The organism is Candidatus Clostridium radicumherbarum, from assembly GCF_045310525.1.
GTDB lineage: Bacteria > Bacillota > Clostridia > Clostridiales > Clostridiaceae > Clostridium_AT > Clostridium_AT radicumherbarum.
Map to the genome: position 1 here is coordinate 57,672 of NZ_JBJHZY010000002.1, position 57,671 is coordinate 115,342.

Annotated in this window: 53 protein-coding genes, 1 tRNA gene, 1 riboswitch and 3 other annotated features (1 of these 58 only partly in view); of the genes, 14 read left to right on the top strand and 40 right to left on the bottom strand. The window is 31.4% G+C overall.

Annotated features, from left to right (window positions below; translation table 11 throughout):
* The first annotated feature begins 174 nt into the window (after window positions 1-174).
* Both ACJDUH_RS10105 and ACJDUH_RS10110 read left to right on the top strand, forming a co-directional pair.
* Window positions 175-654, top strand: a complete 480-nt coding sequence (locus ACJDUH_RS10105; RefSeq protein WP_406765092.1) for an Lrp/AsnC ligand binding domain-containing protein — start codon at window positions 175-177, stop codon at window positions 652-654.
* Window positions 655-789: 135 nt separating this feature from the next.
* Window positions 790-1,011, top strand: coding sequence for a DUF378 domain-containing protein (locus ACJDUH_RS10110; RefSeq protein WP_406765093.1), 222 nt, complete (start codon window positions 790-792; stop codon window positions 1,009-1,011).
* 102 nt (window positions 1,012-1,113) lie between these two features.
* Here the strand turns inward: ACJDUH_RS10110 and ACJDUH_RS10115 are convergent, their stop codons facing one another.
* The 6 genes from ACJDUH_RS10115 to ACJDUH_RS10140 all read right to left on the bottom strand — a co-directional run bounded on the left by ACJDUH_RS10115 (window position 1,114) and on the right by ACJDUH_RS10140 (window position 10,075).
* Window positions 1,114-2,868, bottom strand: coding sequence for a phosphoenolpyruvate carboxykinase (ATP) (locus ACJDUH_RS10115; RefSeq protein WP_406765094.1), 1,755 nt, complete (start codon window positions 2,866-2,868; stop codon window positions 1,114-1,116).
* Window positions 2,869-2,992: 124 nt separating this feature from the next.
* Window positions 2,993-3,910, bottom strand: a complete 918-nt coding sequence (locus ACJDUH_RS10120) for a S66 peptidase family protein (protein ID WP_406765782.1) — start codon at window positions 3,908-3,910, stop codon at window positions 2,993-2,995.
* 198 nt (window positions 3,911-4,108) lie between these two features.
* The gene (gene rodA / locus ACJDUH_RS10125; RefSeq protein WP_406765095.1) at window positions 4,109-5,221 is read right to left on the bottom strand and encodes a rod shape-determining protein RodA; all 1,113 of its coding nucleotides are present in this window, start codon (window positions 5,219-5,221) and stop codon (window positions 4,109-4,111) included.
* Window positions 5,222-5,393: 172 nt separating this feature from the next.
* Complete coding sequence (gene tkt, locus ACJDUH_RS10130; protein WP_406765096.1) at window positions 5,394-7,376, bottom strand: transketolase; 1,983 nt, start codon at window positions 7,374-7,376, stop codon at window positions 5,394-5,396.
* A 133-nt stretch (window positions 7,377-7,509) separates the two neighbouring features.
* Entirely contained in the window at window positions 7,510-8,241 is a 732-nt protein-coding gene (locus tag ACJDUH_RS10135; protein ID WP_406765097.1) for a class I SAM-dependent methyltransferase, read from the bottom strand.
* 142 nt (window positions 8,242-8,383) lie between these two features.
* Complete coding sequence (locus ACJDUH_RS10140) at window positions 8,384-10,075, bottom strand: methyl-accepting chemotaxis protein (protein ID WP_406765098.1); 1,692 nt, start codon at window positions 10,073-10,075, stop codon at window positions 8,384-8,386.
* Between the two features lie 191 nt (window positions 10,076-10,266).
* Between ACJDUH_RS10140 and ACJDUH_RS10145 the strand changes: the two genes are divergently transcribed.
* Window positions 10,267-11,274, top strand: a complete 1,008-nt coding sequence (locus ACJDUH_RS10145; protein WP_406765099.1) for a polysaccharide deacetylase family protein — start codon at window positions 10,267-10,269, stop codon at window positions 11,272-11,274.
* A 57-nt stretch (window positions 11,275-11,331) separates the two neighbouring features.
* Here ACJDUH_RS10145 and ACJDUH_RS10150 read toward each other — a convergent pair whose 3' ends face one another.
* Window positions 11,332-12,897 carry an FAD-dependent oxidoreductase gene (locus tag ACJDUH_RS10150; protein ID WP_406765100.1) on the bottom strand — a complete coding sequence of 522 codons (1,566 nt, stop codon included), beginning with the start codon at window positions 12,895-12,897 and terminating at the stop codon, window positions 11,332-11,334.
* Between the two features lie 250 nt (window positions 12,898-13,147).
* On the opposite strand from ACJDUH_RS10150, the gene ACJDUH_RS10155 reads away from it, so the two are divergent.
* Entirely contained in the window at window positions 13,148-14,731 is a 1,584-nt protein-coding gene (locus ACJDUH_RS10155; protein WP_406765101.1) for a ClC family H(+)/Cl(-) exchange transporter, read from the top strand.
* Between the two features lie 40 nt (window positions 14,732-14,771).
* Here the strand turns inward: ACJDUH_RS10155 and ACJDUH_RS10160 are convergent, their stop codons facing one another.
* The 5 genes from ACJDUH_RS10160 to ACJDUH_RS10180 all read right to left on the bottom strand — a co-directional run bounded on the left by ACJDUH_RS10160 (window position 14,772) and on the right by ACJDUH_RS10180 (window position 20,557).
* Entirely contained in the window at window positions 14,772-15,566 is a 795-nt protein-coding gene (locus tag ACJDUH_RS10160; RefSeq protein ID WP_406765102.1) for an ABC transporter ATP-binding protein, read from the bottom strand.
* Complete coding sequence (locus ACJDUH_RS10165; RefSeq protein WP_406765103.1) at window positions 15,532-16,428, bottom strand: ABC transporter permease; 897 nt, start codon at window positions 16,426-16,428, stop codon at window positions 15,532-15,534. Before ACJDUH_RS10165 ends, ACJDUH_RS10160 begins: the two co-directional genes overlap by 35 nt.
* A gap of 1 nt (window position 16,429) precedes the next feature.
* Entirely contained in the window at window positions 16,430-17,434 is a 1,005-nt protein-coding gene (locus ACJDUH_RS10170; protein WP_406765104.1) for an ABC transporter substrate-binding protein, read from the bottom strand.
* Between the two features lie 295 nt (window positions 17,435-17,729).
* The gene (locus tag ACJDUH_RS10175; RefSeq protein ID WP_406765105.1) at window positions 17,730-18,146 is read right to left on the bottom strand and encodes a HutP family protein; all 417 of its coding nucleotides are present in this window, start codon (window positions 18,144-18,146) and stop codon (window positions 17,730-17,732) included.
* 71 nt (window positions 18,147-18,217) lie between these two features.
* Window positions 18,218-20,557, bottom strand: coding sequence for an ATP-dependent DNA helicase (locus tag ACJDUH_RS10180; RefSeq protein WP_406765106.1), 2,340 nt, complete (start codon window positions 20,555-20,557; stop codon window positions 18,218-18,220).
* A 181-nt stretch (window positions 20,558-20,738) separates the two neighbouring features.
* On the opposite strand from ACJDUH_RS10180, the gene ACJDUH_RS10185 reads away from it, so the two are divergent.
* The 3 genes from ACJDUH_RS10185 (at window position 20,739) to ACJDUH_RS10195 (ending at window position 23,818) form a co-directional block, all read left to right on the top strand.
* Window positions 20,739-21,149 (top strand): helix-turn-helix domain-containing protein, encoded by a 411-nt coding sequence (locus tag ACJDUH_RS10185; RefSeq protein ID WP_406765107.1) that lies wholly within the window; start codon window positions 20,739-20,741, stop codon window positions 21,147-21,149.
* Window positions 21,139-22,590, top strand: a complete 1,452-nt coding sequence (locus tag ACJDUH_RS10190; RefSeq protein WP_406765108.1) for an MFS transporter — start codon at window positions 21,139-21,141, stop codon at window positions 22,588-22,590. Before ACJDUH_RS10185 ends, ACJDUH_RS10190 begins: the two co-directional genes overlap by 11 nt.
* Window positions 22,591-22,654: 64 nt before the next feature.
* Window positions 22,655-22,709 (top strand) — a sequence feature (sodium ion sensor (DUF1646 type); this cis-regulatory element may regulate processes involved in with the transportation of sodium ions).
* Window positions 22,710-22,795: 86 nt separating this feature from the next.
* Window positions 22,796-23,818 (top strand): DUF1646 family protein, encoded by a 1,023-nt coding sequence (locus ACJDUH_RS10195; protein ID WP_406765109.1) that lies wholly within the window; start codon window positions 22,796-22,798, stop codon window positions 23,816-23,818.
* A gap of 137 nt (window positions 23,819-23,955) precedes the next feature.
* On the opposite strand, the gene mnmA is transcribed toward ACJDUH_RS10195, so the two are convergent.
* From mnmA to ACJDUH_RS10255, 12 genes are all read right to left on the bottom strand, one after another.
* On the bottom strand, window positions 23,956-25,074 hold the full coding sequence (gene mnmA / locus ACJDUH_RS10200) for a tRNA 2-thiouridine(34) synthase MnmA (RefSeq protein WP_406765110.1): 1,119 nt from the start codon (window positions 25,072-25,074) through the stop codon (window positions 23,956-23,958).
* Window positions 25,075-25,092: 18 nt separating this feature from the next.
* Complete coding sequence (proC, locus tag ACJDUH_RS10205) at window positions 25,093-25,908, bottom strand: pyrroline-5-carboxylate reductase (RefSeq protein ID WP_406765111.1); 816 nt, start codon at window positions 25,906-25,908, stop codon at window positions 25,093-25,095.
* A 3-nt stretch (window positions 25,909-25,911) separates the two neighbouring features.
* Window positions 25,912-26,550 carry an endonuclease III gene (gene nth, locus ACJDUH_RS10210; protein WP_406765112.1) on the bottom strand — a complete coding sequence of 213 codons (639 nt, stop codon included), beginning with the start codon at window positions 26,548-26,550 and terminating at the stop codon, window positions 25,912-25,914.
* A gap of 224 nt (window positions 26,551-26,774) precedes the next feature.
* Window positions 26,775-27,731 carry an L-threonine 3-dehydrogenase gene (locus ACJDUH_RS10215; protein WP_406765113.1) on the bottom strand — a complete coding sequence of 319 codons (957 nt, stop codon included), beginning with the start codon at window positions 27,729-27,731 and terminating at the stop codon, window positions 26,775-26,777.
* Window positions 27,732-27,759: 28 nt separating this feature from the next.
* The gene (locus ACJDUH_RS10220) at window positions 27,760-28,953 is read right to left on the bottom strand and encodes a glycine C-acetyltransferase (RefSeq protein WP_406765114.1); all 1,194 of its coding nucleotides are present in this window, start codon (window positions 28,951-28,953) and stop codon (window positions 27,760-27,762) included.
* Window positions 28,954-29,177: 224 nt separating this feature from the next.
* Window positions 29,178-29,879: a lysophospholipid acyltransferase family protein gene (locus ACJDUH_RS10225; protein WP_406765115.1), complete on the bottom strand. Its 702-nt coding sequence runs from the start codon at window positions 29,877-29,879 to the stop codon at window positions 29,178-29,180.
* A 37-nt stretch (window positions 29,880-29,916) separates the two neighbouring features.
* Window positions 29,917-30,900 (bottom strand): tRNA epoxyqueuosine(34) reductase QueG, encoded by a 984-nt coding sequence (queG, locus tag ACJDUH_RS10230; RefSeq protein ID WP_406765116.1) that lies wholly within the window; start codon window positions 30,898-30,900, stop codon window positions 29,917-29,919.
* 24 nt (window positions 30,901-30,924) lie between these two features.
* Entirely contained in the window at window positions 30,925-31,509 is a 585-nt protein-coding gene (gene epsC, locus ACJDUH_RS10235; RefSeq protein ID WP_406765117.1) for a serine O-acetyltransferase EpsC, read from the bottom strand.
* 196 nt (window positions 31,510-31,705) lie between these two features.
* Window positions 31,706-32,617: a cysteine synthase A gene (gene cysK / locus ACJDUH_RS10240; RefSeq protein ID WP_406765118.1), complete on the bottom strand. Its 912-nt coding sequence runs from the start codon at window positions 32,615-32,617 to the stop codon at window positions 31,706-31,708.
* Window positions 32,618-32,974: 357 nt separating this feature from the next.
* Window positions 32,975-33,227 (bottom strand) — a binding site (T-box leader).
* Between the two features lie 155 nt (window positions 33,228-33,382).
* The gene (gene sleB, locus ACJDUH_RS10245; RefSeq protein WP_406765119.1) at window positions 33,383-34,108 is read right to left on the bottom strand and encodes a spore cortex-lytic enzyme; all 726 of its coding nucleotides are present in this window, start codon (window positions 34,106-34,108) and stop codon (window positions 33,383-33,385) included.
* Between the two features lie 150 nt (window positions 34,109-34,258).
* On the bottom strand, window positions 34,259-35,485 hold the full coding sequence (locus ACJDUH_RS10250) for an NRAMP family divalent metal transporter (RefSeq protein ID WP_406765120.1): 1,227 nt from the start codon (window positions 35,483-35,485) through the stop codon (window positions 34,259-34,261).
* A 52-nt stretch (window positions 35,486-35,537) separates the two neighbouring features.
* Entirely contained in the window at window positions 35,538-36,779 is a 1,242-nt protein-coding gene (locus ACJDUH_RS10255) for a magnesium transporter (protein WP_406765121.1), read from the bottom strand.
* A 215-nt stretch (window positions 36,780-36,994) separates the two neighbouring features.
* Window positions 36,995-37,160, bottom strand: a riboswitch (M-box (ykoK) riboswitch).
* A gap of 342 nt (window positions 37,161-37,502) precedes the next feature.
* On the opposite strand from ACJDUH_RS10255, the gene ACJDUH_RS10260 reads away from it, so the two are divergent.
* Both ACJDUH_RS10260 and ACJDUH_RS10265 read left to right on the top strand, forming a co-directional pair.
* The gene (locus ACJDUH_RS10260; RefSeq protein ID WP_406765122.1) at window positions 37,503-39,350 is read left to right on the top strand and encodes a YgiQ family radical SAM protein; all 1,848 of its coding nucleotides are present in this window, start codon (window positions 37,503-37,505) and stop codon (window positions 39,348-39,350) included.
* A gap of 211 nt (window positions 39,351-39,561) precedes the next feature.
* Complete coding sequence (locus ACJDUH_RS10265) at window positions 39,562-41,460, top strand: BMP family ABC transporter substrate-binding protein (protein WP_406765123.1); 1,899 nt, start codon at window positions 39,562-39,564, stop codon at window positions 41,458-41,460.
* Window positions 41,461-41,519: 59 nt separating this feature from the next.
* Here ACJDUH_RS10265 and ACJDUH_RS10270 read toward each other — a convergent pair whose 3' ends face one another.
* The 5 genes from ACJDUH_RS10270 to ACJDUH_RS10290 form a co-directional block, all read right to left on the bottom strand.
* Complete coding sequence (locus ACJDUH_RS10270; protein WP_406765124.1) at window positions 41,520-42,107, bottom strand: metallophosphoesterase family protein; 588 nt, start codon at window positions 42,105-42,107, stop codon at window positions 41,520-41,522.
* A gap of 27 nt (window positions 42,108-42,134) precedes the next feature.
* A complete protein-coding gene (locus tag ACJDUH_RS10275; protein WP_406765125.1) occupies window positions 42,135-42,542 on the bottom strand; it encodes a hypothetical protein in 408 nt (135 codons plus the stop codon).
* A gap of 309 nt (window positions 42,543-42,851) precedes the next feature.
* Window positions 42,852-43,748, bottom strand: coding sequence for a YegS/Rv2252/BmrU family lipid kinase (locus ACJDUH_RS10280; protein WP_406765126.1), 897 nt, complete (start codon window positions 43,746-43,748; stop codon window positions 42,852-42,854).
* A 107-nt stretch (window positions 43,749-43,855) separates the two neighbouring features.
* Entirely contained in the window at window positions 43,856-44,284 is a 429-nt protein-coding gene (locus ACJDUH_RS10285; protein ID WP_406765127.1) for a CBS domain-containing protein, read from the bottom strand.
* A 118-nt stretch (window positions 44,285-44,402) separates the two neighbouring features.
* Window positions 44,403-45,089, bottom strand: coding sequence for a TVP38/TMEM64 family protein (locus ACJDUH_RS10290; RefSeq protein WP_406765128.1), 687 nt, complete (start codon window positions 45,087-45,089; stop codon window positions 44,403-44,405).
* Window positions 45,090-45,334: 245 nt separating this feature from the next.
* Here ACJDUH_RS10290 and pssA point away from each other — a divergent pair, with 245 nt between their 5' ends.
* Complete coding sequence (gene pssA / locus ACJDUH_RS10295) at window positions 45,335-45,850, top strand: CDP-diacylglycerol--serine O-phosphatidyltransferase (RefSeq protein WP_406765129.1); 516 nt, start codon at window positions 45,335-45,337, stop codon at window positions 45,848-45,850.
* Between the two features lie 24 nt (window positions 45,851-45,874).
* On the opposite strand, the gene ACJDUH_RS10300 is transcribed toward pssA, so the two are convergent.
* The 4 genes from ACJDUH_RS10300 to ACJDUH_RS10315 form a co-directional block, all read right to left on the bottom strand.
* Window positions 45,875-46,219: a hypothetical protein gene (locus tag ACJDUH_RS10300; RefSeq protein WP_406765130.1), complete on the bottom strand. Its 345-nt coding sequence runs from the start codon at window positions 46,217-46,219 to the stop codon at window positions 45,875-45,877.
* A gap of 64 nt (window positions 46,220-46,283) precedes the next feature.
* Window positions 46,284-47,159 (bottom strand): L-serine ammonia-lyase, iron-sulfur-dependent, subunit alpha, encoded by an 876-nt coding sequence (gene sdaAA, locus ACJDUH_RS10305; RefSeq protein ID WP_406765131.1) that lies wholly within the window; start codon window positions 47,157-47,159, stop codon window positions 46,284-46,286.
* Between the two features lie 17 nt (window positions 47,160-47,176).
* Window positions 47,177-47,854 carry an L-serine ammonia-lyase, iron-sulfur-dependent subunit beta gene (gene sdaAB / locus ACJDUH_RS10310; RefSeq protein WP_406765132.1) on the bottom strand — a complete coding sequence of 226 codons (678 nt, stop codon included), beginning with the start codon at window positions 47,852-47,854 and terminating at the stop codon, window positions 47,177-47,179.
* A gap of 118 nt (window positions 47,855-47,972) precedes the next feature.
* Window positions 47,973-49,631, bottom strand: coding sequence for a nucleoside kinase (locus ACJDUH_RS10315; protein WP_406765133.1), 1,659 nt, complete (start codon window positions 49,629-49,631; stop codon window positions 47,973-47,975).
* Window positions 49,632-49,933: 302 nt separating this feature from the next.
* On the opposite strand from ACJDUH_RS10315, the gene ACJDUH_RS10320 reads away from it, so the two are divergent.
* The 3 genes from ACJDUH_RS10320 (at window position 49,934) to fba (ending at window position 52,125) form a co-directional block, all read left to right on the top strand.
* Window positions 49,934-50,623: a YetF domain-containing protein gene (locus ACJDUH_RS10320; RefSeq protein WP_406765783.1), complete on the top strand. Its 690-nt coding sequence runs from the start codon at window positions 49,934-49,936 to the stop codon at window positions 50,621-50,623.
* On the top strand, window positions 50,620-51,000 hold the full coding sequence (locus tag ACJDUH_RS10325) for a DUF4363 family protein (RefSeq protein WP_406765134.1): 381 nt from the start codon (window positions 50,620-50,622) through the stop codon (window positions 50,998-51,000). Before ACJDUH_RS10320 ends, ACJDUH_RS10325 begins: the two co-directional genes overlap by 4 nt.
* Window positions 51,001-51,201: 201 nt before the next feature.
* On the top strand, window positions 51,202-52,125 hold the full coding sequence (gene fba, locus ACJDUH_RS10330) for a class II fructose-1,6-bisphosphate aldolase (protein ID WP_406765135.1): 924 nt from the start codon (window positions 51,202-51,204) through the stop codon (window positions 52,123-52,125).
* A 69-nt stretch (window positions 52,126-52,194) separates the two neighbouring features.
* Here fba and ACJDUH_RS10335 read toward each other — a convergent pair whose 3' ends face one another.
* From ACJDUH_RS10335 to ACJDUH_RS10365, 7 genes are all read right to left on the bottom strand, one after another.
* Complete coding sequence (locus tag ACJDUH_RS10335) at window positions 52,195-53,229, bottom strand: nucleoid-associated protein (RefSeq protein ID WP_406765136.1); 1,035 nt, start codon at window positions 53,227-53,229, stop codon at window positions 52,195-52,197.
* Between the two features lie 77 nt (window positions 53,230-53,306).
* Window positions 53,307-53,383: transfer RNA gene (locus ACJDUH_RS10340), tRNA-Gln, on the bottom strand.
* An 82-nt stretch (window positions 53,384-53,465) separates the two neighbouring features.
* Window positions 53,466-53,972, bottom strand: a complete 507-nt coding sequence (locus tag ACJDUH_RS10345; RefSeq protein WP_406765137.1) for a hypothetical protein — start codon at window positions 53,970-53,972, stop codon at window positions 53,466-53,468.
* Window positions 53,973-54,000: 28 nt separating this feature from the next.
* Window positions 54,001-54,609, bottom strand: coding sequence for a J domain-containing protein (locus ACJDUH_RS10350; protein ID WP_406765138.1), 609 nt, complete (start codon window positions 54,607-54,609; stop codon window positions 54,001-54,003).
* Window positions 54,593-55,477: a DUF5685 family protein gene (locus ACJDUH_RS10355; RefSeq protein ID WP_406765139.1), complete on the bottom strand. Its 885-nt coding sequence runs from the start codon at window positions 55,475-55,477 to the stop codon at window positions 54,593-54,595. The genes ACJDUH_RS10350 and ACJDUH_RS10355 overlap by 17 nt, the downstream gene beginning before the upstream one ends.
* Window positions 55,477-56,022, bottom strand: a complete 546-nt coding sequence (locus ACJDUH_RS10360; RefSeq protein WP_406765140.1) for a class IV adenylate cyclase — start codon at window positions 56,020-56,022, stop codon at window positions 55,477-55,479. Before ACJDUH_RS10360 ends, ACJDUH_RS10355 begins: the two co-directional genes overlap by 1 nt.
* A 57-nt stretch (window positions 56,023-56,079) precedes the next feature.
* Window positions 56,080-56,667 carry an HD domain-containing protein gene (locus tag ACJDUH_RS10365; protein ID WP_406765141.1) on the bottom strand — a complete coding sequence of 196 codons (588 nt, stop codon included), beginning with the start codon at window positions 56,665-56,667 and terminating at the stop codon, window positions 56,080-56,082.
* A 186-nt stretch (window positions 56,668-56,853) separates the two neighbouring features.
* Between ACJDUH_RS10365 and ACJDUH_RS10370 the strand changes: the two genes are divergently transcribed.
* Window positions 56,854-57,345 carry a DUF6106 family protein gene (locus ACJDUH_RS10370; RefSeq protein WP_406765142.1) on the top strand — a complete coding sequence of 164 codons (492 nt, stop codon included), beginning with the start codon at window positions 56,854-56,856 and terminating at the stop codon, window positions 57,343-57,345.
* A 103-nt stretch (window positions 57,346-57,448) separates the two neighbouring features.
* Window positions 57,449-57,671, top strand: a binding site (T-box leader); it runs 1 nt beyond the window's last position.

Sequence of the window (57,671 nt, forward strand, 5' to 3'; positions counted from 1 at the left end):
AGTGATATTTAATATATAACTATTATGAAGCATTTGGGCTGATTTATCAATATATATAAAAATTAATAAATATTTTAATAAATTACTTGTTATAAAATTGTCAAACATATATTTTTCTGTTATAATATTTTTATTAGCTTGTATAAATCTGAGTAATATTTCAGGAGGTCAATTATGGATGGGGCATGTAATCTTCAACTTGATGATTTAGATTTTCAAATATTAAGTATACTTTTTAATGATTCTAGGACTCCATTTTTAGAGATAGCAAGACAATGCCATGTTAGTGGAGGCACAATTCATGTTAGAATGAAAAAAATGGAAGACATTGGGATTATAACAGGAACTAAGCTTATTGTTGATAATACAAAGCTTGGTTATGATGTCTCTTGTTTTATAGGTATAAAATTAGATAAGGCATCCTCTTATCCTGAAGTATTAAAGGATATGAAAACAATCGATGAAATAGTGGAACTTCACTATACAACTGGAGAATATTCCATTTTTATAAAATTATTATGTAAAAATATTTCTCACCTACAGGATATACTTATGAATAAAATACAAAATATAAATGGTGTACAGAGTACAAATGCTTTTATTTCACTTCTTAAACCTATAGATAGAAATATAAAATTAAACTGCAACTTTTAAAGCCTATAAGGCTTTTTTTTTACAATTTTTTTATATTGAGCAAAAACTAAATAATATTTTTCATAATTTTTTTCATAATTTTTAAAAATACGCGGATACTATTAATGACTAAATATTTGTAAAGGAGATAGGATTATGAGAACATTAGATGCTCTAGTTTTATTGTTTGTCGTAATTGGTGCAGTTAATTGGGGATTAATAGGTTTTTTTAACTTTAATTTAATCTCTGCTCTTTTTGGAGAAATGACTACTTTATCAAGAGTAATATATGCCGTTGTTGGTATTGCAGGGATATACGCAATTTCGTTCTTCGGTAGAGATAGAGGTTATGATAGACATGACGAAGTAGTTAGATAACTATGGAATTATTTAAAAATGCAAACAACTGCTTAAAAGTTGTTTGCATTTTTAATAGGTAAATTATATTTATGTGTTTTTAAAAAGTTTCATTGCTTAGCTTTATAAATTTTTAATTATTTCAAATAATTTAATTGCTGCTTTTTTAGGACCATCTTTTTCTTTGCCTTCTATGGCCAAACATGTATTTATTTGGCCAACCTTTACTCCCGTGGTAAAGAAATTATCAAAATACAAAGGTAAGAGTTTCTCCATATCTTCTCTTCTTTGCACAGGACCAAAGGGATTTGCAAAATATGATTTTACTAGACCCTTTTCTGTTGTCGTGCCTTTAGCCATTCTTGCTCCTTCCCTAAAAGTCTCTATTGCTGCCTTAGGAGATAGAAAGTATTCAATTTCAGAATCTCCCTCCTTAACCTCTTCATAATTATTTGCATATAATAATAAATCAATAGGGTATCCCTTAACTACTTCTTTATAGGTTGCAACAGGCATAACAAGCCTTGCATTTATTTTATCTGGATTCATAAATATACTTCTATCAATCTCTTTAAAGGCATAACCTTGGTCTAAATCATCCAGTCTTACAAATGCCCCTGTTTCAGTGCCATAGCCTAAGGCTTTACCTTTATCATTAAGCTTCAATACTCCCATATCATCAAAGACCACAGTCATATCACTGATATAGTCTTCACTTAAACCCCTAAAGGCTTCTAGACTTTCAGATTTCCCCGCTCCGCTGTCTCCCATTATTATCACATTAGCCGCTTTCCCATTTTTCATAACAATATTAACCATGGCCCCATGAATTGGAAGGTACCCTCTTTTTATCATAATTAGATTGTGGAGGGTTAAGGTCATTTTTTTCATATATCCGAAATAATCTATTTCATTACCATAGGTCACTAAGCCGAGCATAATATTATTTGCATTATCATTATAAAATACTGTTTCAACTTTATTATCATTAGCTCGTGCTCCAAAGACATAGATAATATCAGGTTTAACACCCTTATATTCCTCTTCCTTTGCCATCTCAAATAAATTGCAAAGTGTTACTCCATGAGACATAAAATCTCTGTGAAAATAAATATAAGCAAGTAATGTTCCAACCTTTGCCGGAAAACAAAAGAAGTGGTCTTTATTTAAATTTACGTCACTAAGGGGATTATCAAAGACCTCCATAAAAATTCCGTCTCTTGTATTCTTTTTAGGATATGAAATAAATGGTGGATCAATCATAATTGAACTAATAAAAGGTATATTTTTTAACATACTATACTCCATTGGTATATCCCACTTATTGCTATTTACAATAATACCTGCATTTCCTCCAGCAGGAAGCTGCCTATATACTGATGGTTTGTATCCTAATATATGTTCCTCTATTCTTCTGTAGGTATTAAGTACAAGTTTTGAAAAATTAATATTGGCATCAAGAAAACTTACACTCTCATATCCTTCTAGTCCATTAACTCTACTGTTGTGAATTAAAGTATATCTTTCAAGCCTTCTCCAAAAGTTATATAAATCTTCAATTAAGTCAATAAAATTTTCCTTCTTTATGAAAATACTCTTATATTTCTCATTCAACTTTATTATATTTTCTGATTTCTCTATTGTAAGCAGCTTTAAAAGTCTAATAACTTCATCAGTTAACTCAACTGTACCCTTTAGTTGTAAACTATTTTCTAAATATCTATATATATTAGACCTTCTATACATTATTTTTTCTAAATAAGAAGCTACAACCCTTCTAAATCCACTGCTATCTATTAATTTCTCCATAGTGTCACAATACTTAACAGTAAAATTAATCATAACTTTGTCATTGCTCAAAGAAAATTCTTTTTTCATTTATTTATGCCCCCATAATGATATTTACGGCTTTAATTCTTTCAATATTTTATTGCATAGTTATATATTATCATGTTTTATGAATTTTTTAAATCTTTAAATTTCATTTTCTTAATTTCTTTAATCACCTGCATACAGCTTCTAAAACATCTACAGATAAGTCCTTACAATTGAGTTTTACCTTAGCCCCTATAGGTAGTATTATCTTTGGGTCCTCATGGCCGCTCATAAAATTCATGAGTGTTGGCTTATTTAATCTTAAAATTCTATTTTCAATTACTTCCTTTAATGAAAATTTATTTTCTTTTTTTTCTGTCTCACAATTTGTAAATTGACCTAAGATAAAGCCTCTGCACTCTTGCAGTTTTCTAGCAAACAAAAGCTGGGTTAACATCCTGTCAACTTTATATGGATCTTCATCTACCTCTTCTATAAAAAGAATTCTGTTTCTGGTTATGATTTCATAATTAGTGCCTAGGCTGCTGCATATTAAAGTTAGATTCCCTCCTACTATTCTGCCTTCTACACTTTTTTCCATATTGCTAACCATAGCTGTATTTTGTGGATTTTTAATACTGTATTTTCTATTTCCATCTGATAAACTTCTAAAAAAGGCCTCTTGACTCTCCTTAATATTAAGCCTGCTATTAAGCATTGGACCATGAAAGGTTATTAAGCCTTCTTTTTCAAATAAATAATTCAATAATATGGTAATATCACTGTACCCCATAAAAATCTTAGGATTCTTTCTTATTTTTTTAAAATCAATATACGGCAACAACCTCATTGCCCCATATCCGCCTCTAATACAAAGCAGCATTTTTACATCACTATCATCAAACATATCGTTGATATCCTGTGCTCTATCTTCGTCCCTTCCAGCAAAATAGCCCCATTTATCATAAATATGTTTGCCCTTTTTTATATTGAATCCTAAACTTTTCAACATGCCTATTCCATTTTCTATATTTTCCTCTGTTTCAATACTAGCAGGTGCTACAATACCAATAGTATCTCCTCTTACAAGCCTCGCTCCTCTCAAACCTCTCACCTCGATTCCCATATTTATACATTATATTCCTTGCTTATTCAGTTTAGATTCATATATAAGGAGATTTCCACCTGATCTAATTATCAGATGTTAAATAAATATTAATGGTAAACTAGAAGCATTAGAATTTCATAGAAAGTAAAAGAGTAACAAAAAATAAAAAACTTATAAGGTAGCATAAATGCTTCCTTATAAGTTTAATTTACCTTTCTTCGTACCTATACACAATACTATTCCAATGGCCACTAAATTTGCTAAAATAGAACTCCCACCATAGCTCATTAATGGTAAAGTGATTCCAGCTATGGGCATTATTCCAATAGTCATACCAATATTTTGAAAAATAGAAAAAAGGAGAGAAGAAATTACACCAACACATACAAGTTTACTCATTATATTATGTGATTCATTACTTATTTTCATAATTCGCATTAAAAGTACAAAATAAAGTAATATCAAAAATATTCCACCAATTAGTCCCCATTCCTCACCAACACAAGAAAAAATAAAGTCTGTATGAACCTCAGGAATAAAGCCCCCTGCAATTTGTGTTCCATTTAAGAAACCTTTCCCCAGTAACCCACCTGACCCAATTCCGATAAGCGATTGAGTTAATTGATATGCAATATCCGATTCATATGCACCAGGATTTATAAAAGATATAATTCGATTTTTTTGATAGATCTTTAAAATGCCACTAAACCATATAATAAGACTTATAGGAATTACTGAAATAAAACCAGTATATATTATCTTTAAATCTAATCCAGCAATGAATAATATGCCTAAAGTAATAAAGAAACAAATAAGTGCCATTCCAACATTAGGTTGAATAAGGATTAAAACAATGGGTATTAATGAATAACCTATTAGTATTAGTAAATTTTTAGCATTATTAATGTTCCCTTCAAAATCCTCAATTTTTTTAGAAAGGATTAGAATTAAACCTATCTTTACAAATTCACCTGGTTCTATGGCAATACTACCAATCCTTATCCAAGAAGCTGCTCCTTTAACTGCTCTACTGCTTATATCATTAAACACTAGTAAAGCAATACTTGCCCAATAAATAATTTCAGTGTAATTTTTAATAAATATAAAATCCTTTGAAGATATAAAAATAATAATGGCAAAACCTATTATAATCCATAAAAATTGAAGCTTTACATAATTAGACCCAGAAGATAAATGCATTGTACTATAAATATTCAATAATCCAAAAATTAATATTATAACAACATCAATTATAAGTATATAGTCCAGATTTTTTAACTTTTTCTTATATCCCCTAAAATCTATCACTAGATTTACCTCCGATATTTTAACTTAGGAACATATATAATTATATTGAGTTTTTCTTATAAATCAATTGTAATTTATTAAATTATATTTAATTTTAAATTGCATTTTTATTAATTATTAAAAAAGCCACCTATGTGATAAAAATACACATAGGTGGCACTAAAAATCTACCTTATTTTAATAAAGTCATAGTCTTGTTAACTACATTTTCTACGGTAAATCCAAATTTTTCGAATAATAGTTCAGCTGGTGCTGATTCTCCAAAGTGATCTATGGAAATTATATCTCCATCAAAACCAACATATTTATGCCAACCAAAGGAGCTAGCAGCTTCCACAGCAAGTCTTTTTCTAACTGATTTTGGAAGTACGCTTTCCTTATATTCACTGCTTTGAGCCTCAAAAACTTCAAAGGAAGGCATACTTACTACTCTAGCATCAACGCCCCTATCCTTTAAAACTTTTGCTGCTTCATAAATAAATTCAACTTCAGAACCAGTTGCCATAAGTATAATATCAGGTACTGCTTTTTCACTATCTTTTAATATATATGCGCCCTTTAGAGCTCCTTTTTTAGATTCCTCATAAAGCGGTAAATTCTGTCTTGTAAGAACTAAGGCAGTTGGTCCATCTTGTCTTGTAATAGCTGAATACCAAGCTGCTACAGTTTCATTTGAATCAGCAGGTCTAAATACGTTCATATTCGGCATACTTCTTAAGGATGCCAATTGTTCTATAGGTTGATGAGTAGGTCCATCTTCTCCAACACCAATGCTGTCATGAGTTAATACATAGGTTACAGGAAGCTTCATTAGAGAGGATAGCCTCATAGCCCCCTTCATATAATCGCTGAATACAAAGAAGGTTGCAACGAAGGTTCTTAAACCGCCATGAACTGCTATACCATTTCCTATTGCTGCCATAGCATGTTCCCTTACTCCAAAGTGAAGATTTGCTCCACTTCTATCTTCAGCTGAAAAATCACCTTTATCCTTCATATAGGTTTTATTAGATGGAGCTAAATCTGCAGAACCTCCAATTAGATTTGGGACTAATTTGGCTAATCTATTAATAACTTCACCAGAGGAAGCTCTTGTAGCCATTTTACCGTTAAACTTCCAGAAATCTTCATCATTTAATAGTTCTACTGGAAGTTTATCACTGTGCCAAACTTCCCACTCCTTAGCAAGCTCAGGATATTTATTGCAATAGCTTGCAAAAATATTATTCCATTCTTCTTCCTTTTCCTGCCCTTCTTCTATAAGAGTATTCATATATGCACGTACTACTTCAGGAACATGGAATTCTCCTTCAAATTGCCATTTTAGAAATTCCTTTGTTTTCATTATATTTTCTGCGCCAAGTGGCTCTCCATGGGCACCTGCAGTACCTTGCTTTGGTGAACCATAACCTATCTGGGTTTTAACAACTATAATGCTAGGTCTCTCGTGATCTTCTTTTGCAAGCTTAATAGCATTATTAATAGAAGTTATATCATTCCCATCTTCCACTACAAGGACTTGCCAGCCATAAGCTTTATATCTTGTCTCAACACTTTCTCTGAAAGCTATATCCGTATTTCCTTCAATGGATATTTTATTTGAATCGTATAATACTATAAGTTTATCTAAAGCCAATGTTCCTGCTAATGATGCAGCTTCAGAAGTAATTCCTTCCATCATATCTCCATCACCAGAAAGTACATATGTATAATGGTTAACTATCTTAAAGTTTGGTCTATTAAACTTTTCAGCCAAATGACTTTCAGCTATTGCCATACCTACACCTGTTGCTAAACCTTGTCCTAAAGGCCCTGTTGTAGTTTCTACACCATTGGTATGACCATATTCTGGATGACCAGGAGTCTTACTTCCAAGTTGTCTAAAGTTCATTAAGTCATCTATTGTTAGTCCATAACCAAATAAATGCAGAAGGGAATATAACAGCATTGAGCCGTGCCCAGCAGATAGGATGAATCTGTCTCGATCTAACCATTTACTGTTATTAGGATTATGCTTCATTTGTTTTGCCCAAAGTGTATAAGCCATTGGTGCTGCTCCAAGAGGAAGCCCTGGATGACCGGAATTTGCCTTCTGAACACCTTCTGCGGATAATATTCTAATTGAATTGACTGTTAAATTTTCAACATTGCTCATATAGTACTACTCCTTTAATTGTATTTTAATTACTAATTTATCCTTTAAATAACTTCAATGTATATTATAACTCACGAATTTAAAATAATCCATTTTAATTTTAATAAAATAGAAGATGTAAATTAACACCTTCTTATTTTTTTACACCTTTTATAACTAAGGAAAAGGAGTCTTCGCTGTACATTTCTTCATTAAAGTTGCCAAAAACTTCGATGCCCTTAAATCCAACATCTTCAAACATAGATTTCAATTCTTCCATTTTAAGAGCAATTAAATCTACAGAGTTTTCATATTTGTCTTCATTACCCTCTTGAGAAACTATAAGTTCGGTATTAAATTCTACCTTGCTTTCGCTTTCTAAATAATTATAATTTCTAATAAATTTAACACCCTTTTCAGCTCTATCAATTGTAGGAAGTGACTTTATATTTTTTTTAATAACTCTGTCAAAATTAATAATTTGTATTACTAATGAGCCATCATCAATAAGCATATCATATATGTCTTTAATTAATTGATGAATTTTTTCTTTATTTTTTAAGTGTACAATTGAATTTCCAATACAAAAAATAAAATCATATTTTTTTCCATAAAAAATATCCTTAGCCTTTGTCATGTCACCTACAATGAAGTCTGCAAATAAGCCACCTTTACCTTTTGCCTTAGTTATCATTTCCTCTCCTAAATCAATACCATCAACCCTATGACCTTTTTGAGCTAAGGCAATTGAATAAGTTCCGCTACCACAAGCTAGATCTAAAACCTTACTATTACCTTTTAAATTTTTGCATAGGTAATTTAGAGTTGTATCGTCCCTTGGAAATACTATATCATAGACTTTGCTTAATTCTTTATAAAACTTCATAAATACTTGGTCTGGACTTTATTAAAGTCCACAACCCTCTCCTTCCCATTTTAAAATTCACATTTGCTTCTATAAATTATATCCATCTATAATATTTTTAATAATACCTGCAGCAAATCTTTTTAATTTTTATTATAAATTTTTATATTTTAAATTCTTCAATGTCTTCTGCTAATTTTTCAGCTGTAAAACTAATGGCTTCAGCGGAATTTAAAAGCTGTTTTACATTTTTTAATTGTTCCTCACTAATTGAAGAAATTGATTTTGCTGAAGCATTAACTTTATCATTAATAGCTGTTACAGATTGTACATCATAAAATATTCTTTCATTTTCTAAAACAGTATTTTTGATAGAAGTACAAACATTTTCTATTTGAGGCAAGGTATTGTTAACTTCTTTCATAATAATATTAAATGAAGTTACTGTCTCATCAATAATTGTTAATTGTCTATCCATTTTTTCAGAGATAAATTCAGAGCTACCAGATACATCTTCTACATTTTTTGAAACTTCATTTACAATATTATTTATATCCTTCGAGGCTTCCAAAACCTGCTCTGCCAGCTTTTTTATTTCTTCGGCTACAACTGTAAAGCCCCTTCCTGCCTCTCCAGCCCTAGCTGCTTCTATTCCAGCATTTAATGCAAGAAGGTTTGTCTGCTCTGCTACGTTGTTTATAACTTCTGTAATATTAACTATTTTTGTAACATCATGACTTAATATATTTATTTCTTTATTAGTCTCTATAAAAGAATTTCTCACATCCTCGATTGAATGAACTAATACCTTTAATTTCTCTGATCCTACGTCAGCATTTTCTTTTATTCTTTCACTGCTTGAAGTGGCATTTTCTACTTTATTGCTAACATTATCTAAAGTAGTTCCAAACACCTCAAGTTTATGAAATATGTCAGTAATATGTATATTTTGGTCTGATACAGAATTAAAAACATCTTCTACAGAATTAGATGCATCTTTTGTGGAAGCAGCAGCAACCTCTCCAAAAGCCATTAGCTGAGAGGAAATTGTATTTAATTCAGTAACAACCTGCTTTATGCCACTAATGGTATTCTTTAGTATCTTAATTGAATTATTTAAAGCACTACTAAGCTTTGCTAATTCATCCCTGCCTTTACTATCAAAGTTAATAGTAAAATCACCATTTGAAAATTTATCAAGATTTTTTACGATTTTTGAAATAGGTCTAGTAATTGAACCTGAAATTATTAGTCCTAATAAGATTGCTAATACTAAAACTAAAATTGAAAATAGTAATGATTGAAGAAAGGTATTTTGTATAACTTTGTTCATGCTTTGAAGTGATATTCCAATATTAATAGTACCTATTAATTTATCTCCTTCATAAAAAGGAGTAGCAACATTATAAACTTGTTCACCAGAAGGGCTTTTAAATATAAAGCCTGTTGTTTCGCCATTTTTTGTAACTCCGTTAATAGAGTTCTTATCTGTAGTTGATATACTATTATTTTCAGTAGCTGAGCTTACTGTATCTGCTGCAGTATCCTTTGTCTCGCTTTTTTCATCACTTGCTAGCATTTTCATATTAGTATCAACAAGTGAAATATAGGAGATACTTCCGTTACTTTCCTTCTTAACTTCGCTAAACAAATTATGAATATCTTCTAAATTATCTATTTTATATCTTGTAATTTCTCTGTTGATTGTAGATATAAGAGTGTTGCCATCATTTTTCATCTGACTGATTGCAGCCTTCTGAACATCATAATAAGAAACCCCCATAAATGTTATAGTACATATGGAAGTTAATATAATAAAAGTAACTAGAAGCTTTTGTTTTAAAGATTTAAACATAAGAATCCTCCGCTTTTCAAATTATGCATATATTTTACATTTATATTATATTATTTTTCTACATAAAAAGCTATAACAGTAAAAATTAATAAAATCATTTGATAATGCTTTGAGTAAGCTGAAATACATGCTATGATAAAAGTATAGTATTGATATGTACATTAAACATTGAATATTGGAGGTGGGGAAAAATGAACCGAAACAAAATGTTTATAATAATAGCAAGTATACTAATTCCATCTTTCTTAATTGGCTGTAATCATAATTCAAATCAGACTGTATCAACCTTAAATCAATATTCAATAAATAAATCAACAGACATTAATAAACCTATTGATAATTCTAAATTAGTTGATAACACTAAAAACGAACAATCTGAAGCTACTACAGAAAGGCCAAATACTACTTCTGCAAATGCTGCTTTAGAAAAACCAGTTGCTTCTGAAAATTCTGCTTCTACGCCAAAGGAAATTTCGTCTACGCCTAAGGAAATAACAGATGTAAAGGGTTTAAGTTCGAAGAAAATAGAATGGTCTTGGGCTTATTCCCCTAAAAGTAGTGCTGCTTTATTAACTAAGTATCAGGGCTATGCTTTTGGAGATACCTCTCAAAAATTTATCTATCTTACCTTTGATGAAGGCTATGAAAATGGCTACACTGCCAGTATATTAAATACCTTAAAAGAAAATGATGTTCAAGCTACCTTTTTTGTAACATTACCTTATGTTACAGGATCCTTTAATGGAATTAAAGACTCGGACTTAGTTAGCAGAATGAGCAATGAAGGACATATTATCGGCAATCATTCTGTACATCACAAATCAATGCCTAGTATTACAGATGAAATACAATTTGATGCTGAGTTTACTGGTGTTGAAAGTGCTGTTGCTAAAATTCCAGGAGCAAAGGTATCTAAATTCTTTAGACCTCCTATGGGAGATTTTAGTGAACTATCCTTGTATTATACTCAAAAATTGGGATATAAAACTATATTTTTTTCGTTAGCCTATAAAGATTATGATGTAAATAATCAGCCTGACAAAGAGACTGCAAAGCACTTTCTATTAGCCTCTACAAAACCAGGTATGATTTGCTTACTGCATGCCGAATCTAGAACTAATGCTGAAATATTAGATAGTCTCATAAAGGAATGGAAAAATGAAGGTTATACTTTTAAGACTTTAAATGAATTACCTTAAACATTAAAAAGGGGTATAATTTACCCCTTTATTTTATAGATTACAGCGATTTTCTTTTTAAAAGATATTAGGATCTTTAACATTAGGTCCCTCACTTAATTTATTAAGTGGATTAAAGGCTGGGCCCTCTACATTTTCCCCATCATAATTAAATCTAGAACCATGACAAGGACAATCCCAAGTTTTTTCAGCTTCGTTCCAAACTAATTCACAGCCTAGGTGTGTACAAGTAATGTCAACCATATGCAGCTTTCCATTTTCATCACGAAAAGCACCTATTCTTTCTCCATTAATACTTACCACCTTAGCTTCACCCTTATTTACTTCAACGTCTTTTGGAACAGCAGCAAGTTTCCCTCCTATAAGCTTTTCAGCAACATCAAGGTTTTCTTTAACAAGCTTTGCTCCAGAGGCTATAATATCAAATCTTGATGGATCATATACTGATGACCATGGACTATTACCTTTTATTATTAAATCAGTTAATATGGAAGCTGCAGCTGTACCGTTAGTCATACCCCACTTTCCAAAACCTGTAGCTACAAATATATTATTAGTTTTAGAGGTTAAGTTTCCAACATAGGGTACACCATCTGCTGTCATACAGTCTTGAGTTGACCATCTATATAATATGTCCTCTACCTGAAAGTTATCTTTTGCAAAGGTAGCTAATGTTTCATAATGCCTATTAGTGTTTTTCTCGCTTCCTGTTTTATGGTGTTCGCCGCCAACAAGCACTATTTCTCCATCTTCATAATTTTGCGAACGTAGTGATCTACCTGGATCCTCAGCAGATATAAACATCCCTTCTGTAAATTTTTCTTTAAGTCTAACAGCTACCACATAGGATTTTTCAACATACATTCTTGCGAAATACATGCCTAAGCCATCATAAAAGGGAAAATGTGAAGCTATTATTATTTTTGGTGCCTTTACTTTTTTACCATTATTAGTTTTTAGGGTGCAAGTATCTCCCTCTTCAATATCGACTATCTTTGTATGTTCAAAAATGTGACTCTCATTACCTGGAATTTCATCTGCTAGAACCTCTAAATACTTTAAAGGGTGAAACCTAGCTTGATTATCAAATTTTATAGCAGCCTTTACGTCAAAGGGTAAAGGTACCTTATTTAAATATGATGCTGTTATACCTAATTTAGAAGCAGCACTTGCTTCTTTTTCAATTTTATCAATATACTCCTCAGATTGAGTATATACAAAAGCATGGCTCCAGCTAAAATCGCAATCTATATTCTTTTCTTTAACTAAATTTGCTATAAAATGAATAGCTTTCTCATTTGCTTCTGCATACTGCCTTGCCTTTTCTTCTCCAAATTTTGTTATTAATTTGTTATAGATTAGATTATGTTGTGATGTAATTTTGGCAGTAGTATGACCAGTAGCTCCATGCATAATTTTATTAGCCTCTAATATTGCTACCTTAAGCCCTTTAGCTTTCAGTAAGAATGCTGAAGTAATACCTACTATACCACCTCCAACAATTGCCACATCCACATTTATATCCTCTTTTAAAGCAGGATAGTCTTTTTTTTGGGTGGAAGCAAGCCAATAAGGCTCATGAATACATGAAAGTACATCTAAATTATTATTTGAATTTTCCATAAGTATCCTCCTTGGATTTTCAACATCATATCTAAAAAAATAATCATTACACTTTAGGTTCTTCTACTTATAGAAAAATATGTATAATTAGTTTAGTAATCTCTAAAATTTAATAAAGTTTAGAATTAAGTTATTTTGTTCTGTGAAAAATTAATACTAGATCTCATAAATTTGATTCTAATAATTTATAAGCTTATAATAGGTAAGGTGTTAAAAATGTAACGGAATTACAAAGAGGTGTTTTAATTATATGGAGCAAGGCAATAAAAATAATACCTATAATACTATATTTCATTTCCACAGCTTCAAACTTAAACTTATGCTTGAAGGAATATTAGTTGGTGTTCTTTCTGGATTATTAATTGTATTTTATAGAGTAACCTTAGAAAAGGCTGAAGAATTAAGAATAGAGCTTTCTTCTTTGCAGCTTAAAAATTATTGGCTGATTCCTCTTTGGTTTTTGTTTCTATTAATTGGAGCTTACATAGTTGGAATACTCATAACGAAGGAACCAATGATCTGTGGAAGCGGAATTCCACAAGTTGAAGCCGTACTTTTAAAAAAATTAAAGATGAATTGGCTTCCTGTAATTATAAAAAAATTTATTGGCGGTGTCATATCAATTGGAGCAGGCCTATCTTTAGGTAGAGAAGGCCCCTCAATCCAGCTTGGAGCTGCTGTAGGGCAAGGCTTCAGTAGAGTTTTTAAAAGAATAAAGATTGAAGAAAAATATCTTATTACAAGTGGTGCGAGTGCTGGACTAGCAGCTGCCTTTAATGCACCATTAGCAGGTGTAATGTTCTCTTTAGAAGAAGTACATAAAAACTTTTCACCATTAGTACTTTTATCAGCAATGTCTGCCTCCTTAAGTGCAGATTTTGTTTCTAAATATTTTTTTGGTTTAAAGCCTGTTTTTAACTTTCAGCATATTTCTCCACTTCCCTTAGGTAGCTATGGATACATTATTATTCTTGGAGTTATAGTTGGTGTATTAGGAGTAATATATAATAGTGTATTATTAAAAACTCAAAATTTATATGATAAAATTGCCTTTCTTCCTGTTAAATTTAGACCTATGCTTCCTTTCTTAATTGCTGGAATTTTAGGCTTAATACTTCCAGAAGTACTTGGTGGAGGGCACCAAATTATAGATTCTTTAATAAATGGAAGTTTTACAATTAGAATGTTATTGATTATTTTATTTGCTAAATTTGCTTTTTCAATGATTAGTTATGGTTCAGGGGCACCGGGAGGTATATTTTTCCCTCTCTTAGTGTTAGGAGCGTTAACTGGTGCAATTTATGGAAATATATTAGTTCATTTATTTAACTTCAACCCTAATTTTATTAATAATTTTATAATACTTGCTATGGCAGGGTACTTTACAGCAATTGTAAGAGCTCCAATTACAGGAAGTATACTTATAACTGAAATGACAGGTTCCTTCTCACATTTGCTATCCTTAACTGTAATTTCTTTAGTGGCATACACTATTGCTGGAATGTTAAATTCAGAACCTATATATGAATCTTTACTCTACAGGCTTTTAAAGAACAATGGAAAATATGAATTTGTGGGAGACAGTAAAAATAAAATTATATTAGAAGTGCCTATCATCTTAGATTCAGAAATGGATAATAAAATGATTAAGGATTTAAAACTACCTTCTGAATGTCTTCTTGTAGGGGTTAAAAGAGGAGAGAAAGAAATTATACCAAAGGGAAATACAGTTCTTTATTCTGGTGATTATTTGCTTGTTCTAGTAAATGAAAATAAAGCTGCAGCAACTCATGATTTACTCTTAAAAATGAGCAGCAACCCAAAAATATTATAATAAAATGGGGGCTGTTATAAAACAATCCCCATTTTAATTTTTATGATAGCAGCATTCTGTCGCTAATAAAATTCATTCCTTGTGCCTTATCAAAGTTTTCAATTAAATTATCTACAGTTAACTTCTCCTTTTCCTTGCCCCTTAAATCTAAAATAATATCTCCCCTGTGCATCATTATTATTCTATTCCCAATTTTAACAGCATTGTTTAAATTATGTGTAACCATTAGTGTTGTAATATTATTTTCTTTTACCATTTTTTCTGTTAAATCCAATATAATTTCTGTTGCTTTCGGGTCTAGGGCTGCTGTGTGCTCATCTAACAATAGGAGCTCTGGCTTATTCATTACTGCAATTAGAAGGCAGAGTGCCTGCCTTTGGCCTCCAGATAATAAGCCTACCTTTGTATTTAATTTATCTTCTAGTCCTAAGTTTAATTGAGCTAGCTTTTCTTTAAACATATTTATATTCTTTTTAGATATGCAGAAGGAAAGGTCAAATGCTTTACCCTTATTAAATGCTAAAGATAGATTCTCAATTATACTTAAATTTAAAGCTATTCCCTTTGAGGTATCCTGAAACACCCTTCCTATATATTTTGATCGTTTATACTCAGGAAGTTTTTCAATATTTTTATTATTAATAGTAATATAGCCGCTATCCTCTTTTAATGTTCCTGCTATAATATTTAGAAAAGTTGATTTTCCTGCCCCATTGCTTCCTATTAATGTAATAAAGTCCCCCTTATTAACCTCTATGTTAAGGCCTTGAAATACTTTATTTTCATTTGTTGTGTTTTGATTAAATATTTTGCAGAGATTCTCTATTTTCAGCAACCTTTTCACCTCCAAGCACTGATTTCTTTTTAAAGCCAAAACTAAAATTATTTAGTGAAAGTGCTGCAACTACTATAACTGCAGTCATGAGTTTTAAATCAGTAGGCGCTAAGCCTAGCTTTAATGCAAATGCTATAGCTGCCTTATACAAAATGGAACCAAATATAGCCATTGTAGATGCCTTAATGAAGTCAACTTTTTTAAGTATTGATTCGCCCATTATAACAGCAGCCAGTCCCATAACCACAGTGCCTGTACCCATATTAACATCAGAAAAGCCTTGGTATTGAGCCATCATGGCTCCGGACAGTGCAACTAATCCATTAGATATAACAAGTCCAAGTATTTTTAGATTATCTTTATTAAGGCCAAGAAGAGTAACCATTTGCTCATTATCCCCTGTAGCTATTAGGGCGTAACCTATTTTAGTTTTTAAAAATAAATCTAAAATTATTTTTACAAAAATTGAAATTGCTATTATTATTACTATTGGTGCTAATTGACCTGAAAAAATTGTATTTTTTTCAAATAAGGGCACATTGGATTTAGACATAATTCTCAAATTTATAGAGTAAAGCCCTATCATTACTAGAATTCCAGATAAAAGATTACTAATTTTAAATTTTACATGTAAAAGTCCTGTTATAGCTCCACCAGCTCCACCAGAAATAAAAGCTAATATGCAGCTTAAAAAAGGATTTAAATTTTTCATTAGGCAAAGTGCAGCAACAGCAGCCCCTAAAGGAAAGGTACCGTCTACTGAAAGGTCCGGAAAATCCAATATCCTATAAGTAATATAAACACCTAAGGCAACAATGGAAAAAATAAAACCTTGCTCTAGCACGCTGATAAAAATGTCCATTCTATTTAACTCCCCCTGTAATTTTTTCCGCTTTACTGTTTATATCCTCAGGAATTGTAATATTCAGTTTCTTCGCAGCGTCAGTATTTATTACAGTCTGCATTTCAGAAGAGGTTACTATTGGTACGTCCTTAGGAGATTTCCCATTTATTATATCTACAGCCATTAAGCCAGTTTGAAACCCAAGTTTATTGTAGTCTATACCTGTTGTAGCAAGTGCTCCATTGGTCACATGACCCTTTTCTGCACCAATAACTGGTATTTTCTTACTGTAGCATTGATTAGTTATTAGAGGCAAGGAAGAAGCTACCATGTTATCAGTTGGTATATATAAAACATCTATATTCATAAGAATTGAACTTAAAGCTTGAGGTATTTCATTAACATTAGTAACCCCTGCAGTAACCACTTGGAGATCAAAATTAGGTGCAGCCTTTTTTAAACCTTCTAATTGAACCTCTGAATTGCTTTCACTTGTATTATAGATTACCCCCACCCTTTTGCTTTTTGGGATAAGCTTCTTAAGAAGCTCTAGTTGTTTTTCAATAGGAACATTATCTGAGGTGCCAGTTACATTTGTGTCAGATTTTTCTAGGCTTTTTGCAAGACCAGCTTTTACAGGATCAGTTACTGCTGTTATAACAATAGGAATATCCTTAGTTGCATTAAAGGCTGCCTGAGCTGAAGGAGTTGCAATAGCTAAGATTAAATTCTCTTTATTTGAAACAAAATTCTGAGCTATTGTCTGAGTTGTAGCCATATCACCTTGAGCATTTTCATAGTCTACCTTTAAGTTTTTACCTTCTTCATAACCTTTAGATTTAAGTGCCTCAAGGAAGCCTTTTCTGGCTGAATCCAGTGCTGGATGCTCAGCTATTTGGGTGATCCCAATTTTTATCACCTTTGTATTAGAATTGTTTGAAGCTGCTTGTGAACTTGAGCAAGCTCCTAGAAGTGATGCTGTTAACACTACCATTAACAGCGTTTGAATTTTTTTACCTACCATACTACCATCCTCCAAAAATTAAAAAATAATATATTTTATTTTCTAATAGTTTTAGTGAAATAATAAAAGCTCCCCATAAGGAGAGCTTGCATCACAAAAAAGCCATCAGAAAAATAAATTTCTTAAGCAAAATATCTCCTACAAAAACTACTATTCTACAATTTTAAATTTCCTGTCTAAAGCTAATTCTTCCAAACTACTTACTGAACGATCAGTAACCTACAAAATATATGTTAGTATTTTACCATAGCACATAAGTAAATTCAATATAAATTTACATTAATTTTGAAATCTTTTATAAATCTGGTATGGAGCGATGTGCAAGGCCTATTGCTAAATCGTTCAAATGAAGCTCCCCAATACTCATAAAAATAGCTACGCTTAAATGTTCTCCACTTCTGGCAATACCTATTTTCCCGCCAACATTTAGGCCATTTGCTTTTAGTGATACTTGCATTATAGCTTCTCTAGCAGCACCTACAATAGCCCCATCGTGTACGTGACAGTCTTTTATAATTCCACTTCTCTTAGCAGCTACTAAAGCTCTTTCCATTATCTTAGGAATAGAATTAATCAAATTACCACCAACATCAACTGCAACTGTCAAAATACCTTTTTCTTTAAATTTACTTTCTAATACTTTTTCCTCTTCTCTTGAAGATATGGCCATTTCAATTGAGGCCTTTGCAACAACTATACTATCAATAACCATAAAAAACCTCCTGTTATTACTCTATTGTACATAACAATTATCAATTGTTATGACTCTTAATTCATTTATTCTTACCAAAACTCATCCAATACTTTAGTTATTGAACTTAATTCTTTACTAACTTTTATAGGTCTCCATTCAGTAGGAAAGAGCCTTCTATACACATTGTTAGAAAACCTTTCATCAATTAATAGTACAACTCCTCTATCATTCTCGGTTCTTATTACCCTTCCAACAGCCTGCAATACCTTATTCATTCCCGGATAAACATAGGCATATTCGAAACCTAACCCCTTAATTTCATTAAAATAGTCTTTAATAATATTTCTCTCAAGACATATTTGGGGCAGCCCTACTCCAACAATTACAGCTCCAGATAATTTATCTCCAGTTAGATCTATTCCTTCTCCAAACATGCCGCCCATAACTGCAAAGGCAGCCATTGTGCTTTCATTGTTTTCAGAAAAACTATCTAAAAATGTTTCTTTTTCTTCTTCTGTCATTCCTGGATTTTGAATAATTACTTCAATCTCTTCATTAATAGACTTAAATCTATTATATACTTCATTCATATATTGATAAGAAGGAAAGAATATTAAATAATTGCCCTGTTTGCCACTAATTACACTGTTAATCGCTTCACTAATTTTGTCGTAGGTAAATTCTCTGTCCTTATATTTTGTAGAGGTCCTACTATCAAGCATAAGGCATAAATTTTCTTTAGGGAATGGAGATGCAAGTCTTATTCGATAACTTTTTTCATCCCCGCCAAGTACAGACATAAAATAATCCATTGGACTTAAGGTTGCAGAAAATAAAATCGCCGCCTTACCCTTCTTCATACACTCCTTTAATAAATAAGATGGATCCAAGCAGAACATCTTAATAATAACATCATTATTCTTTTTTTCAACATAAGTTATAAATTTTTCATCATAATATTCTGCTACTCTTAAAAAAGCATAAAACTTAAAATATAAATCCAGTATATCATCATTACCATCAGAATTCTTATGTTCTAATAGGTATTTCTCAGCAGTCCCTAAAAATTCTGTAAGTATTCCATATAGCTCTTTTGGTGCTTCCTTTTGAATAAAATATGTATTTTCTTCTTCACACTTTTTCCTATATTCTATAAATATTGAGTTTATTTTATTTAAGCCTTTACTTAAGCTTGGCGATACTGTTTTCAATTTCTTTTTTAAATCCAATATTGATTTTTTTGATAGCTCACTAGAAAACATCTCACGTGCCCTGTCAACTAAGTTATGGGCTTCATCTATTAAAAAGACATACTCACCGCCTTTATCTAAAAAAAATCTTTTTAAATTTGCACTAGGATCAAAAACATAGTTATAATCGCAAATTATACAATCAGAGAAGTTAGATAAATCTAAAGAAAATTCGAAGGGACATACTCTATGTTTTCTTGAATATTCTTCAATTACTTCTCTTGTAAAAAAATCTTCAGAAAAGATATCCTCAAGTGCTGTTTTAACCCTATCATAATGTCCTTTAGCATATTCACAGGTTTCTGAATTGCATTCAGCCTTTTCTTTAAAGCATATTTTTTCTTTTGCAGTCAAAGTTAGGGACTTTATTCTAAGCCCATTTTCTGAAAGGCTTCCTAATGCTTTTTCAGCTATGGTCCTTGTAATAGTTTTTGCTGTTAAATAAAATATTTTAGTTATATGCCCTTCTTCTAAAGCTTTTAGACTGGGGAAGATGGTAGCCATGGTTTTACCTATCCCAGTTGGAGCCTGGGCAAACAGTTTATTACCTTCCTTTACTGTTTTATAAACAGCTACCGCAAATTCTCTTTGTCCTTTTCTATAAAAAGGGAAAGGAAAATCAAGTTTTTTTATTGCCTCATTACGTCTAATATTCCAACTGCTTAAAAGTTTGGCCCAATAAAAATATTGTTCCACCAGTTCACTGAAAAAACCTTGTAAATCTGTTATATTGAAATTCCTTAAGAATTTTTTAGTGTTTTTCTCCTCTAAATTATAATAAGTAAGTTGAATATTAATATTTTGAATTGAATTTTGCATGGAATAGATATATCCATAGCACTTAGCTTGCGCCCAATGCAGAACATTATGTTCTTCTTCTATTAGCTTTAAATCTTGTGTAGTGGTTTTAATTTCATCTATTATTACTTCCTTATCATTAACATAAAGTCCATCAATTCTTCCACCAACTTCTAATAAAATATCCTCACTTTCCACAACAAAACTTAATGGAACTTCTTTTGTAAAGCCTTCTCCATAGGATTTTTGAATAAGTTGATGAGCCTTAATTGCATCTAAATTTCTTGAACTTCCTGTAAAGCCTGATACTATATCCCCATTCATTAGAACGAATTCTACCAAGTCCCTTACAGAAACCTTAATTTTCTGTTTTTCTTCCATAGCAGGGAGTTTACTCCTTTTTAAGCTTATTTATATAAAAATAAACAATTAAAATTAGCATTATCTTATCTAATATGCTATCATTATTTTTTGTTTTGGTCACTAATTATTTAAATTTTATATCGTTAACCTTGACGTTAAGGTTATATTGATATAAAATAATTACTTGGAGGTAATGAGCATGGATGAAAAGTTTTATCACATTGAAGATGTAGCAAAAATAACTGGATTTACAAAAAGAACACTTAGATATTATGAGGATATTGGACTTATTAAACCTTCAAGAACAGAATCATCTTATAGATTATATTCAGAAGAAGATATAAAAAATATTACAAGAATTAAAGCTTTAAAATCAATTCTTGGATTTTCACTTCTTGAAATAAAAGAAACCTTTAATCTTGAATTAGATTTAAAGAAAATACTATGTAAAGATATAAAAGATGATGCTTTGATAAAAAATTCAATTGAACTTATAAAACATCAAATAGAACTAATTGAAGAAAAAGAACAATCCTTAAAAAAAGTAAAAGAAACTTATAAAGAAATTTTGACAAAAGTTGAAATGCTAGGAGGAAAAGATGAAAAATGATAATTATAAATGGATAGCCTTATCCTGTACCACAGTAGGTGCACTATTTTCAGTTTTAAGCGGAAGTACACTGATGATTGCACTTCCAGTTATAATGAAAGATTTAAATGCAAGTATGAATATTGTTACCTGGACTATAATGGGTTATATGCTTGTAATGACAATACTTGTACCTGCTATAGGCAGAATGGCTGATATGTTTGGAAGAAAAAAACTTTATGTTACAGGCTTTGCTATCTTTACATTGTCTTCATTTCTCTGTTCGCTTTCTCAAACAGGGCTGCAGCTATTATTGTTTAGGTTAGTACAAGCTGTAGGAGGGTCCTTAATGGTAGCTAACAGTACTGCAATAGTTACTGATGCCTTTCCAAAAAGAGAGCTAGGTAAGGCTCTTGGAATCAACAGTATGATAATCAGTATAGCATCTATTGCTGGACCAATTCTTGGTGGATTTTTAATAAATGTAGGCTGGAGATATATTTTTTATATAAATATTCCCATAGGTATAGTAGGAACACTATGGGCTTTCATGCAATTAAAAGAAACAAAATTAATATCTGAAAAGCAGAAATTTGATATAAAAGGTACTCTTGCTTTTACTACTGGAATGCTTTCTTTATTAATAGCTTTATCTATGGGAGGATTCATCGGTTGGTTTAATATTTACGTTATTGCCTTATTTATTATTTCAGTAATATTCATTTCTTTATTTGTTAAAATTGAAAATAGTACTGAGCAGCCAATGCTGGATTTAAGGCTTTTAAAGACAAGAGTCTTAGCCTTTGCTTACGGAAGCACCTTTTTAAACGGAGTAGCAAGAGGAGCTGTTACCTTCTTACTAATATTCTTCTTTCAAGGCATTAAAGGAATAGATCCTATTATAGCAGGAATGCTTTTAGCCCCAATGGCTGTTTCTATGATGGTGGTTTCACCAATAAGCGGGTATCTTTCAGATAAATATGGTTCAAGACATTTAAGTTCCATTGGTTTATTTATATCTGCTATAGGTCTTGCCGGTATGATGTTTATCACTTCTAAAACCTCAACCACTGAACTTATGATATGGATGCTTATAATGGGAGTTGGCTCAGGCATGTTCTTTTCTCCAAATACCAGTGCTATAATGAGTATGGTACCTGCAGATAAAAGAGGTATTGCAGCAGGTATTAGAACAATGATGAACAACGCTGGTACTGTTTTAAGTATAGCTTTATCTATGGCCATAATATCTTCAAGTATTTCACCAGATGCTATGCAGGCACTGTTTATTGGAACACAGGTTGGTTCACAAGGCATAGCTATTAATCAATTTATATCAGGCTTAAGAATGGCATTTACTTTATCCTTTGTCTTTAGCATAATAGCTGCTTTTATATCTTACCTAAGAGGGCCTCATGTAAATTGGGAGGAAACAGAAGAAATACAGGAAGAATTAGTTTAATTATTCCAAGTTGACCTTTATCCTTAAATTTACTATAATATTATTATAAGTTTATATGTATTTCGGTTGGGCAAACTTAGTTTGCTTTCAAGAGAATTTAGTTTCTGGGGTGGGAAGCTCTTAATTGAGTTTCCCGCTTTTTTTGTGCCCTTTTTTATTTATTAGCTAAGAAATATATGTAAATTAAAAATTGGAGGTAGTAATTATGATTACAGTGTTAATAATTATACTAATCTTAACCTTTATCTTACCATTAACATTTAAGACCATAGAGCATAATATAGAATTTTTTCTTTTCATAATGGGTATAGGTGCTGCTGCAAGCTCGGGAATAATTTCCAAGCAGTTAATACTACACATACTTGAAAATAATTTTCTTTATGCCATAACGGCTACAGTTTTCGTTATAGGTTTTTTATTTAAAGCTTTAGCATATAAATTAGAAAATATGATCAATAAAGTAATAAAACTTATTCCCTTAAGATTATTTGTATTTTTATTAGTTTTTATATTAGGTTTGTTATCTAGTGTCATAACAGCTATGGTGGCGGCGCTTATTCTAGTAGAAATTATTATACTGCTTCCTATTGATAGAAAAAGCAAAGTGAATTTAAATATAATTGCCTGCTTTTCCATTGGCCTAGGAGCCGCACTGACACCCATTGGCGAACCTGTTGCAACTATAGTAATCTCTAAATTAAATGCAGACTTTTTCTATTTATTTAAAGAATTGAGCTTATATGTAGTTATAGGTATTATATTATTGAGCATATTAGCTGCATTTTCTATTAAAAATAATAATAATTTTTCTCCTACTGAAATTGAAAAAATAACCCAAGATACAAACATAGACATAGCTTTTAGAGCTATAAAAATATTTATTTTTGTTATAGCTCTTGAACTTTTAGGTTCAGGTTTCAAGCCAATAATAGATACTTACGTAATTGGTTTAGATAGCAAAATTTTATATTGGGGAAATACAATTTCTGCAATACTAGATAATGCCACACTTGCTTCTGCAGAAATTAGTCCGCAAATGAATGCAGAACAAATCAAAGCTATTATGCTAGGTCTTCTTTTAAGCGGTGGTATGCTTATACCTGGAAATATACCTAATATAATATCTGCTGGAAAACTAAAGATAAAAAGCAGTGAGTGGATTAAGCTTGGTGTTCCATTAGGGCTATTTATGCTTAGCGGATTTTATGTAATATTATTTATTATTTGATATAGCAAAAAGTAAAGATACTGAACATTAGGTGAGATGCTAATGTACTGAGGGAATTTAGGAGTTCCCTCAGTAATCACTGTTTTCCACCTTAATCAGTATCAATAAACATGGAGGTTATTTTATTTTATTTCAGCTTAATTCATATCATTTGGATCTTTATAAATTGAATGGATTATCCCTCCACCTAAGCAAGCTTCTCCCTCATAAAATACTACTGCCTGCCCTGGAGTTACAGCCCTTTGCGGCTTATCAAATACTACAGTACATTTATTATTACCCTTCATAATTACTGTTACCCCTTGATCTGGCTGTCTGTATCTAAACTTTGCTGTGCATTTAAAGGTTCCAGTTGGAGATGTGTCACTAACCCAGCTTAAATCATCTGCTTCTAAACCATAAGAATATATTGCCGGATGGTCATCTCCTTGTACTACGTATAAAATATTCTTCTTCAAGTCCTTCTCTGCTACAAACCAAGGTTCGCCATTTCCTTCACCTGTTCCGCCAATACCTAGGCCTTTTCTCTGACCTAAGGTATAGTACATAAGACCATCATGCTTTCCAATTACTTTGCCATCAAAGGTCATTATATCTCCAGACTTAGATGGAAGGTAATTAGCTAAGAATTTATGAAAATTTCTCTCTCCGATAAAGCAAATTCCTGTACTGTCCTTTTTTGTTGCTGTTTTAAGACCATATTTTAGTGCTATTTCTCTAACTTCTGGCTTAGTTAAATGCCCAACTGGAAACATTGCCTTTGAAAGCTGATGCTGCTTTAACATACATAGAAAATATGTTTGATCCTTATTGCCATCTACTGCTCTAAGCATTTTATATTCACCGTTATCATAACCTATTTGTGCATAATGACCTGTAGCCAAATAGTCAGCGCCTATTTTCATAGCATAATCTAAAAATGCCTTAAATTTTATTTCCTTATTACACATAACATCTGGATTCGGAGTTCTTCCTTTTTTATATTCCTCTAAGAAATAAGTAAAAACCCTATCCCAATATTCCTTCACAAAGTTCACAGTATAATATGGGATACCTATTTCATCACAAACTCTTCTTACATCATCATAGTCCTCTGTTGCCGTGCATGCTCCATTTTCATCTTTTTCATCCCAGTTCTTCATGAATATGCCTATTACATTATAGCCCTGCTCTTTTAATAAAAGTGCTGCAACAGAGGAATCCACTCCTCCTGACATACCAACAACAACTGTTGTATCCTTTGGTTCTTTATTCATTTATCTTAACAACCTTTCTTAACCGTTATTCTTTGACATTCCAACAGTCTTATCTGTACATGCCTTCATTGCATCAATTACTGTTCCTCTAAAATTATTTTTTTCTAAAGAGTACACCGCTTCAATTGTTGTTCCTCCAGGTGAACATACATTATCTTTTAGTGCTCCAGGATGCTGCCCAGATTCTAATACCATCTTAGCAGCTCCAAGTACAGCCTGTGCCGCAAATTTATATGCCTTTTCTCTTGGAATTCCATCTCTAACAGCACCATCAGCTAAAGCTTCTATGAACATATAAACATAGGCTGGAGAAGAGCCGCTAACTGCTGGAATATAATCCATCAGTCTTTCTTCAATAACTTCTGCCTTACCAAATGAGTTATAAACTTCTATAACCTCATTAAGTTCTTCTTTACTAACCTTAATATTTGAGCAAAGTGCACTCATACCCTCCCCTACCATTGCTGGAGTATTAGGCATTGTTCTTACTACCTTTACTTCATTGCCAAAAGCCTTTTCCATAAAAGCAATTGAGATTCCTGCTGCAATAGTAATTATCACAGCATCTTTTTTTACCACATTCTTTATTTCCTCGATAACAGAAGGATAGATATGGGGTTTTACAGCTAATATTAATATATCTGAAAATGCTGCTACTTCCTTATTGTCATGTGTAGTTAATATTCCGAATTTTTCTTTAGTGATATTTAAATTTTTATCCCCACTGTTGCTTCCCATAATATCTTCTTTTGGGACTATATTTGATTTTACTATACCGCCAATCATAGCTTGAGCCATATTTCCACAGCCTATAAATCCAATTCTTTTATTCATAATCTATTTTTCCTTTCCTAAGTTATATTCACAATAAGGAGCCAGAACACATTCTTCACAATTGGGCTTTCTTGCATGGCATACCTTTCGGCCGTGCCAAATTATATAATGATGTGCATCACTCCACATTTTTTTAGGTATATTTTTCATAAGTCCTTGTTCAACTTCTTCCGGGGTTTTTCCTTTTGCAAGACCTAATCTATTTGAAACTCTAAACACGTGAGTATCCACAGCAATTGCAGGGACTCCATAGGCATTTGATAGTACAACATTTGCCGTTTTCCTACCTACACCAGGAAGCTCAATTAGTTCCTCCATAGTCCTTGGAACCTGTCCCTGATATTTTAACAAAATTTCTTGGGTCGTTCCGAGAATATTTTTAGCCTTATTTTTATAAAAGCCGCAGCTTTTAACTTTTTCACAAAGTTCTTCTAAGCTTAAGGTAATCATTTTTTCAGGAGTGTTGTACTCTTTAAAAAGCTCACTGGTTACTATATTTACTCTATCATCAGTGCATTGTGCACTTAAGATAGTTGCTACTAATAATTCATAAGGAGAATTAAAGTTTAATGCACATTTTGCCTCTGGGTAATTCTCCTTCAATAACCTTAGTATATTAGTTATTCTTTCCTTTTTATTCATTTTTCTCACCTTGCTTTATATTTTAGAATAACAACAAGAAAAAACTTTTGTCGAATTAATTATATCAAATAAAGGTCTAAATTTATAGAGTTAAATATTTACCCCTAACACAGTATATCCTAATTCATATTTTATCCAAGAATTAATTTCATATAAAATAGGGTGTTAATAAAAATTAATCCCTTATAAACAAGTGCTTATAAGGGATTTTAAACTTTTTTAAATTATTTTATATTCAATTTAACTCTTAATTTTTCAAGCATATCTGTTGTCATAGAAGCTAAGTCGTATTTAGAACTGAAGCCCCATTCAGCCTTTGCAGCACTGCTGTCAATAGAATTTGGCCAAGAATCTGCTATTGCCTGTCTTACTGGGTCAACTTCATAGCTCATTTCAAAGCTTGGTATATGCTTCTTAATTTCAGCAGCTATTTGTGATGGTTCAAAGCTCATGGCAGATATATTAAATGCATTTCTGTGAACTAACTTTGAAGGATCAGCTTCTAGTAAAGTTACTATTGCATTTAAGGCATCTGGCATATACATCATATCCATGTAAGTTCCTTCACCTATAAAGGAAGTATACTTGCCGCTCTTTAATGCCTCATAATATATATCTACAGCGTAATCAGTAGTTCCTCCGCCGCATGGAGTTACATAGGAAATTAGTCCTGGGAATCTTACTCCTCTTGTATCAACACCAAATCTTTTGAAGTAGTAATCACAAAGTAGTTCTCCTGAAACCTTAGTTACCCCGTACATAGTTTGTGGTCTTTGTATTGTATCTTGTGGTGTTTTGTCCTTAGGTGTAGATGGTCCAAAAGCACCAATTGAACTTGGAGTAAAGAACTTTGTATTTAGTTCTCTAGCTACTTCTAACGCATTAAATAATCCACCCATATTAATTTCCCAAGCAAGCACTGGCTTTGCTTCAGCAACTGCTGATAAAAGTGCTGCAAGATGAACTATAGTATCTACGTTATGCTTTTTTGCAACTTCAGCCATCTTCTTAGGATCTAAAACATCTAATATTTCAAAAGGACCGGATTCAACTGCTTCGTTTCCTTCTATTCTTCTAATATCACTTGCTATAACATTATCTGCTCCGTACACGTTTCTCATATGCATTGTAAGTTCTGAGCCTATTTGTCCTAATGCACCTGTTACAAGTATTTTTTTCATAATGACCCTCCCTATTCCTCGATGTGTTCTATATAATTCCTAGTCTCTTTCCAACTCTTTCATATGCAGCTAATGCTTCATCAAGCATTTCCTTTGTATGAGCTGCTGTAGGCATATTTCTTACTCTTGCAGTTCCAAGTGGAACAGTTGGGAAAACTATTGATTTTGCATAAACCCCTTCTTTAAAGAGCTCTCTGCTGAATTCTTGAGCCTTATCAGCCTCTCCTATAATACATGGAGTTATTGGAGTCTCACTATGTCCTATATTAAAGCCTAATTCCTTTAAGCCCTTCTTTAAATAGTTTCCATTTTCCCATACCTTTTTAACTAAATCATCATTTTCAGTTAATATATTTATGGCTTCAAGGATTGCAGCTGCTGAGCCAGGAGTCATTGAAGTTGAGAACAAGAAAGGTCTAGCTCTAACCTTTAACCAGTCAATTAAATCCTTTGATCCGGCTACATATCCACCAACTACTCCAAAAGCCTTTGAAAGTGTTCCGATTTGAAAATCTATTTTACCTACTAAATCATGATGTGTAGCAGACCCGCTTCCATGCCATCCTAAAACTCCTGAAGCATGTGCATCATCAACATAAGTAATTAAATCAAATTCTTCAGCTATTTCAACTATTTCTGGAAGAGGAGCTATATCTCCATCCATTGAAAATACACCATCTGTTATAACCATTATCTTTTCGTATAATCCAGATTCTTTAGCTTCTTTTGCCCTATTTCTTAAATCCACCATATCAGCATGTTCAAATCTTATAATTTTAGCACCTGATAATCTGCAGCCATCTATAATTGAAGCATGATTAAGAGAGTCAGATAAAATTGCATCTTTCTTAGTCATTACTGCTGAAATAGCACCCATATTACAATTAAAACCTGACTGGAAAACTATAACTGCTTCTGTATGCTTAAATTTTGCAAGTTTTTCTTCTAGTTCATCATGTATATCTAAAGTACCGTTAATTGTTCTAACAGCACCTGCTCCAACTCCATATTTTTCAGTAGCTTTAATGGAAGCATCTATCATTCTTTTGTTTCCAGCTAAGCCCAAATAGTTATTTGAAGATAGATTAACTAGTCTTTTTCCTCTAATCTCAATAACTGGTCCATTTCCACCAACTACTGTGTCTATTACATTGTACAAACCTTTACTTCTTAAATCCTCTAAATTTTCTGTTAAGTATTTTTGTAATGCTTTACTTCCCATGGTTTTACTCCTCCTTACTATTTTACCTCAAAGTATAGTAATTTTTTAACCAACAACTATAGTATATAAAAATGAAACAAATTTTGCAACTGGTAATTTTAATGATGGATTAGTGTCATTTGACATACACTATATAATATTCTTGTTATTTTTTAATAATCCTTCATTATACATAATATTTTAAATAAACTTTTAAAAAAAATACAGCGTACAAGCTGTATTTTTTATTTATATACTCCTCTATAGCTTTCTGGAATAAGGGTAGAAATTCCCTGCATTAAGGTAGTTAAAGCCCTATTTTCATATGATGCTTTGTCTTCTCCCTCTTCCCTTTCCTCAAGTGTCATTTGCTTGCCTATTGTTAAACCTATTTTTGCATGATGAAAACTTTCAGCCGCCATATCACCAATATCATTAATAGGTAAAAATTTTTCTGTCCCATAAATTCCTATAGGAATTATAGGGGCTTTTGTAACTCTTGCAATAAGCAAAAGACCCTTCTTTGCTTCAATCATGCTTCCGCTTCTGCTTCTTGTTCCCTCTGGGAAAAGAAGTATATTGCCGCCCATTTTCACAATATTAATAATCTTAGTAAGTCCGTCTTTATCTGCACTATTCGGCTTAAGTACTGTTGTTTTAACAAGCCTCACTCCAATATTTGTTGTTGAATTTTGAGTAAGTTTAATTCCTGCAACATAAGTAACATCATGATCTTTTAAAATCTTGTCTAAAATAAGAGCATCAGAATTACTTAAATGATTGCAAATGAATATTACAGGTTTTTTAATATTATTTAAATTTTCAAGTCCCTTTATTTCTAGAGTCGTATATTTTTTTATAATAATATTTACTATTTTTCTAGATACAACGTTTACTAAACCTTCAGGTAAATAATCTAATAGCTTTGTAATCTTAGGAGATATCAAAGCACCTCTCCACCTTTCATAAATGAATCTATATATATTATAAGTGGAATGTATTTAAAAGTCTATGGTAATAATCTAGAACATAAGGGGAGTTTATAGACTTTGCTTCAATATTTATGTCATTTTTTATGTTAAATAAATTAATTAAGGCATTTCTTTTAAGAATATTCTTACCCCTCCAGCCACAGGAGGTTAAGGCATATTTCTCTTTAAAGATTTTATTATCTATATTAATAAGCTCATGAATGCTTACATTTTTCATATGTTCAAAAGGTCTTAAAGCTTCAATTTTTGATTTATCTATTCTTTTATTAAAGGGACATACATTTTGACAGCTGTCGCAGCCAAAAATTCTTCCCTCTAGTTTATTAAACCAGATGTCATCAATATCTTTCTTTTGTGTAATATAAGATAAACATATATTAGGCATGCTTTTAAATTTATTTATTGATTTTGTTGGACAAGTGTCAAAACATAAAGTACATGCTCCACATTTTTGTTCCATTGGCTTATCTGGATTAAGCTTTATATCTGTGATTATTTCTCCTAGAAAGACAAAGGATCCATATTTTTCAGTAATAAGCATATTATTTTTTCCAATAAAACCAATACCACTTAAATAAGCAATATATCTTTCTGGTAGAGGATTGCTATCTACAAAGTAAACTGCTTTTCCCCCTAATAATTCTATAAATTTGCATATTTCATTTAGATAACTTGATATAACAAAATGATAATCCTTACCCCAGGTATATTTTGAAAAATAAACAGCATTCTTCTGCTCCTCATAATCAAATAAATAGGGGAAAGCAATAGAGATAATGGTTTTGCCATTTTCTAATTGAAGCTTAGGATTAATTCTTTTTTCCATGTCCTTTTCTTCAAATTCATTTTCTATATTATTTATCTTTCTATTTTCTAAAAAAGGTCTTAATTCATTAAAAGTTCTGCATTCACAAAACCCAACAGTATCAATTCCTAATTTATTACAAAAATCAATTATGCTATCTTTATAATCCATAAGTTTCACCTTATAATAAATTTGTTAAATAACCATTTCATTATATATCTTCTGCTTTCTTCCCATGTAATCTTTAATCTCTATAATTGAGTTTGGTTTAACTAATTTTATACGAGCAGGTACTCCTACTGCAGTAGAGTTTGCTGGTACATCCTTAAGAACAACAGCACTAGCTCCTATTTTTACATTATTACCAATATAAATAGGTCCAAGTATCTTAGCTCCTGCCCCTATTATTACATTATTTCCTACTGTAGGGTGCCTTTTTCCCTTTTCTTTGCCTGTACCGCCGAGAGTAACCCCGTGATATAAAGTGACATTGTCTCCTATTTCTGAGGTTTCTCCAATAACAACTCCCATTCCATGATCAATAAAAAGTCCCTTACCAATTTTAGCACCTGGATGAATTTCTATTCCTGTAATGAATCTGCTTAACTGAGATATAAATCTTGCAAGAAAATATCTTTTTTTATTATATAACTTATGAGCTATTCTATGAAAAATTATAGCCTGCATACTAGGATATAATAAAAGTACTTCAAGCTTACCCTTTGCAGCTGGATCATTTTTCATTATATTATCTATATCATATCTTATATTTTTAAACATATAAATACCCCCCTTTCTTTAAATTAATAATTATTTGTGTTAATAATAGTAACGATATTTGATCATGATGAATTATAAATGTAGGATTTTTTCCTTAGGAAAACTATAATCTTTGAATGAATTTTTTTGCTTAGCAAAAAAATTCATTCTTAATTCTTAATTGTTAATTATGATTAAAATGTGTTGAAAACACTTTTTAATCATAAAGTCCCATTGATATATATTTCTCTCCACCATCTGGGGCTACAGTTACTATTTTCTTCCCTTTTCCAAGTTCCTTTGCAAGCTTAATTGCAACTGCTACATTTGCTCCTGAAGAAATTCCTATTAATATTCCTTCTTCTCTTGCAACAAGTCTTGCTGCTTCAAAGGCTTCTTCTTCTGTTACAGTTAGTACTTTATCTACAACTTCTATATTATAGATGTCTGGTATAAAGCCAGCCCCTATACCTTGAATCTTATGTGAGCCTGGCTGTCCTCCTGATAAAACTGGTGACTTTTCTGGCTCAACAGCTAATACCATAACTTCTGGTTTTAATTCTTTAAGTCTCTTACCTACTCCTGATATAGTTCCACCAGTTCCTACTCCTGCTATAAACATATTTAAATCATTTACGTCTTTAACAATTTCTTCAGCTGTAGTTGCATAATGCTTATTAGGATTTGCTACATTTGTGAACTGTTGTGGTATAAAATAGCCCTTTTGTCCTTCAGCTATTTCAATTGCTTTAGCAATTGCGCCCTTCATGCCTTTAGCACCTTCAGTAAGCACAAGTTCAGCGCCATAGGCCCTTATTAAGCTTCTTCTTTCAATGCTCATAGTTTCCGGCATAACAATTATTACTCTATAGCCTTTTAATTTACCTATCATAGCTAAAGCTATACCAGTGTTACCGCTAGTTGGTTCAACAATAGTATCTCCTTTTTTTAAAAGCCCAAGTTCCTCTGCTTTTTCAATCATTCCTAAAGCTGCTCTATCCTTTACACTTCCAGCTGGATTTTGTTTTTCTAATTTCAAATAGATTTCAGCCATATCTTCATTTACTATGTTGTTTAATTTTAATATTGGTGTATTTCCTACCATTTCTAAAGCATTATTAAATATCATTTTAATTCCTCCTTTTAGTCGGAACACTGAGTAGTTTAGGACTACTCGCTCCCGCTCGCAAAACTACTCGTTAAAGCCCATTTAGGGCTTTAACCTCCTTTTAGTCGGAACACAGGGTAATTTAACCCATTCGCTCCGCTTACAAATTACCCGCAAAAGCCAATTTATGGCTTTTGCCTCCTTAATTCAGTACTCAGCTATTATAAATTACTGAATCCCCTGTATTCTTTTTTTGAACGTAAAGATCATTAAAATTTACGCTGCTAAATAATTTAATTTATAAATTTTAATTATTATTTTATATAATGTGCACTTTTATATAAAATAATAAATAAAAAAACTCCGCCTCTTATAATAATAAGAGACGAAGTATATACTCCGCGGTTCCACTCTAATTGGATAAAATCCCACTTTAAATCAAGCACAATCATGCTCTATCACTATAACGGGTGAATCCGATGACTTCTACTTTATAAATACAAAGTATTTATAGTTCGATTCATAACTCCAAAGGGCACTTCTCTTAAATTTATTCATAAAAGTCCTCTCAGCTATGGACCTTCTCTCTGTATGTTCCATTTAAGTTACTTTCCTTCTTCACTGCATTTCCGACTGTTTTACTATGATATCTATATTTTTATTATATACTCTTTTAGGTAATTGTCAACCCTTTAATATATTAAAGTTTAAATTTTTTCATAAAATTTAAACTTTTTAAATTTTAATTCAAGATATTCATACTGTATAAATCAGATGTTCTTTCTTTTAGCTGCAAAATCTATGACTTCCAATAATTTTAATTAGAGGTCTCGACCATATCCAAGCACTTGTAGCTGTAGCAGGATTAAAATAATAAAGTGCACCTCCTGAAGGATCCCATCCGTTAAGGGCATCTCTTGCAGCCTTTATTGAAGAAGTTTCTAGCTGAGCATTTATCTGGCCATCAACAATAGCTGTAAATGCTCCAGGCTGATAGATTACTCCTGCTATGGTGCTTGGAAATCTTGAATCTCTTGTTCTATTCATTATAACGGCTCCAACAGCTACTTGACCTTCATAGGGCTCTCCTCTGGCTTCACCATTTATAAGCCTTGCAAGCAGCATTACATCGTTACTATTGGTGTTGTCATTACTGTTGTTGCTTGAAGTATTTGTACCAGTACTATACTGCCCAGCATTTATACCTAATGCATTTAAGGTATTGTCTCCTGCTATTCCATCTACATTTAGTCCATTTACAGACTGAAAGCTTCTTACCGCTAAATAAGTACCATAGCCATATATTCCATCCAAACCTCCATTATAATATCCCCAAGCCTTTAATCTTCTTTGAATTTCAACAACTATATTCCCCCGTGAACCCCACTTATAACTAACTGCGCCAACTGGATTCTTCAATGGGTAAAAATAGTTAGAAGAAATAAAGTATGTACACATGATTACAACTAAATACAAGGCTATTTTTTTAAAACTAAAAACTTTCTTAATCATTAAAGCACCTCCTATTCCCTGGTGAAAAATATCAGGAATGATTTTTTTAAATAGGTATGCTTATTTTGTGCTTTTTTTCTAAATTAATGCACTACAAAATATAAAACCCTGGTAGTATTTAAACTACCAGGGCATAATACAAAGCAAAATTTAAATAAAACTTCCTACAAAAGCTGCAATAGTGAGAAATATTATTAGAATTACTGTAGCTCTTGCAATAAGATTTTGTAATTTATTATTTGTATGTTCTCCCATCAGTTCTTTGTCATTTATAAGATTTAGCATAAATATAAGAATGACAGGACTTAACACACCTGCAAGCTGCTGTGTTGCTAATATTATTTTTATAAGTGAAATCCCTGGAATTAGGACTATTAAGCCACTTACAATAATAATAGACAGCAGTAGTCCAAAAAATATTGGTGCATCTTTCAATTTATTATCAAGACCACTCTCAAAACCAAAGGCCTCGCAAATAGCATAGGATGTTGAAAGAGGAATAACAAAACAGGCTAAAAGTGAGGCCCCAAACAAACCAATGGCAAACAATATAAAAGAATAATCACCTGCTAAGGGTTTTAATGCTAAGGCAGCATCTTGAGCTGTATTGATTTTTATTCCAAACTTATATAAAGTTTCTGCAGTACAGACAGTTATAAATAAAGCTGTTAATATTCCCCAAAGAGTTCCAAAATATACATCTAATTGCTCATACTTATAATTTTTAAGTGTTATTCCTTTATCAACTATTGAAGATTGCAGATAAAACTGCATATAGGGCGTTATAGTTGTACCCACCATTCCAATTAATGTAAGTGCATAATCCTTGGTGAATTTTGCATTTGGTTTCACAACACTAGAAAAAACTCCTCCCCAATGCGGTTTAACTAAAAAAGCAGTAATTACATAGCCTATAAAAGTAAGAGTAAGTCCTAAAAATACTTTCTCAGCTGTAGAGTAATTCCCTTTAAAGAGAATAAATGGGATCATAAAAATAATTATGGGTATAGTCATATATTTGCTTAGATGAAATAACTCCATACTCGCAGCAATTCCAGCAAAGTCTCCTATACAAACCCCAACGTTAGCAATTAATAGTACAGCCATAGCCAAAAACGCTAACTTTACTCCATATCTTTCTCGAATTAAATCTGCTAATCCCTTTCCAGTTACTACAGCCATTCTTGAATTCATCTCTTGAATAACAGCAAGACCTATTCCAATAGCAAATAATCCCCAGAGCATTGAATACCCATATTGTGCACCTACCACTGAATAAGTAGTTACTCCGCCAGCATCATTTCCTGCATTTGCTGTTATAAAACCAGGCCCAAGGATACTTAAAACTATTAAAAATGTGCTCCATCTATTTTTCATTTATTCAACCTTCTTTCTTTAAGGTTAAGCAGCATAAGAAATCTTATACCTATTAACTAACCTTTTTAAATTTTCTTCTCCAGGTTGGAAGAAATACTTCGTCGACTAGGTCGCTCATTATTACAATACCGCAAAGTTTATCTTCCTCATCAACAACTGGAATAGAAAGAAGGCCGTATTTTACTGAAAGCTCAATAGAATCATTCATACTTTCAGTATCAATAATTTTTATAACATTTGTATCCATTATTTCTCTTAATTTTTTTTCTGGAGATGATACTACTAAATCCCTAAGAGAAACAACTCCCTGAAGCTTATCGTTCTCATCTATAATATAAATGTAGTATGCAACCTCATTATCTGGCTTAAGTTCTCTTAAACGTTCGATGGTTTGCTCAGCAGTAATATTTACATCAAAAGCTATGAATTCCTTATTCATAATACTTCCTACAGTTTCATCTTCATACTCCATAAGCTCTCTGACTTCTTCTGCATCTTCTTTTTCCATGTTATTTAAGAGCTCTTCAGCCTTATGCTCGCCAAGTCCATCTAGAATGTCAGCAACTTCATCAGCAGGCATTTCTTCTAGAATATCTGCAACCTTATCGGGTGACATTTTGTTTAAAATATTTACTTGAGCCTTTTCTTCCATTTCTTCTAAAACATCTGCTGCCTTTGCATTATCAAGGCTTGAAAAAATGGCCATACCTGTATTTGTATCAAAGTCCTCTATTATATCTGCTAAATCTGATGGGTGAAGAATTGAAAGTTTATTGTAACTTTTTGATAATTGAATATCATTACTTGCAAAAGTTGTTTGAACATCGTTCCAAAGCATAAGTTTACTGGAAATATCAAATCCAATTCTTTTTAAAGGTTTTGCAAGTCCTAGTCTTCTAAGAATACCCTCTGTACCAATATCAACAGCAATTACAAAAAGACCGGAAGATAAATTAGCAAGTCTAATGTCGTTTACCCTTACAACTTTTCTTCCGTTAACATCTATAATTTGTCTGTCCAAAACATGGCTTCCAAGTAGCATTATATTGCTTACATCTATATCTCTTATAGCGCTGCAAACTAATACATATTGTCCTTTCTCTTTAGTAACATTTACATTATTCCAATCTAAATATCTTATACCTTCACCAGTTTTTACTTTAACACCAATTACCTTAGGGTTTTTTATGTCATTATTAACAGCAAAATCCTTTATTCTTCCTATAACCTGATGATCAGAGGTATAAATTTTATTACCTAAAATTCTACTTAAATAAAAACTATTCATTACCATAGCGCATCCTCCTTTTTCTTTGGAGAATGACTGAAGGTTATTTAATAAACAGTACACTCCCCAAATAATATTTAATTTTTATATAACTGTAATAGGGACCACTGTCCATTAAAAAAATCACCTTCCTTAATTATTCTTCAAACTACACAAAATATTATGCAATTTTGATGTTGAAATAAAAAAGAGCCCAAAAAGGCTCTAAAATTCAACAATAGTTTTCTAATTCTCGTTGAGTTTTAGCACTATACAGCGTATGACTAAAAGTCCAGCTACACTAAGTAAAACCTTAATTCGGTAGTACCTGTTGACCCATTGGCATCTCTCGATGTTTCCGGGTAGTAGCGTATGTCCATATAGGAGCCTCACCTAACAAACAATATTTTCTTTTCACTAACTATTATAGTACAAAAAAGTTTAAATGCAACTATATTTTGCAAAAAATAATTAAATTTCCTCGATTTTTTATATTAGGTTTCTCTTGGTAATGTTTTCACCATTATTTCTCTTGTTTTATTTGATTATCTTAATGTTCATTTACTAAAATTGTTTTTTTATATTAGCGTATTCATTTTTCATAATATATCCTCACTAGAATATTAATATTTGACTTCATCCTAATAATAAAATAGATTTTATTATAACAAGTATTATGCTAATATATTAAGAGAATTTATAAAATGTTTATTTCACTGCCTTTAAGTGAAATGAGAGGATGATATCTAAATGAATAATAAGTCCAGGACTTTAAAAAATAAATTCCTTCCTATTAGCAAAAAGGATTTAATAGATAATGGTATTAAGGAACTTGATTTTGTCTTTATTACAGGTGATGCTTATGTAGACCATCCCTCCTTTGGTACTGCGGTTATAGCACGAATTTTAGAAAATGAAGGTTTTACTGTAGGAATAATTGCTCAGCCAAATTGGAACAATTCTGATGACTTTAAGCGTCTTGGTAAACCAAAGCTGGGTTTCTTAATCAATTCCGGAAATATTGATTCCATGGTTAATCATTATACTGCTGCTAAAAAAAGAAGAAGCGATGATTTATACTCCCCAGGTGGTAAAAGCGGCTATAGACCAGATAGGGCAGTTATTGTCTATGCAAATAGAGCAAAGGAAGCTTACAAAGATGTACCTATAATCCTAGGTGGAATTGAAGCAAGTCTCAGAAGATTTGCGCATTATGATTATTGGGAGGATAAAGTAAGAAGAAGCATACTCATTGATTCCAAAGCAGATATTTTAGTTTTTGGCATGGGAGAAAAGCCAATAATAGAAATCGCAAATATGCTTAAGTACGGAATGCCGATAGAAAAGCTTACAAATGTAAAAGGAACAGTTTTTATATCTAAAACTACAGAAGGTTTAGATAAGTTTATAGAATTGCCTTCTTTTGAAGCTGTAGCCACTGATAAAAAAGCTTATGCTGAAAGTTTTAAATTAGAATCCTACGAACAAGATGGTATAAGAGGAAAAGCCCTTGTTCAAAAGCATTGTGACCGATTTGTAATTCAAAATCCTCCATCCCTCCCCCTAACTCAGGAAGAAATGGATGAGGTTTATAATCTGCCTTATGCTAGAACCTATCATCCTGTGTATGAAGCTCAAGGAGGAATACCAGCCATAAATGAAGTTAAATTTTCCATAGTTAGCCACAGAGGCTGCTTTGGAAGCTGTTCCTTCTGTGCACTTACCTTACATCAAGGGAGAACAATACAAAATAGAAGCCAGGGCTCCATTATAAAGGAAGCTGAAGAAATAATTAAAGATAAGGACTTTAAAGGTTATATTCATGATGTAGGTGGTCCTACAGCAAACTTTAGGCATAAATCCTGCAAACTTCAAGAAACTCATGGTGTTTGTAAAAATAAACAATGTCTGCATCCAGGTCCTTGTAAAAATTTAATTGTAAGTCATGATGAATACTTAAGTTTACTTAGAAAGTTAAGAAAGCTTCCAGGGGTTAAAAAGGTATTCATTAGATCTGGAATACGATATGACTATCTAATATATGATAAAAAAGATGAATTCTTTAAAGAGTTGTGTGAGCATCATATAAGCGGCCAATTAAAGGTAGCGCCAGAGCATATAAGTGAAAGAGTTCTCGCCCAAATGGGAAAACCAACTAGAGAAGTTTATGATCGTTTTGTAAACAAGTATAATATGATAAATAAAAAATTAGGCAAAAAACAATTTTTAGTTCCATATTTAATGTCAAGTCATCCTGGAAGTGAATTGAAGGATGCCATCGAACTTGCACTTTACATTAAGGAAATGGGCTATACTCCTGAACAGGTACAAGACTTTTATCCAACGCCAGGAAGTCTTTCCACCACAATTTATTATACAGGTATTAATCCATTTACAAATGAAAAAGTTTATGTACCAAAGGAGCAGAAAGAAAAAAATATGCAAAGAGCGCTGCTTCAATATAGACTCCCGCATAACTATAAAATAGTTAAGGAAGCTTTAATTAAAGCCAATAGAGAAGACTTAATAGGATATGATAAGAAATGCCTAATTCCACCGGTTCAGCCAAAAGTAAAAAATGGTTTTAAAAGACATTAACCATTTAAAATGGCAAAGATCACTAATAACACTTAATTTTCAATGTGATTTATGTAAATGACCACATAAGGTATGCTAATGATATTGTTTATTTAGCATACCTTTTTTAATTGTTAAATATTAATATATTATATGCTATACTAAATTTAAAGAAACGAGAAAGTTTATTACCCTTGTTCTTCTAATGATTGAAATGAGGTGAAAGTAAGGTATGGAACATGATGGATATGATCACTTTAATGATGCCAGAAAGCAAGCTGTAAAAGAATATAATAGGAATTCCTCAAAAGGACAATCAGGTTATCTTCCTTCTTTAGAGGATATTATAAATAAAGCAGATGTAGTTTCTCAGGTGAATATAGGGCTTATAGAGATTCCATTAAAAAAAGTTGTTGGCACATATACTCATATTAGAAGTCTATCCTTTTCTAAAAACTTCATGCCTCTATTAGATACAGAATTTAAGGAAAAGTGGTCCTCCCTTTGCTTAGCTCATTTAAACGAGGGCATTAGAGACCCGATTAAAGTCTATGAATATATGAACTGGTACTATGTAATTGAAGGAAATAAACGGGTTAGCGTATTAAAATACTTTAATGCCTACTCCATTTCTGCAAAAGTTACACGATTAATTCCGAAATATGATATTAATAATATAGAAAGCAGACTTTATTTCGAATTTCTTAATTTCAATAAAATTACTGGGATTTATTCTATTTGGTTTACTAAGGAAGGAAGCTATAATAAATTATTAGAAGCCCTTGAAAATTTTTCTCCGGATAACTCTTATTTTGAAAATAAGTATAAATATTTTGAAGTTTATATTTATAATACTTTTAGAAGAATATTTTTAGAGGCCGGTGGTGATAAACTTTCCATTTCAACAGGGGATGCTTTACTTGAATATTTAAAAATATACGGAATTCATAGAACCTTAAACGAAGTAAGACTTATGCAGAGAATGAAGGAATTTATAAAAGAACTAGAGGCAATATCAAATAATGAAAAACTAGATTTATCCACTGCTCCTATAGAAATAAGCCAAAAGAATGTCATAAATACTATAACCTCATTTGTAATACCAAAGAAAAAATTAAAAATAGCTTTTGCTTATGCCAGAACTATAGACGGCTCTGGGTGGACTTATGCTCATGAACTTGGTAGAATGCATATAGAAGAAGTACTTGGAGATAAAATTTCTACCACCTATGTAGAAAATGTTCCAGAAAATAATGATGCTTATAAGGAATTTAAGAGCTTAGCAGAAGATGGATATGACATAATTTTTACTACAAGCCCTGTTTATTTAAATTCAGCTTTAAAATGTGCCCTTGAGTTCCCTATGATAAAATTTTTTAACTGCTCTGAGGCTCAGCCATATACCCATGTAAGCAATTACTTTGGAAGAACCTATGAACCTAGGTTTTTAACTGGTATTATTGCTGGCTCCATGACTAAGAATAATATAATTGGATATACAGCAACTAGCCCCACACCCGAAGTTATAAGTTCAATTAACGCCTTTGCACTAGGTGCAAAAATGGTTAATCCATATGCAATTGTTAAAGTTGCTTGGACAAATGAATGGAACAGCAGAATAAAGTTTACAGATGCAGGAAGCAAACTTATTACATCAGGCGCTGATATAATATGTAATAGAACTATTGAAGTTCCACACCCTGTTTCTAAGGATTTTGGTGTATATTCCATGCTCTGTACAATAGATAAAGACAAAGGTATGCCAGATAAATACTTAGCAACGCCTATCTGGAATTGGGGAAAATTCTACGAAAGGATAATAAGTAGTATATTGAGTAATACATTTATTTCTAAGGTTGATGTATTTAATTCCAGTAATAAGCAGTTAAACCTTTGGTGGGGCATCGATACAGGTGTTGTGGACATTTTTTATTCCAAAGAGTTAGTGCCAGTGGAAACCCAAAAGCTTGTAAATCTTTTAAAGAAGTTGATAATTTCTAAGGAATATCATCCTTTTACAGGACCTATTTATGATAAAGAAAGAAACCCCAAAATTAAAAGTGGTGAAACCGCTTCCTATGAAGATATTTTATCCATGGATTGGTATGTAGACAATGTAGATACGCTGTAATTATATTAGCCCCTGTCAAGTAGATGACAAGGGCTATTATTTCCTATAGCGGATTATTTTTATAGCTCTACTATATTGTATTCATATGCATTGATTATTTTTGTATTCTTATATTTATTAAATCTAGGCTTTCTACCATAGTTTAAATGAACATGTCCATGAAAGAAAAAGGAAGGAGAATACTTATCCATTAAATTAATAAAGCTCTTAAACCCCCTATGACAGGAATCATTTTCATCTCCAATTCCAAAGGCCGGCGCATGGGTTACTAGAATATCAAAGCCTTTATTTAAAAACAATTTAGGCTGCAGCTTTAAAATACGTCTTCCCATTTCCTTTTCAGTATACTGGCAGGAAGCATTACTGTATTTGTGACTTCCTCCTAGCCCAAGAATCCTTAAATTTTTAAATTTTACTAAGTTTCCATCTATGTTATCACAGCCCTCAGGAGGTTCATTAATATATCTAACATCATGATTACCTGGCACATAAAAAAGCGGTGCTTTAATCATAGTTACCAAAAAAGAGAGATACTTTGCATCTAAGTCTCCACAGGAAATTATTAAATCAATGTCTCTAAACTTTTCTGGTTGAAAAAAGTCCCATATAAAAGGGCTTTCTTCATCTGAAACTAGTAATATCTTCACAATTAAATCCGCCTTTTCATAAGTAATTTATGATTTCTTTAACCTATTTAAAGAAAAGTTCACAGTAATTAACCAAAAAATATCTCCTAATGAAATGAAAGGGAATATGCTAAATCCAACGCTTTTAACTACAATTTCTAGCATCAGTATAAGGCTTGAAGCTAACGCTAGCCTCATTCCAAATTTATTTGTCACACTAGAGCTTAATAAAATTATAGCAGTAAAAAAGAATAAAGTATTTAATATTAAATACATTGCATCCAATATATTATTACTCTCGAAATACATTCTGTAGCCAAGATTCTTGTAGATATCTATATTTGTTTTCATAGTAAAAACAATAAACATATATACTACTAATAATACAATACTCACAATAATAATATATGTCAATTTAAGCTTATCTTTTCTAGCTAAAATATATATTGAGATCATGGCTAATATGGGTATGCATAATGAATTTAAAAAAACTCCAGGCTTTAATAGATATAAATATTTAATATTACTGGACATAAAAAAAATAAAAATAATTATGTATCTTACAGCTAATAATAATAATGCAAAAACGCTTATAAATTTTATTTTTGCTGGAGCAAAATTTATGCTTAAGTTAATGCCCATAAATAAAAGCACAAAAATAAGTAATAACAAAATGAGATAAATGTAATACATACTCATAAAACTCCACCTTTTTATACAGTTATTACTTATATTTATTAACTTATAATGATTTTTATTCTATTTTTAATTACAATCGGTGTTCTTAAAGCCTAATACTTTTATTCCTCCTTTGATGCACTCAATAGTAAGTGGAAAATCTGGTCCTCTTTCACCATCAATATCTGTAACTATATCTTCATGGCATTCAATTTGAAGTTTCTTAGTTTTAAAGTAAATTAAATTATTAGGGTCATCAAGGTGTTCTCCTCTAAGCATTTTAATAAATAGCGCTATCATATCTTTAATCATGTTTGGTTTAATAATTATAACATCCAAGTATCCATCATCAACTTCAGCCTTATAGGCGAACTTAAGATTTCCTGCCGTCTGACCATTAAAAATAAGCATTAAATACATGTCTCCATCATATTTAACTTCTTTTGACTTGACTCTTATTTTCAGCTTTTTAAAATTGGGAAGCTGTTCTAAACTTTTTACATAATAAGCAAGCTTACCCAAAGTATTTTTTAGATTTACACTGGTTTTTTGTGAAATATCTGTAAAAAGTCCAGTGCTTGCAACATTTACAAAATATTTATCATTCACTCTACCAATATCTATTTTCCTGGCAGTACTGTTTAAAATCTGTTCACATGCTTTATCTACTTCTTGAGGTATACACAAAAACTTGGCAAAGTCATTTGCTGTTCCTACAGGAAGTATTCCTATTGGTAAATTAATATTTAAGTGCTTCATTTCATTAACAACACTGTCAACAGTTCCGTCTCCACCTGCTATTAAAATATATTTATAGTCTTCTTCAATATCTTCAAAAGCCTCTGATAATTCACAGTCAAAGCTTAATCTAAATGGGATAACCGTATAATTATATTTTTGATGAATATCAATTACCTTATCTAGGTCAGAAATAATAGTGTTTTCACCTGATAAGGGATTATAAATAAATTTAACTTTTTTCATACCATTTTCACCTTCTGTAGATAGTATCTTAACATTTTATATTATATTATTTAAAAATAAAATCCACAAGACGCAATAAAGATATCTTGTGGATTCTTTCAATAAGTTTACATTAAAGGAGAACTTGGCTCAGAAATATTACTTAATGCTTCTCCAGCATTATCCTTTAAATTATTTTCTACCGCTAAATCACCTAGAGAAATAATGCCTACTATGTTCTTATTTTCAACAACTGGTAGTCTTCTTATTTGCCTCTCACTCATAATTCTAGCTGCATCATGAATATCCATATCCTGATTTGCTATTACCGGATTCGAGGTCATAATGTCTCTTACCTTCTGGTTTTTGAAATTCTCCCCTTCAGCTACAGACCTTACAGCAATATCTCTATCAGTTATAATGCCAATAATCTCTTCTCCACTGCATACAGGAACTGAACCTATATTGTATTCTTTCATTAGATGAGCTGCTCGCTCAACAGTGTCTTCAGCATTTAAAGTAGCAACATTCTTAGTCATAATATCTTTAAGCTTCATATAGTTTCCCTCCTTAAAGTCTAAGCTTTTTTTCTATACTTATTTTTAGCACTGCGTGGAGATTTTATTATATGAATATTTTTCACTTAAAGTTTATATTATACACTATAAGAATTTTTTATTTATTAACTTTAACATTTGTTTTATAAAGGTAAGAGCCTAAAATAGCAAATACTATGATTATAAGTATTGGTACAATAATTTTATGTATTGAAGGATGCAGCATATTATGTCCAACAAAGGAATAGGCAAGCATTTCAGGTGAACTTCCTATAATTGTGGCAGTAATGAAAGCAAAATAGCTTATTTTAGTTAAGCCAGCTGCATAGCTTAATGGATCATAGGGAAAAAGAGTAGATAATCTCATTAAAAGCATTATTTTAAAACCATGCTGTTCAATATTATCATCTAGTTTCAGTAATTTTCCTCTAGTTATTTTGTTAGCAAAAGTTTTGCCAAGGCATTTAGAAAGAAAAAATGCTGTAGTTGCAGAAGTAAATAGTCCTATAATCGTTAGAAAAAAACCTGAAATTGGTCCAAATATATTACCGGCAATAGCAGTAAAAATCATTGTTGGGAAAAATATTAAAATTGGTTTAATTGTAAATAGAAATATAAAAACAAATGCAGCATATGGTCCAAAGCTAATAATATAACTTCTTAAGTCTTTTAGTCTAATATGCGTAATCCTTTTTTGATATCTAAATAATAAATAAATAAAAATAATAGAAATACATAAAATAATTATTATCTTAATAGTATTGGTCATTGTATTCTTCATAGTGTTCATAGTAGAATCCTTCATTAATTTGCCCCCGCTTATGATATATATAATATAATAACATCTATATGAATTTTGTTCTACAAAAATAATCTTTAATAAATTAAAATATAAAAGTTAATATACTATTAAAAAATTATTAAATATATGTTATAATATGCTGTATTGGTTTTTTATAAAAATTATTTACTAAAGCATTTATTATCTTTATGAATTTTATATTGTGTACTTGCTATTTTTTATTTATTGAATCTTAAGGAGTGATTTATATGGCTAAAAGAAATGCGGTCCCTAATATTTTTACTTTCTCAAACTTAGGTTGTGGTGTTTTATCTTTGCTAATGACCTTTAGCCAAAACTATAGATGGGCATGTTTTTTTATAATTATTGCTGGAATCATAGATCGTTATGACGGTAGGATTGCTAGATTTTTAAATGTTTCAAGTGACATTGGTAAGGAGTTAGATTCACTTGCAGACTTAGTATCCTTTGGAGTAGCTCCTTCAATTTTAATTTTTGATCTTTATAAATTTCATAATTTAGGACTTTTAGGTTATATCTTGGTTTTATTATTTCCTATTTCAGGTGCTTATAGACTTGCTAGATATAATTCTTCCACCTTCAATAATGTATTTATGGGTGTGCCTATAACTATTGCTGGTACTTTCCTTGCACTATATGCTCTTATAACTATAAACACCAATAGTAATCCTTCTTTGTCTATAATATTAGTAATAATACTTTCATATTTAATGATTAGTAAATTCAAAATCAAAAAGGTGTGATTTTTATAATCACACCTTAATTTTTTAATCTTTTTTAGGAAAATTTTCAAATTTTAAATCGTCATCTATTTCCGTTTCTATATTTTCTGATGTCATTTTACATTTAATTATTTCTGATTTTAAGCTGCAGTAATCCAAATAACTAAAAGAAAGCTTATCTAGTGTTTCAATTACATTATCTATAATTTCCCCTAATTCATCAGCACGCCTAAGTGCATCTTTAACCTCACTTTTTTTTGCAAGGGCAATTTTATTAAACTCCTCGGCACCGCCTATTAGAAGTCTATAGGAACTAACAAGCTTACCAAGGAAATCAGCCATATTATTTAAATCGGTATAATAGCTTTCTATAAGCTTTCTTCTTCCCAATAAATCACCTTTATTAATTAGTGCTCATATATTTATATTTAGAATCAAGAGTTTTTATTACAAGTTATTCACCGAGTATTTTCTTCCTAAGTGCAATTCCCGTAGGAGTATCAGCAAGCCCGCCCAATGCTGTTTCTCTTAGTTCACAAGGCAGCTGTTTTCCTGTTTTATACATAGCAAGCACTACATCATCAAAGGGAATAATACTTTTCACTCCACTCATTACCATATCTGCTACTGTTAATGCACTTGCAGCTCCAGAGGCATTTCTTTTAGCACAAGGTGCTTCCACAAGCCCTGCTATTGGATCACAGACTAAGCCCAATATATTTTTAATCACAATTGCTCCAGCATTAAGAGCCATTTCCGGAGTTCCTCCCATCATTTCTACAACAGCTGCAGATGCCATTGCAGCAGCTGAACCGCATTCGGCTTGACAACCACCTTCAGCGCCTGATATAGTTGCATTTTTTGCTATGAGGATACCAACACCTGCAGCAGTGAAGAGTGCTTTTACTAAGTCATCTTCTGTTTTATTAAGTTTCTCTCCTGCTGTTATTAAAGCAGCTGGTAGTATACCGCAGGAGCCTGCTGTGGGAGTGGCAACTATTTTTCCCATTGCGGCATTAACTTCAGAGCAGGAAATTGCTCTAGCCATAGCCTTTACCATGAATTCTCCTGTTAAAGTATTTCCTTTATCAATATATTTTTGAAGTTTATATGCATCTCCGCCTATAAGTCCACTAACTGAGGTTATCTTATTTCTTAAACCATATTCAGCAGCCTCTTTCATAATACTGAGATTTTTTTTCATTTTGTTTAATAATGTTTCTCTATTAAGGCCGCTTTCTTTTTCTTCAATAGAAAGTGTATATTCCCATATTGAAAGTTTTTCTTGACTGCATATTTCTACTAATTCTGTACCATGATTTACGAACATAATTTTCTCCTTCTTTTTTATACTTCTGTAATAGGATTTATGACTCTTATATTGCTTATATGGGCTAATTTAGATATCTTTTCTACTGTTTTTTCAGTAACTGTATTATCAGTTTCAAAAATCATGGTTGCCTTTGAACCTTTATCACTTCTATACACCTTCATAAAGGCAATATTAATTCCTTCGCTATATAACTGAGCCGTAACCTTTGATACCATGCCAGGTACATCTTCATGCCTTATGATTAAAGTAGGATATTCACCAGTGAATTCAAGTGGATCTCCATCAATTTCTGTTATTATTATATTTCCCCCTCCAACTGATGAGCCTATTACCTTAATTATATTTCCGTCATCCCTGGTCATTTCAAATTTAACTGTGTTTGGATGCCTATCACCAAGATCTGTTTCTATAAACTCAACACTGATTCCTAGGTCCTTGGCAATTTCCATTGAGTTTTTCAATCTTTCATCCCATGGATCCATTCCTAGAATACCTGCAACTAGAGCTTTGTCTGTTCCATGTCCCTTATAAGTTTTTGCAAAGGAACCGTGCAAAAGGAACTTTACAGACTTAATATTCCCCCCAGCAATTATTCTTGCTACCTTAGCAAGTCTAGCAGCCCCAGCAGTATGCGAGCTTGATGGCCCTATCATTGCAGGACCTATTATATCAAATGCACTAAAATTTCTCATTATTATTCCACCTCATCATAGGTTTATATATAATTAATTTATATCAAAATTCGACAAAAGTAAACATTAAATTAAGGGTCTGTAGCAAAATATTTTGCTACAGACCCTTATCAATTTATTAATATTCATAAAATACACTGCCGCCGATAAATTCTCTTAAAATAGAATTTTCAGGCACATGTTTCATTTCAACTTCTTCAAAGAAGTTTAGAAAACTTTTGAGTCTTAAAGCCTCATAATAGACAGGACTAGTATAAGTTATTTTCTTTAATTCTTCAAGTGCATATTTTTTTAAAACACATAACTCATATACTAGAGCAGAGTTAAACATAACATCTGCTTCCTCTTGAAAAACAAATATATTTTTTTCTTCTCCTCTTCTTACTGAAGGCCACATTTTAAGTGTTTGTTCCGCACCATAACCCCTGGATAGGTAGTCTCTAACCATCCTTCTTATAATTCGATTATCTGTGGTGGCAATTCTATTATGATCATCTAGGTTTAACTGAGTAAGTGCACTAATATAAATTTTGAATTTATTTTCTTTTGGTATTGAAGCTGTAAGCATCTCATTTAATCCATGAATGCCTTCTATAATAAGTATTCCATTAGGTGGAAGTTTGAATTTTTCTTCCTTCCACTCTCTTTTACCTGTTTTAAAATTAAAAGTCGGCAGCTTAACTTCATTATCTTTTAATAACTCCTGCAGATCATCATTAAACAGCTTTAAATCCAAGGCATAAATTGATTCAAAATCATATTCCCCCTTCTCATCCTTGGGGGTATGCTCTCTATCAACAAAATAGTCGTCTAAGGAAATAGGAATTGGCATTAAACCATTTACCCTTAATTGTATAGCCAGCCTTCTAGCAAAGGTGGTTTTCCCGGAAGAAGAAGGTCCTGCTATAAGTATTATTTTTGTTTCACGTCTATCGCTAATCATATCTGCAATATAAGCTATCTTCTTTTCATGAAGAGCCTCTGCAACTTGGATAATATTTCTTATATCGCCAGAATGAACTTTTTCATTTAGTGAACCAACATCTCCAACTCCTAATATATTACCCCATTGTTCAGTTTCATAAAATATCTTATCAAGCTTGTCGTATTTAATAAATTCTGGAATTTCAGTTGGGCTAGTTTCAGCTGGATATCTTAATATGAACCCTGACTCATAATACATGAGATCAAAATATTTTAATGCTCCGGTAGAATATGCCATTGCGCCATAGAAATAATCATATCTTCCATTTAATTCATAAAGCTTTACCTTTTCTACATTGACATTTTTCAAAAGTCTAAGTTTATCTTCCATTTTGTAGCTTGTGAAAATTTCAACAGCTTCTTCCTTAGAAACAGAAAGCTTCTTAATGGGAATGTCCTTATCTATTAATTCCTGCATTTTTGATTTTATTGCAATTACATCCTTTAAGCTAAGTGGAGTATTTTTATGGATTTCTCCAAAAAGTCCTTTACTAAGAGCATGTTCAATGGTAATTTGAGCCTCTGGAAAAAGTTCTAAAACTGCTTTAATAAGAACAAATTGTAAGGTCCTCACGTAAGTTTTCATTCCAATATTTGTACTGATATCTACAATATCAAAATTTCCACCTTCCTCCAAAGTCCTTGTTAATTCATAATATTTATTATTAATCTTAGCCAAAACAACTGGCAGTTTTTCCTTATCATAATTATCTTTAAATATATTATATAAAATAGTCCCTTTAACGGCTTCAATATTTTTCCCATTACTTAAATTCAATTTAAATTTCTCCACTATAGTACCTCCTTTTAGTCGGAACATTGAGTAGTTTAAGACTACTCACTTCCGCTCGTAAAACTACTCGTTAAAGCCCATTTAGGACTTTGGCTTCGCCCACTGGGCAGTTTGAGCTTGCTCATTCCATTCGCAAACTGCCCGTAAAAGTCCATTTAGGACTTTTACCTTCATTAATTAGCAAAGTAATATTATTATACACTTAAATAAATAAAAATGTTCTTTAATAACTCATAATTTTCTTAAATTTTACTAAAAATATAGATGTTTAATGTCCTACAAAATATAAGGATGTGATTTTGTTGTTTATAGTTATGCTGAGAACTATAATATTGTATTTTATAGTTGTATTTACAATGAGGATAATGGGGAAAAGACAAATAGGTGAATTGCAGCCTTTTGAACTAGTTATTGCCATAATGGTATCTGAACTTGCCTCTATGCCAATGCAGGACACCCGTATTCCTCTTTCTCATGGGGTAATACCTATTTTTACTTTACTAATTCTACAGGCATTAATTTCCGTAGCTGAACTAAAGTGTGAATTTGCTCGTACTGTCTTTAGCGGAAAACCAAGCATTATTATAAGCCAAGGTAAAATTGATATAAAAGAGCTTAAGTCTAATAGATATAATATGAATGATCTATTAGAAGAACTCCGTCTTCAAGGATATTACAATATCAAGGATATTGAATATGCAATATTAGAAACCAGCGGCCAACTTTCTATTATCCCTAAAACTGAGTTAGAGCCAGTAACAAAACAAGATTTAAATATAAAAAGCTCACAAGATACTCTTCCTATTACTTTAATTCTTGATGGAAAAATTAACTTAAATAATTTAAAAGTGATTAATAAAAACAAATCCTGGCTTTTGTCTCAGCTAAAGAAAAATAATATTATATCTCCAAATAAAGTTTTCATCGCTATTTTAGATTCAAAAGGTACTTTTACATTTCAGCTTAAGGAGGGGGGTGCCATAAATAAGTGAGAAACGTTGCAATTTCTGTTATAATTTTTATAATTATGATTATAGCAATGACCATATCCCTTAGCTACCTTAATAAAATAACTAAAAATCTAGAAAATCTTAATATGCAAATAGAAACATATATAAACGATAGAAATTGGGATGAAGCATATAAAGCTGCAAATGACTTTAGTGAAAAGTGGGAAAGGCATTCTAACATTATTAAGCTTTTTGTAAATCATCAAGAATTAGATAATATTGAAATAGAGCTTAGCAAACTAACTCAATTTGTAAAAGAGAAAACTCCAGATGAGTCTCTCGCTAATGTCCATACCTTAGACTTTTTATTAAACCATATAATTAACTTAGAAAAAATAAACATCCAAAATATATTTTAATATATAATCAGAATATGCTATTTAATTAAATATGAGTTATATTTAATAATTTTTTTAAATAAAGGAGTTAAAAAAATCTATAAAATATTTTATAATGAAAGTATGGAAAAACTAAGTTTATTAGTTTATAATAAACTTAGATAAATCAAGTCCCACCGGGACTTATATTGACCCAATTTGTATATGAAAGGTGGTATAATTATGGCTTTAGTTACTACTAAAGAAATGTTTAAAAAGGCTTATGAAGGCGGTTATTCAATCGGTGCCTTTAATATCAATGATATGGAAATAATTCAAGGTGTTGTTAATGGGTGTAAAGCACTAAATTCACCAGTAATTCTTCAAGTTTCTTCAAGTGCAATAAAATTTGCAGGGGCTAAATATTTAAAAAACATGGTTGATGCAGCTGTTGCAGAAACCGGAATAGATATTGCTCTACACTTAGATCATGGTGCTAATATAGAAGTAGTTAAAGAAGTAATAGAAGCAGGCTTCACTTCAGTTATGTTTGATGGTTCTCATTATGAATATGATGAAAATGTAAGATTAACTAAAGAAGTTGTTGACTATGCTCATGCAAGAGGTGTTGTAGTAGAAGCAGAACTTGGCCAATTAGCAGGTGTTGAAGATGAGGTTAGTGTTGCTAAGAGCACATATACTGACCCTGCTCAAGCTGAAGATTTTGTAAAGAAAACAGGAATAGATTCTCTAGCAATAGCTATAGGAACAAGTCATGGTGCTTTTAAATTTACTGGAGAGCCAAAACTAAGATTTGACATTTTAGAAGAAGTTCAAAAGAGATTACCCGGCTTCCCAATAGTACTGCATGGTGCTTCAGCTGTAGATCAGAAATACGTTGAAATGTGTAATGAATTTGGGGGACAAATTGCAGGAGCAAAGGGTGTTCCAGCAGATATGCTTAGAAAGGCTTCCTCAATGGCAGTTTGCAAAATAAACATGGATACAGATTTAAGACTTGCAATGACAGCTGCAATGAGAAAGTTCCTTGCTGAAAATCCAAAGGAATTTGACCCAAGAAAATATATGGGAGCTGCAAGAGCAACTCTTCAAGAACTAGTTGAAAAGAAAATCAAAGAAGTTCTTGGTTCAGAAAACGCTCTATAGAATTAATTAAATTAATGGCATCCATGTGACTTATTTGAATAAATGAGTCATGTGGGTGCCATTTTATTATCATTTCTCTATATAGTTCATAACATGCTTAATAAGTATATTAATAGAACCATCACCATTTCTTTGAATTTCAAAACGTTTGTCGTCATCATAGGTTTCTTCGTTTATATAAAGATCAATATCACTATCAATCTTAAGCCTTACCCTCTTTAGCTTTTTAGCTACCCATTCCTTATCTACCGAAATATTTTCATCAATTCCAGAAGCAGATACATATTCCCTAAAGTCCTGTTTATTTACTTCCTCATCCTTAAAAAGCATATCTGAAAAAGCTTTAACATCAACATTTTCCTGCTCTTTCAAAACTTTTTTAACACTGCTTCTAACTGTTTCCTGTGAGGCAGCATCTTCTTTAAGCCTATCTCTTGTCCAGTTTTCAGCTGCATTTATAAAAGCCTTGGTCATATCTCGTTCGTTACTTTTTAAACTGCAGCCTAGATAATTAGTAATAAAGTAATTAGAGCCATATTCCTCCTTTTCTTTATTACCTCCCTTGTCCATAACCATAAGATTAAATTCTTGATCATCTCTTAAAGGCTTTATGAAGGCGCATTTTTGAATTCTCTGACTGCTGGCAGGAAGACCTGTAAATTGGGGGATGATATTTATTCCTATTTTGTTATCTACAAAATCTACTGAATGGGTATAGTTCTTTACATAATCCATTTTAATTATACCAAGCATTGGTCCATGCTCAGTGGTTATAGAAACCGTTAATATATCACAAGAAGCTATATTCCCATTAGATTTCATTAAAACAAACATCTGTCTTGCTAGTTCCTTCGAAATTTCCAAAAGATTATTTTCTCCATTTAAATATTCCTGTGTAAGCTCTTTCACAATATTTCTTCCTAAATTAAAATTAGCATATTTTATTTCTTCATCCTTTAAACATCTGTCTACATGTCTTAAAAGAAATTTATAGATATCCTCATTTAATTCCAAATAATATTCATTTAAAATCGGTTCTTCCGAATTATTATCAAGTATATGAATAACTGCTTCATTAATAGCAATTTCTTTAATATATTCCAATTTTATCACCTGCAATTAATCAAAAATAGTAAGAAAGTTATAAAAAAGGCACATACTCTAAAGAATATGTGCTAATTTGGCTGCCCAAGCAGGACTCGAACCTACACAGTGCCAGAGTCAGAGTCTGGTGCCTTACCAATTTGGCTATTGGGCATTAGTAACAATAATTATTATAACATGATTATACCTCTTGTCAAGTGGTGAATTTCTATGTGAAAAATCTTTTATTCATTATGTCATAGCTTTAATTTTACAAGATGCTTTGATATATAGTCTATAAATAAAGTAAGCGCATAATCAAAAATAATAAACACAAATTGAAGCATAATAACTACTTCATAAAAAGGAAGGTTAATTTTTAATAAGCCTGCAAAGAAAAGTTTATAGAGATAAAATAAAATACCAATAGAAATATTAAAATATACTAGTTTTAAAATAATTTCTAGAGGGATATTTCTTAATCTTTCTATATAGTATTTTATAAAACCATACAAACCAAAGAATATTATATATGCTATTACACTGCCTTTAAATCCAAGCATAAGGAAGCTTATGAGACTAGTTGCAATATAAACTATAAAACTGTTTCTTATATTTGTAAGCAAAACAGATATAGGAATAAGGCAGGAAGCAGCTCCTAAAATATAAACCTTACTGGTTGGAGAAATTGTACTTAGATAAAGCATTAAGACCCCTATAGCAGTTAATATACCACCCCTGGCAATAAACCTTGAAGCTCCCATTTTTTACCCTCTCTCTAAAATAATTTATTTAACAGCAGCTAAATAAATCTCCGCCAAAGCATTCACATAGCGAATCAGCACACCAAAGTGTTGCACATATATCACAGATATCAGAACCAGAAGTATTTCTTCCATAATAAGGCTGTCTATAACTGTTGTTACTCCTTTGAAGATTATTTAAGGTTTGTCTGTATTCAAAGTTATTAGGTTCCATGTTGCAAGCATTTAATATATAATTATATGCATTGTCATACCAGCCTTTCCTTAAAAAGGTAACCCCCATAAGATAGTTCCACTGTGCATCTCTTATAGTAATACCATTTAATTTAGCCTCTGCAGCATTTACATTACCATTTTGCAAGTCTCTACGTATTTCATTATAAATGATGCTATTTGAGCTATTATTACTGTAGCTATCCTCTGAATAAGAATTTTCAGTATAATGAGGAGTATCGTTCTTCATTAAATAATCATATGCCTCATTTACTTCTCTAAGCTTTTCTTCCGCTAAATCCCTTAAAGGATTGTTACCATATTGATCTGGATGATATTTTTTTACCATTTCTTTATAAGCTTTTTTAATCTCTTCCTTAGTTGCTCCTTCTTTTATTTCTAGAACCTCATAGGGATTTCTCATTACTTGATTCTTCCTTTCCGTTAAAAACTTTATCCATTTTTTCCATTAAACCATATTGTAATATATTATATAACAAATCATAGTTTCTTTTAATAGGTAATTTATTTAAATTTTCTATGCATCCAGCACCACACATGGAAAGTAAAAAATTAATTCTTTCTTTAACTAATGTTGCTAATTCTTTGTATGTGAGATTTTCAGAATTAAATGTACTATTTATAGCATTAAACTTACTTTCCTTCATATCCCTTTCCAAATCATCGTAGGCGTCAATAATATATATCCATTTCCCAAGGTTATAGCCGAGCTTGTATAGGCTATCTTCATAATCTTTATTCTTTTCATAGGCGGTTAGAATGCAGCCTGTTAAATCTGCAAAATGATGACTTAATTCATCAAGGCTTTTACCCTTAGAAGCTTGCTCCTCCATGCTAAGGGTTTTTAGGATTTCTGATATTTTTTTTGAATTCTCGCTATTATAGTTTGGAGATTTTTTTAAATATACTTTCAGCACTGATGCATATATCTTGCTTTTTAAACTTTTATCATCCTCAAAATTATCCAATAATTTATAATAAGTTAAAAGCACATTAAAAAAAGCAGCATAATCTATAGATGAATTATCTATTAATATAACCCTCTTTTTAAGTGGGTGAAGGCTGCAGAATTGCTTTTTTACAATGTTTTTTTCATCACTTAAGGAATCTAAAAGCAGGGCTAAAAAAGTCATGTCATAATTAAGTGTTAGTCTCGGCAGATTCCCATAGTTTCGTTTTATACTTCTGCATAAGCCGCAATAATAAGCCTTAAATTTTTCAAAGTCTTTTATTTTAAGTTCCATTTTACATGGGGTAACATAACCAAACATTATAAGCCCTTTACTCCTCTTTGTCCTAATATCTCATAAATTGTTTTTGATGTTGTATCCTCCATTTTGTAGCCTAATAGTTTAACAACTTCTTTAAGTTCATCTTCATAGTTAGTTTCTATTTCTAAATAAGGAAAAGGACAAAAGCTTTTATCATTTATATCTATTTCAATAAGAGTATTTTTGTATTTATAGCTTTCTCTATATTTATAAATAATTTGAACGATACTAAGACCTAATGCCTTAAATATTTCTTCACCTTCATTTGAGCTTCCAATTACAGTTTCATGTTCATTCATAACTTTGTATTTGTCTTGATTTATCATCTCTTTTGTTGTCATATAATTAATAGTTTTATTTTTTAACAAATCTTCAACAATACGTATTCTTGCATAACCTTTTTTGTTAAGTAGTCTTTTATCTTGAAAATCAAAAATTTTATTTACTTGATTCTCCATTTTAACTTTTTCAGTATGCATGGTTCTGAGTTTAGCTCTTATATCTTCAACATCTATATCTAATATTTTAGTTTCCATTTCCTGCATTTATATCACATCCTAATTGTTCTTAAAAAATCACAATAAATTATATAAAAATTTTTCTCATCTAAGCCTTTCACAATCCTTAAGAAGGTTTGGAAGTATATTATCTAGAAAATATTTTGAACTTATTATATCAATTTCTTTTATCTGATTTAAAATAGTATTATATTTATCTACAAATGGATTACAATTTTCTAAACTTATTTCATTAATGCATTCAATTAAGGCATCTATATGGTCTGCACATCGAAGGATTTGACCTTCTAAGCTTAAATCCTTGCCTTCAAAAATAAGGTTTTTATAAATATTTCTATAGGGTTCTTCCATTGAAGACAAAAGATGTTCCTCTGCCACTTCTTCTTCTATTATATCCACCATTTGCTTCATCTCTATATTCTTATGTTTTACAAAACTCAATATATCTCCAGTTAAGGCCTCCACAACATCGTGGTTAATAAGTTTTTTAAATAGTCTTTCCCAGTTTACAATATTTCCATGCTCCTCCTCAATTAATGCTAGCATTTGACCTATTTGTGCTACTAAAAAGGAGTGTTCACTTACAGTTGCTCTTCTATGCATAAATTCATTTGCCCAACGTCCCATATTATTTAATTTTCTTACAGTTGTTAGATATTTATCCAGGCTCATAGTTAACCTCCTCTTTGTTTAATATTTATAATTTTTTAAGTTTCAATATTAGCTTAGTTACTTTGTAATATCAATTATATCATAGCTGCTATATAATTATTAAAATAAATCGAATATTATATTTTTTTATTAAAAATAATGTTATAATTACTTTAAATATCATTGCAATTGAGAGGAGTAGTAACATTGGATAATTTTTATGAACAACTTGCTGCAACCTATAAGACAGGTACGTACAAGCTTTTAAATGCTTGTGTTTATTTTTTTGGTGCACTTGCAGTCATATCAATGGCAGTAATTCCTGTTTTTATTTTAAGTTTATTAATAGCTATAGCCTGTTTTTTTGGAAAAAAGAAACTTTATGTAGAATATGAGTATGCTTTTACTAATGGAGAAATAGACATTGATAAAATTGTAGAAATGAAAAAAAGAAAAAGAGTAATGAATTTTCAAATAAAAGAAGTTGAGCTGTTAGCGCCTGAAAACAGCTATTATGTTAAAGATTTTTTAAATGTACCTAATGATATTGTAAGCTGCTATCCTAAAACTACAGACAAGGATATATACGTTGCCATGATAACAGGTGGAAATAAAAGAGTTAAATTAAGATTTACTCCAGATGAGGAATTTTTGAGCTTATGCTTTAAATATAACCCTAGAGCAGTTAAAAAGAGCTGACTTTAATGTAAATTTAAGTTTTTATTAATACCTTGCATTTTTATAACTTTTCTAATTACTTAATCATTGACATAAAGCAAAACTTAGAATATAATGTTATAAAATATGAGCTTTGAACAGGAATAGTAATTTAAAAGCATACTAAGAGAGCTGTTGGCTGGTGCAAAACAGTGTTTGATTCTAAATGAACTCGCCTGGGAGCATACTTACAGAAAAGTAAGTACGGTAAATCCGTTATCTTTTTAAGTGAAACATAAACCTTCCATTTTTATTTATGTTTATGTTTAATTAGAGTGGTACCGCGAAACAATAACTTTCGTCTCTTA

Excerpts from the sequence above, each read along its gene's own strand:
- queG (WP_406765116.1), bottom strand. The coding sequence starts at position 30,900 with ATGGATTATAAAGATAGCATAATTGATTTTTGTAATAAATTAGGAATT.
- ACJDUH_RS10165 (WP_406765103.1), bottom strand. The coding sequence starts at position 16,428 with ATGGACATTTTTATCAGCGTGCTAGAGCAAGGTTTTATTTTTTCCATT.
- ACJDUH_RS10185 (WP_406765107.1), top strand. The coding sequence starts at position 20,739 with ATGGATGAAAAGTTTTATCACATTGAAGATGTAGCAAAAATAACTGGA.
- proC (WP_406765111.1), bottom strand. The coding sequence starts at position 25,908 with ATGAATAAAAGAATTGGATTTATAGGCTGTGGAAATATGGCTCAAGCT.
- ACJDUH_RS10345 (WP_406765137.1), bottom strand. The coding sequence starts at position 53,972 with ATGGGAGCTTCAAGGTTTATTGCCAGGGGTGGTATATTAACTGCTATA.
- ACJDUH_RS10350 (WP_406765138.1), bottom strand. The coding sequence starts at position 54,609 with ATGAGAAATCCCTATGAGGTTCTAGAAATAAAAGAAGGAGCAACTAAG.
- ACJDUH_RS10190 (WP_406765108.1), top strand. The coding sequence starts at position 21,139 with ATGAAAAATGATAATTATAAATGGATAGCCTTATCCTGTACCACAGTA.
- sdaAB (WP_406765132.1), bottom strand. The coding sequence starts at position 47,854 with ATGAGAAATTTTAGTGCATTTGATATAATAGGTCCTGCAATGATAGGG.
- ACJDUH_RS10280 (WP_406765126.1), bottom strand. The coding sequence starts at position 43,748 with ATGAAAAAAGTTAAATTTATTTATAATCCCTTATCAGGTGAAAACACT.
- ACJDUH_RS10265 (WP_406765123.1), top strand. The coding sequence starts at position 39,562 with ATGGAACATGATGGATATGATCACTTTAATGATGCCAGAAAGCAAGCT.
- ACJDUH_RS10215 (WP_406765113.1), bottom strand. The coding sequence starts at position 27,731 with ATGAAAAAAATACTTGTAACAGGTGCATTAGGACAAATAGGCTCAGAA.
- fba (WP_406765135.1), top strand. The coding sequence starts at position 51,202 with ATGGCTTTAGTTACTACTAAAGAAATGTTTAAAAAGGCTTATGAAGGC.
- cysK (WP_406765118.1), bottom strand. The coding sequence starts at position 32,617 with ATGATATTTAATAATGCTTTAGAAATGGTAGGAAATACACCAATATTA.
- tkt (WP_406765096.1), bottom strand. The coding sequence starts at position 7,376 with ATGAGCAATGTTGAAAATTTAACAGTCAATTCAATTAGAATATTATCC.
- ACJDUH_RS10260 (WP_406765122.1), top strand. The coding sequence starts at position 37,503 with ATGAATAATAAGTCCAGGACTTTAAAAAATAAATTCCTTCCTATTAGC.
- ACJDUH_RS10140 (WP_406765098.1), bottom strand. The coding sequence starts at position 10,075 with ATGTTTAAATCTTTAAAACAAAAGCTTCTAGTTACTTTTATTATATTA.
- ACJDUH_RS10155 (WP_406765101.1), top strand. The coding sequence starts at position 13,148 with ATGGAGCAAGGCAATAAAAATAATACCTATAATACTATATTTCATTTC.
- mnmA (WP_406765110.1), bottom strand. The coding sequence starts at position 25,074 with ATGAATAAAGAACCAAAGGATACAACAGTTGTTGTTGGTATGTCAGGA.
- ACJDUH_RS10110 (WP_406765093.1), top strand. The coding sequence starts at position 790 with ATGAGAACATTAGATGCTCTAGTTTTATTGTTTGTCGTAATTGGTGCA.
- ACJDUH_RS10290 (WP_406765128.1), bottom strand. The coding sequence starts at position 45,089 with ATGAAGGATTCTACTATGAACACTATGAAGAATACAATGACCAATACT.
- ACJDUH_RS10285 (WP_406765127.1), bottom strand. The coding sequence starts at position 44,284 with ATGAAGCTTAAAGATATTATGACTAAGAATGTTGCTACTTTAAATGCT.
- sleB (WP_406765119.1), bottom strand. The coding sequence starts at position 34,108 with ATGATTAAGAAAGTTTTTAGTTTTAAAAAAATAGCCTTGTATTTAGTT.
- ACJDUH_RS10175 (WP_406765105.1), bottom strand. The coding sequence starts at position 18,146 with ATGGTTATTGATAGTATAGTTGTTGCAAAGGCCTCAATTGAAATGGCC.
- ACJDUH_RS10150 (WP_406765100.1), bottom strand. The coding sequence starts at position 12,897 with ATGGAAAATTCAAATAATAATTTAGATGTACTTTCATGTATTCATGAG.
- pssA (WP_406765129.1), top strand. The coding sequence starts at position 45,335 with ATGGCTAAAAGAAATGCGGTCCCTAATATTTTTACTTTCTCAAACTTA.
- ACJDUH_RS10135 (WP_406765097.1), bottom strand. The coding sequence starts at position 8,241 with ATGAAGTTTTATAAAGAATTAAGCAAAGTCTATGATATAGTATTTCCA.
- ACJDUH_RS10115 (WP_406765094.1), bottom strand. The coding sequence starts at position 2,868 with ATGAAAAAAGAATTTTCTTTGAGCAATGACAAAGTTATGATTAATTTT.
- ACJDUH_RS10275 (WP_406765125.1), bottom strand. The coding sequence starts at position 42,542 with ATGATCTCAATATATATTTTAGCTAGAAAAGATAAGCTTAAATTGACA.
- ACJDUH_RS10360 (WP_406765140.1), bottom strand. The coding sequence starts at position 56,022 with ATGCAGGAAATGGAAACTAAAATATTAGATATAGATGTTGAAGATATA.
- ACJDUH_RS10105 (WP_406765092.1), top strand. The coding sequence starts at position 175 with ATGGATGGGGCATGTAATCTTCAACTTGATGATTTAGATTTTCAAATA.
- ACJDUH_RS10255 (WP_406765121.1), bottom strand. The coding sequence starts at position 36,779 with ATGGTAATGAATAGTTTTTATTTAAGTAGAATTTTAGGTAATAAAATT.
- nth (WP_406765112.1), bottom strand. The coding sequence starts at position 26,550 with ATGAATAAAAAGGAAAGAATAACTAATATACTAAGGTTATTGAAGGAG.
- ACJDUH_RS10365 (WP_406765141.1), bottom strand. The coding sequence starts at position 56,667 with ATGAGCCTGGATAAATATCTAACAACTGTAAGAAAATTAAATAATATG.
- ACJDUH_RS10195 (WP_406765109.1), top strand. The coding sequence starts at position 22,796 with ATGATTACAGTGTTAATAATTATACTAATCTTAACCTTTATCTTACCA.
- ACJDUH_RS10355 (WP_406765139.1), bottom strand. The coding sequence starts at position 55,477 with ATGTTTGGTTATGTTACCCCATGTAAAATGGAACTTAAAATAAAAGAC.
- epsC (WP_406765117.1), bottom strand. The coding sequence starts at position 31,509 with ATGTTTAAAAATATAAGATATGATATAGATAATATAATGAAAAATGAT.
- ACJDUH_RS10220 (WP_406765114.1), bottom strand. The coding sequence starts at position 28,953 with ATGGGAAGTAAAGCATTACAAAAATACTTAACAGAAAATTTAGAGGAT.
- ACJDUH_RS10170 (WP_406765104.1), bottom strand. The coding sequence starts at position 17,434 with ATGGTAGGTAAAAAAATTCAAACGCTGTTAATGGTAGTGTTAACAGCA.
- ACJDUH_RS10250 (WP_406765120.1), bottom strand. The coding sequence starts at position 35,485 with ATGAAAAATAGATGGAGCACATTTTTAATAGTTTTAAGTATCCTTGGG.
- sdaAA (WP_406765131.1), bottom strand. The coding sequence starts at position 47,159 with ATGTTCGTAAATCATGGTACAGAATTAGTAGAAATATGCAGTCAAGAA.
- ACJDUH_RS10180 (WP_406765106.1), bottom strand. The coding sequence starts at position 20,557 with ATGGAAGAAAAACAGAAAATTAAGGTTTCTGTAAGGGACTTGGTAGAA.
- ACJDUH_RS10145 (WP_406765099.1), top strand. The coding sequence starts at position 10,267 with ATGAACCGAAACAAAATGTTTATAATAATAGCAAGTATACTAATTCCA.